The organism is Actinokineospora diospyrosa (assembly GCF_024171925.1).
In the GTDB taxonomy this organism is placed as follows: Bacteria; Actinomycetota; Actinomycetes; order Mycobacteriales; family Pseudonocardiaceae; genus Actinokineospora; species Actinokineospora diospyrosa.
Genome location: NZ_JAMTCO010000015.1, coordinates 1 through 56,020, shown reverse-complemented (window position 1 = coordinate 56,020; position 56,020 = coordinate 1). Strand labels below are relative to the sequence as shown.

At 71.0% G+C, this 56,020-nt stretch carries 55 protein-coding genes and 1 tRNA gene (1 of these 56 cut by a window edge); 26 read left to right on the top strand and 30 right to left on the bottom strand.

What is annotated here, in order from left to right:
• From pstA to LV75_RS27700, 7 genes are all read left to right on the top strand, one after another.
• Positions 1-716, top strand: partial view of a phosphate ABC transporter permease PstA gene (gene pstA, locus LV75_RS27730; RefSeq protein WP_253890105.1) — the 3' portion only. It extends 196 nt beyond the left edge of the window; the window shows 716 of its 912 coding nt (coding positions 197-912); its start codon lies beyond the left edge, outside the window; its stop codon occupies positions 714-716.
• Between the two features lie 8 nt (positions 717-724).
• Positions 725-1,501: a phosphate ABC transporter ATP-binding protein PstB gene (gene pstB, locus LV75_RS27725; protein ID WP_253890103.1), complete on the top strand. Its 777-nt coding sequence runs from the start codon at positions 725-727 to the stop codon at positions 1,499-1,501.
• 152 nt (positions 1,502-1,653) lie between these two features.
• Positions 1,654-2,196, top strand: a complete 543-nt coding sequence (locus LV75_RS27720; RefSeq protein WP_253890100.1) for a DUF3558 domain-containing protein — start codon at positions 1,654-1,656, stop codon at positions 2,194-2,196.
• A gap of 221 nt (positions 2,197-2,417) precedes the next feature.
• Positions 2,418-2,798 carry a hypothetical protein gene (locus LV75_RS27715; protein ID WP_253890099.1) on the top strand — a complete coding sequence of 127 codons (381 nt, stop codon included), beginning with the start codon at positions 2,418-2,420 and terminating at the stop codon, positions 2,796-2,798.
• Positions 2,799-2,860: 62 nt separating this feature from the next.
• Positions 2,861-3,394, top strand: coding sequence for a DUF3558 family protein (locus LV75_RS27710; RefSeq protein ID WP_253890097.1), 534 nt, complete (start codon positions 2,861-2,863; stop codon positions 3,392-3,394).
• A 74-nt stretch (positions 3,395-3,468) separates the two neighbouring features.
• Positions 3,469-5,130 (top strand): hypothetical protein, encoded by a 1,662-nt coding sequence (locus LV75_RS27705; RefSeq protein WP_253890095.1) that lies wholly within the window; start codon positions 3,469-3,471, stop codon positions 5,128-5,130.
• A 6-nt stretch (positions 5,131-5,136) separates the two neighbouring features.
• Complete coding sequence (locus LV75_RS27700; RefSeq protein ID WP_253890093.1) at positions 5,137-5,898, top strand: ESX secretion-associated protein EspG; 762 nt, start codon at positions 5,137-5,139, stop codon at positions 5,896-5,898.
• A gap of 55 nt (positions 5,899-5,953) precedes the next feature.
• Here LV75_RS27700 and phoU read toward each other — a convergent pair whose 3' ends face one another.
• From phoU to LV75_RS27640, 12 genes are all read right to left on the bottom strand, one after another.
• Positions 5,954-6,619 (bottom strand): phosphate signaling complex protein PhoU, encoded by a 666-nt coding sequence (gene phoU, locus LV75_RS27695; RefSeq protein WP_253890091.1) that lies wholly within the window; start codon positions 6,617-6,619, stop codon positions 5,954-5,956.
• 70 nt (positions 6,620-6,689) lie between these two features.
• Entirely contained in the window at positions 6,690-10,655 is a 3,966-nt protein-coding gene (locus LV75_RS35665) for an LCP family protein (RefSeq protein WP_308211054.1), read from the bottom strand.
• A 230-nt stretch (positions 10,656-10,885) separates the two neighbouring features.
• Positions 10,886-11,818 carry a GGDEF domain-containing protein gene (locus LV75_RS27685; RefSeq protein ID WP_372504245.1) on the bottom strand — a complete coding sequence of 311 codons (933 nt, stop codon included), beginning with the start codon at positions 11,816-11,818 and terminating at the stop codon, positions 10,886-10,888.
• A 164-nt stretch (positions 11,819-11,982) separates the two neighbouring features.
• A complete protein-coding gene (locus LV75_RS27680; RefSeq protein WP_253890089.1) occupies positions 11,983-12,429 on the bottom strand; it encodes a hypothetical protein in 447 nt (148 codons plus the stop codon).
• Entirely contained in the window at positions 12,429-13,577 is a 1,149-nt protein-coding gene (gene dusB / locus LV75_RS27675; protein WP_253890422.1) for a tRNA dihydrouridine synthase DusB, read from the bottom strand. The genes LV75_RS27680 and dusB overlap by 1 nt, the downstream gene beginning before the upstream one ends.
• A gap of 257 nt (positions 13,578-13,834) precedes the next feature.
• A complete protein-coding gene (locus tag LV75_RS27670) occupies positions 13,835-14,335 on the bottom strand; it encodes an O-acetyl-ADP-ribose deacetylase (RefSeq protein WP_253890087.1) in 501 nt (166 codons plus the stop codon).
• Positions 14,336-14,428: 93 nt separating this feature from the next.
• On the bottom strand, positions 14,429-15,091 hold the full coding sequence (locus LV75_RS27665) for a hypothetical protein (RefSeq protein WP_253890085.1): 663 nt from the start codon (positions 15,089-15,091) through the stop codon (positions 14,429-14,431).
• Between the two features lie 78 nt (positions 15,092-15,169).
• Positions 15,170-16,060 (bottom strand): phosphotransferase, encoded by an 891-nt coding sequence (locus LV75_RS27660; protein WP_253890083.1) that lies wholly within the window; start codon positions 16,058-16,060, stop codon positions 15,170-15,172.
• Between the two features lie 9 nt (positions 16,061-16,069).
• Positions 16,070-17,170, bottom strand: coding sequence for a saccharopine dehydrogenase family protein (locus LV75_RS27655; RefSeq protein WP_253890081.1), 1,101 nt, complete (start codon positions 17,168-17,170; stop codon positions 16,070-16,072).
• On the bottom strand, positions 17,163-18,191 hold the full coding sequence (locus LV75_RS27650) for a saccharopine dehydrogenase (RefSeq protein ID WP_253890079.1): 1,029 nt from the start codon (positions 18,189-18,191) through the stop codon (positions 17,163-17,165). Before LV75_RS27650 ends, LV75_RS27655 begins: the two co-directional genes overlap by 8 nt.
• 13 nt (positions 18,192-18,204) lie before the next feature.
• The gene (locus LV75_RS27645) at positions 18,205-19,020 is read right to left on the bottom strand and encodes an isocitrate lyase/PEP mutase family protein (RefSeq protein WP_253890077.1); all 816 of its coding nucleotides are present in this window, start codon (positions 19,018-19,020) and stop codon (positions 18,205-18,207) included.
• A 38-nt stretch (positions 19,021-19,058) separates the two neighbouring features.
• The gene (locus LV75_RS27640; protein ID WP_253890075.1) at positions 19,059-19,997 is read right to left on the bottom strand and encodes a DMT family transporter; all 939 of its coding nucleotides are present in this window, start codon (positions 19,995-19,997) and stop codon (positions 19,059-19,061) included.
• Positions 19,998-20,248: 251 nt separating this feature from the next.
• Here LV75_RS27640 and LV75_RS27635 point away from each other — a divergent pair.
• Positions 20,249-20,321 (top strand) — tRNA-Lys (locus LV75_RS27635).
• Between the two features lie 338 nt (positions 20,322-20,659).
• Here the strand turns inward: LV75_RS27635 and LV75_RS27630 are convergent.
• From LV75_RS27630 to LV75_RS27615, 4 genes are read right to left on the bottom strand one after another with little or no spacing between them, the layout of a single operon-like run.
• Positions 20,660-20,863 (bottom strand): hypothetical protein, encoded by a 204-nt coding sequence (locus LV75_RS27630; RefSeq protein WP_253890073.1) that lies wholly within the window; start codon positions 20,861-20,863, stop codon positions 20,660-20,662.
• A 3-nt stretch (positions 20,864-20,866) separates the two neighbouring features.
• Complete coding sequence (locus tag LV75_RS27625) at positions 20,867-21,403, bottom strand: hypothetical protein (protein ID WP_253890071.1); 537 nt, start codon at positions 21,401-21,403, stop codon at positions 20,867-20,869.
• Positions 21,387-22,790, bottom strand: coding sequence for a hypothetical protein (locus LV75_RS27620; RefSeq protein ID WP_253890069.1), 1,404 nt, complete (start codon positions 22,788-22,790; stop codon positions 21,387-21,389). The genes LV75_RS27625 and LV75_RS27620 overlap by 17 nt, the downstream gene beginning before the upstream one ends.
• Positions 22,787-23,080 carry a hypothetical protein gene (locus tag LV75_RS27615; protein ID WP_253890067.1) on the bottom strand — a complete coding sequence of 98 codons (294 nt, stop codon included), beginning with the start codon at positions 23,078-23,080 and terminating at the stop codon, positions 22,787-22,789. The genes LV75_RS27620 and LV75_RS27615 overlap by 4 nt, the downstream gene beginning before the upstream one ends.
• A 166-nt stretch (positions 23,081-23,246) precedes the next feature.
• Here LV75_RS27615 and LV75_RS27610 point away from each other — a divergent pair, with 166 nt between their 5' ends.
• On the top strand, positions 23,247-24,173 hold the full coding sequence (locus LV75_RS27610; protein ID WP_253890066.1) for an LLM class flavin-dependent oxidoreductase: 927 nt from the start codon (positions 23,247-23,249) through the stop codon (positions 24,171-24,173).
• Between the two features lie 20 nt (positions 24,174-24,193).
• Here the strand turns inward: LV75_RS27610 and LV75_RS27605 are convergent, their stop codons facing one another.
• A complete protein-coding gene (locus tag LV75_RS27605; protein WP_253890065.1) occupies positions 24,194-24,733 on the bottom strand; it encodes a snapalysin family zinc-dependent metalloprotease in 540 nt (179 codons plus the stop codon).
• A 355-nt stretch (positions 24,734-25,088) separates the two neighbouring features.
• Between LV75_RS27605 and LV75_RS27600 the strand changes: the two genes are divergently transcribed.
• Both LV75_RS27600 and LV75_RS27595 read left to right on the top strand, forming a co-directional pair.
• Positions 25,089-25,811, top strand: coding sequence for a Vgb family protein (locus tag LV75_RS27600; protein ID WP_308211053.1), 723 nt, complete (start codon positions 25,089-25,091; stop codon positions 25,809-25,811).
• Positions 25,812-25,958: 147 nt separating this feature from the next.
• Positions 25,959-27,524, top strand: a complete 1,566-nt coding sequence (locus LV75_RS27595; RefSeq protein ID WP_253890063.1) for a methyl-accepting chemotaxis protein — start codon at positions 25,959-25,961, stop codon at positions 27,522-27,524.
• A 7-nt stretch (positions 27,525-27,531) separates the two neighbouring features.
• Here the strand turns inward: LV75_RS27595 and LV75_RS27590 are convergent, their stop codons facing one another.
• The gene (locus LV75_RS27590) at positions 27,532-28,131 is read right to left on the bottom strand and encodes a nitroreductase family protein (RefSeq protein WP_253890062.1); all 600 of its coding nucleotides are present in this window, start codon (positions 28,129-28,131) and stop codon (positions 27,532-27,534) included.
• A 52-nt stretch (positions 28,132-28,183) separates the two neighbouring features.
• On the opposite strand from LV75_RS27590, the gene LV75_RS27585 reads away from it, so the two are divergent.
• The 3 genes from LV75_RS27585 to LV75_RS27575 all read left to right on the top strand — a co-directional run bounded on the left by LV75_RS27585 (position 28,184) and on the right by LV75_RS27575 (position 30,500).
• Entirely contained in the window at positions 28,184-29,038 is an 855-nt protein-coding gene (locus tag LV75_RS27585) for an exodeoxyribonuclease III (protein WP_253890061.1), read from the top strand.
• Positions 29,039-29,188: 150 nt separating this feature from the next.
• Entirely contained in the window at positions 29,189-29,905 is a 717-nt protein-coding gene (locus tag LV75_RS27580) for a Crp/Fnr family transcriptional regulator (protein ID WP_253890059.1), read from the top strand.
• A 55-nt stretch (positions 29,906-29,960) separates the two neighbouring features.
• Complete coding sequence (locus LV75_RS27575; RefSeq protein ID WP_253890057.1) at positions 29,961-30,500, top strand: hypothetical protein; 540 nt, start codon at positions 29,961-29,963, stop codon at positions 30,498-30,500.
• Here LV75_RS27575 and LV75_RS27570 read toward each other — a convergent pair.
• Entirely contained in the window at positions 30,441-30,956 is a 516-nt protein-coding gene (locus LV75_RS27570) for an OsmC family protein (RefSeq protein WP_253890055.1), read from the bottom strand. The two genes, LV75_RS27575 and LV75_RS27570, sit on opposite strands and share 60 nt — an antisense overlap.
• Positions 30,957-31,022: 66 nt before the next feature.
• The gene (locus tag LV75_RS27565; protein WP_253890053.1) at positions 31,023-34,457 is read right to left on the bottom strand and encodes an indolepyruvate ferredoxin oxidoreductase family protein; all 3,435 of its coding nucleotides are present in this window, start codon (positions 34,455-34,457) and stop codon (positions 31,023-31,025) included.
• A 139-nt stretch (positions 34,458-34,596) separates the two neighbouring features.
• Between LV75_RS27565 and LV75_RS27560 the strand changes: the two genes are divergently transcribed.
• Together LV75_RS27560 and LV75_RS27555 are read left to right on the top strand one after the other, a co-directional pair.
• Entirely contained in the window at positions 34,597-35,076 is a 480-nt protein-coding gene (locus LV75_RS27560; RefSeq protein ID WP_253890420.1) for an Lrp/AsnC family transcriptional regulator, read from the top strand.
• Positions 35,077-35,194: 118 nt separating this feature from the next.
• A complete protein-coding gene (locus LV75_RS27555) occupies positions 35,195-35,746 on the top strand; it encodes a hypothetical protein (RefSeq protein WP_253890051.1) in 552 nt (183 codons plus the stop codon).
• Between the two features lies 1 nt (position 35,747).
• On the opposite strand, the gene LV75_RS27550 is transcribed toward LV75_RS27555, so the two are convergent.
• Genes LV75_RS27550 through LV75_RS27535 form a run of 4 tightly spaced genes read right to left on the bottom strand, consistent with a single transcriptional unit; the run spans position 35,748 to position 38,319 of the window.
• Positions 35,748-37,094, bottom strand: coding sequence for a sensor histidine kinase (locus tag LV75_RS27550; protein WP_253890049.1), 1,347 nt, complete (start codon positions 37,092-37,094; stop codon positions 35,748-35,750).
• Entirely contained in the window at positions 37,091-37,774 is a 684-nt protein-coding gene (locus LV75_RS27545) for a response regulator transcription factor (RefSeq protein WP_253890047.1), read from the bottom strand. Before LV75_RS27545 ends, LV75_RS27550 begins: the two co-directional genes overlap by 4 nt.
• Before the next feature lie 12 nt (positions 37,775-37,786).
• Positions 37,787-37,948, bottom strand: a complete 162-nt coding sequence (locus tag LV75_RS27540; protein WP_253890045.1) for a hypothetical protein — start codon at positions 37,946-37,948, stop codon at positions 37,787-37,789.
• Positions 37,945-38,319, bottom strand: a complete 375-nt coding sequence (locus tag LV75_RS27535) for a hypothetical protein (RefSeq protein ID WP_253890043.1) — start codon at positions 38,317-38,319, stop codon at positions 37,945-37,947. Before LV75_RS27535 ends, LV75_RS27540 begins: the two co-directional genes overlap by 4 nt.
• A 1,127-nt stretch (positions 38,320-39,446) precedes the next feature.
• Here LV75_RS27535 and LV75_RS27530 point away from each other — a divergent pair.
• Positions 39,447-40,697: an MFS transporter gene (locus LV75_RS27530; protein WP_443612910.1), complete on the top strand. Its 1,251-nt coding sequence runs from the start codon at positions 39,447-39,449 to the stop codon at positions 40,695-40,697.
• Here LV75_RS27530 and LV75_RS27525 read toward each other — a convergent pair.
• Together LV75_RS27525 and LV75_RS27520 are read right to left on the bottom strand one after the other, a co-directional pair.
• Entirely contained in the window at positions 40,614-41,198 is a 585-nt protein-coding gene (locus tag LV75_RS27525; protein ID WP_253890039.1) for a DUF5134 domain-containing protein, read from the bottom strand. The two genes, LV75_RS27530 and LV75_RS27525, sit on opposite strands and share 84 nt — an antisense overlap.
• Positions 41,199-41,211: 13 nt before the next feature.
• A complete protein-coding gene (locus LV75_RS27520) occupies positions 41,212-41,439 on the bottom strand; it encodes a hypothetical protein (RefSeq protein WP_092781492.1) in 228 nt (75 codons plus the stop codon).
• A gap of 225 nt (positions 41,440-41,664) precedes the next feature.
• Here LV75_RS27520 and LV75_RS27515 point away from each other — a divergent pair, with 225 nt between their 5' ends.
• The 4 genes from LV75_RS27515 to LV75_RS27500 all read left to right on the top strand — a co-directional run bounded on the left by LV75_RS27515 (position 41,665) and on the right by LV75_RS27500 (position 48,761).
• Positions 41,665-42,987, top strand: coding sequence for a GlnX family signal transduction membrane protein (locus tag LV75_RS27515; RefSeq protein ID WP_253890037.1), 1,323 nt, complete (start codon positions 41,665-41,667; stop codon positions 42,985-42,987).
• A gap of 11 nt (positions 42,988-42,998) precedes the next feature.
• Entirely contained in the window at positions 42,999-44,018 is a 1,020-nt protein-coding gene (locus tag LV75_RS27510; protein ID WP_253890035.1) for a glutamate ABC transporter substrate-binding protein, read from the top strand.
• 1,157 nt (positions 44,019-45,175) lie between these two features.
• The gene (locus LV75_RS27505) at positions 45,176-47,584 is read left to right on the top strand and encodes a serine/threonine-protein kinase (RefSeq protein ID WP_253890418.1); all 2,409 of its coding nucleotides are present in this window, start codon (positions 45,176-45,178) and stop codon (positions 47,582-47,584) included.
• 127 nt (positions 47,585-47,711) lie between these two features.
• Positions 47,712-48,761, top strand: coding sequence for an RICIN domain-containing protein (locus LV75_RS27500; RefSeq protein WP_253890033.1), 1,050 nt, complete (start codon positions 47,712-47,714; stop codon positions 48,759-48,761).
• Here LV75_RS27500 and LV75_RS27495 read toward each other — a convergent pair.
• The 3 genes from LV75_RS27495 to LV75_RS27485 are packed head-to-tail and all read right to left on the bottom strand — an operon-like array spanning position 48,758 to position 51,779.
• On the bottom strand, positions 48,758-49,891 hold the full coding sequence (locus LV75_RS27495) for a metallophosphoesterase (RefSeq protein ID WP_253890031.1): 1,134 nt from the start codon (positions 49,889-49,891) through the stop codon (positions 48,758-48,760). The two genes, LV75_RS27500 and LV75_RS27495, sit on opposite strands and share 4 nt — an antisense overlap.
• Positions 49,892-49,900: 9 nt before the next feature.
• Positions 49,901-50,482 (bottom strand): PaaI family thioesterase, encoded by a 582-nt coding sequence (locus LV75_RS27490; RefSeq protein ID WP_253890029.1) that lies wholly within the window; start codon positions 50,480-50,482, stop codon positions 49,901-49,903.
• A gap of 49 nt (positions 50,483-50,531) precedes the next feature.
• The gene (locus tag LV75_RS27485) at positions 50,532-51,779 is read right to left on the bottom strand and encodes an MFS transporter (RefSeq protein ID WP_253890416.1); all 1,248 of its coding nucleotides are present in this window, start codon (positions 51,777-51,779) and stop codon (positions 50,532-50,534) included.
• Between the two features lie 193 nt (positions 51,780-51,972).
• Between LV75_RS27485 and LV75_RS27480 the strand changes: the two genes are divergently transcribed.
• From LV75_RS27480 to LV75_RS35155, 5 genes are read left to right on the top strand one after another with little or no spacing between them, the layout of a single operon-like run.
• Positions 51,973-52,422, top strand: a complete 450-nt coding sequence (locus LV75_RS27480) for a PE domain-containing protein (RefSeq protein WP_253890027.1) — start codon at positions 51,973-51,975, stop codon at positions 52,420-52,422.
• Complete coding sequence (locus LV75_RS35160) at positions 52,422-53,645, top strand: WXG100 family type VII secretion target (RefSeq protein WP_301319915.1); 1,224 nt, start codon at positions 52,422-52,424, stop codon at positions 53,643-53,645. Before LV75_RS27480 ends, LV75_RS35160 begins: the two co-directional genes overlap by 1 nt.
• Positions 53,642-53,899, top strand: coding sequence for a hypothetical protein (locus LV75_RS27470; RefSeq protein WP_253890025.1), 258 nt, complete (start codon positions 53,642-53,644; stop codon positions 53,897-53,899). Before LV75_RS35160 ends, LV75_RS27470 begins: the two co-directional genes overlap by 4 nt.
• Before the next feature lie 47 nt (positions 53,900-53,946).
• Positions 53,947-54,633 (top strand): hypothetical protein, encoded by a 687-nt coding sequence (locus LV75_RS27465; protein WP_253890444.1) that lies wholly within the window; start codon positions 53,947-53,949, stop codon positions 54,631-54,633.
• Positions 54,630-55,148, top strand: coding sequence for a hypothetical protein (locus LV75_RS35155; RefSeq protein WP_308211052.1), 519 nt, complete (start codon positions 54,630-54,632; stop codon positions 55,146-55,148). Before LV75_RS27465 ends, LV75_RS35155 begins: the two co-directional genes overlap by 4 nt.
• 551 nt (positions 55,149-55,699) lie before the next feature.
• On the opposite strand, the gene LV75_RS27455 is transcribed toward LV75_RS35155, so the two are convergent.
• On the bottom strand, positions 55,700-56,020 hold a 321-nt coding region (locus LV75_RS27455; protein WP_253888131.1), incomplete at its 5' end, for a transposase family protein.

Here is a 56,020-nt window from a genome sequence, read left to right as displayed (position 1 = left end):
GGCAGAAGTCGTTGGCGGGCCTCACCTCCCGCCAGTTCGGCGGCGGTGTCTACCACGCGATCGTCGGCACCCTGCTGCAGGGCCTGATCTGCGCGGTGATCGCGGTCCCGATCGCGGTCATGGTCGCGGTGTACCTGGTCGAGTACGGCAAGCGCTCGCGGCTGGCCAAGGCCGTGACCTTCACCGTCGACATCCTCTCCGGCGTCCCCTCGATCGTCGCCGCGCTGTTCATCTACGCGCTGTGCATCACCACCCTCGGCATGCCGCGCAGCGCGTTCGCGGTGTCGCTCGCCCTGGTGCTGCTGATGATCCCGGTCGTCGTGCGCACCACCGAGGAACTGCTCAAGATCGTCCCCGATGAGCTGCGCGAGGCCGCCTACGCGCTCGGCGTGCCCAAGTGGAAGACCATCGTCAAGATCGTCATCCCGACCGCGATGTCCGGCATCATCACCGGCATCACGCTGGCCATCGCCCGCGTCATGGGCGAGACCGCGCCGGTGCTGGTGCTGGTCGGCTACACCACGTTCATCAACTACGACCCGTTCGGCGGCTCGATGGCGTCGCTGCCGCTGCTGATGACCTCGGAGCGGTTGACCACCAACGAGGTCGGCGAGGCAAGGGTCTGGGGCGCGGCGGTCACGCTGATCCTCATCATCACCGTGTTCAACCTGCTGGGATCGCTGATCTCGCGGCTGACCTCTCTGAAGACGAAGTAGGCGGGACAATGGCCAAGCGCATCGATGTCAAGGACCTCAACCTCTTCTACGGCAAGTTCCACGCCGTCGACGGGGTGTCGCTGGCGGTTCCGCCGCGCAACGTGACCGCGTTCATCGGTCCCTCGGGTTGCGGCAAGTCCACCGTGCTGCGCTCGCTCAACCGGATGCACGAGGTGATCCCCGGCGCCCGCGCCGAGGGCAAGGTGCTGCTCGACGGCGAGGACATCTACGCCTCCACCGTCGACCCGGTGTCCGTGCGGCGCACCATCGGCATGGTGTTCCAGCGCCCCAACCCGTTCCCGACGATGTCCATCCGCGACAACGTCGTCGCCGGGCTCAAGCTGGCCGGTGAGCGCAGCGGCAAGAAGCTCGACGAGGTCGCCGAGCAGGCCCTGCGCGGCGCCAACCTGTGGGCCGAGGTCAAGGACCGCCTCAACCGCCCCGGCGGCGGCCTCTCCGGTGGTCAGCAGCAGCGGCTGTGCATCGCCCGCGCCATCGCCGTGCAGCCGGACGTGCTGCTGATGGACGAGCCGTGCTCGGCCCTGGACCCGATCTCCACGCTGGCGATCGAGGACCTGATCCAGGAGCTGAAGAAGGACTACACGATCGTGATCGTGACGCACAACATGCAGCAGGCCGCCCGGGTCAGCGACCAGACCGCGTTCTTCAACCTCGCGGGCGTCGGCCAGCCCGGTCGGCTGATCGAGCTCGACGACACCGAGCGCATCTTCTCCAACCCGACGCAGAAGGCGACCGAGGACTACATCTCGGGCCGCTTCGGCTGATCGGCGGTGGTGCAGGGGGGCCGGGCGCGGTGCGCGCCCGGCCCTTCGTGCTTGCTCCGGACGGGGGACTTGCCGGGACTCCCGACCACCGCGGCGGTGGCATTGATACCGTGCTCGCCGGGGTCCGCTCACCATCGACAACGGGGAGATCAGTGAGCCGTCCTTGGCATGTCCCGGCCGCTCTGCTCGTGGTGCTGTGCGCCGCGTGCTCGACGCAGACCGGTGGTACCCCGGTCCCGGCCCAGGGCGCGCCAACGGGTCCGACGTCGTCCAACCGCAGGCCGGTGCCCGACCCCCGCGTCCTCAAGGCCGCCCAACCCTGCGAACTCCTCCCCGCCGCGGCGCTCAAGCCCCTCGGCATCACCGGCCCCGCCAAGCCCACCAGCACCTCGAAGTCCCGCCAGTGCGAATGGCGCGTGGACAAGTCCACCGTCGCCGAGAGCTACACCATCGCCGTGGTCATCTACGAAACCACCGGTATCTCGGACATCAAGACAGACAAAGAAATCGAATACCTCAACGTCGGCGACCACGACGCCGCCCGTTACTTCACCCGAGGCGCCGCGGGCTGCGCCCTCAGCCTCGAAATCACCCCCTCCTCCCGCGTCGACATCCAAGCAGCAGGCGAAGACCCCGAAGCCCTGTGCGGCCCCGCCCTGGAAGCCGCCAAGCAGGTCGAACCCGCCCTGCCTTGACGGATCCGCGCGACCTCCCTCGAGTCCTGGGCTGACGTCCAGGCCGCGCGCTCTGCGGGTGGCGAAGCTCGCGGAACCCGAACTGCCCAGAGGGGGACCAGGCGGGTCGAACCGCCCTGCCTGGGGGAACGTCACCCGGCCCGGATGCGTCACAAGCAGGACGCACCCCGTGGGTAGTTGGTACCGTGCCCACGGAGTCCAGACGGTCCTCGGGGGCAGCCATGTACATCGATGAAGGGCCGAGCGCCCCGCTCAGCGCTATCGGCCGCGCCATGAACGACTTCGCGGGCGGCGCCGCCTCCGGCCGTTTCGCGGTCAACGAACGCGGCGGCGAAGCCCTCTTGGCCGCCATCCGCAACATGGCCGTGTGGGTCGACACGGAGAGCTTCCGACTGCGCATCCTGGCGCAGGTGCCCTCGCTGGGCAGTTCTAACAACGCCGAGGCCATGAAGCCCTTCATGCACCAGGTCGCCACCGATGAGCGGGGGTTCCTCACCCAGCTGGACGAGTTCCGCAAGTCGCTGGTGAAGGCCGAGGAAGGCATCACGCAAGCGATGGCCAATTACCGGGCCACCGATGACGGCAACGCGGGCAAGTACTGAATGTGAGTGGCCGAAAGGGGCTTGGGGGACCAGTGAGGCGTTCGTTGTGGCTTGTTCCGGTGATGACACTGGCGCTCGCCGCCGCATGTACCAGCGAGCAGGTCGGGAGCCCGACCCCCAGCGGTGGGGGCGGTGGGACGACGACCGAGGCGCCCGGCTCGGACACGACCAAGCCGACTAAGCCGACCACCTCCAGCGCTTCGCCCGCCGACTCGCTCAAACCCTGTGAGCTGCTGACCCCGGCTGCGGCAAGCGCGGTGGGGGCCACGGGCTCGCCGACCAAGGAGACGATCGGCGGGTTCGAGTCGTGCCGGTGGCGCGTCGACAAGGGGAGCATCGCCGACAGCTACATCTTGGGCGTTGTCGTTCTGGACCGCGTGGGGCTCGACGACATCACGGCGGACGGTCCGGTTCAACGGATCAAGGTCGGCTCGCGGAATGCCGCGCAGTCGACCGGACCGGGCGCCGTGTGTGCGATCTCGTTGGAGTTGACCGCGAAGTCGCGGGTGGATGTGCAGGCCTCTGGTGGCGACGCGCAGAAGTTGTGCGTGCCCGTCCTGGAGGCCGCGAAGCTTGTGGAAGCTGAGTTGCCTTGACGCGGTGGGGCGAGCAGGATGCCTGCTCCGAAGCTGTGGACCTGAATTGCCCTGCGGTAGCTGGGAGGTAAGAGATGCCTGGTCAGGCGCGGACGGCGTACACGCCGCATCGGGGGGATCAGGGGACGGTTGCTGTCTCGGATCCGAGCAGCCCGAGCTACAACCCGAACGCGGCCGGGTACGACGCGACTTACGACCGCAGTAGCGATGTCTACATCGATCGCAAGGGCACCTCCGACAGCAGTGCCGATGTGCACGACCGGGCCGAGCAGCAGGTCGACCAGGACATCGACGACGCGCCGTGGTGGCAGGTGTGGCGGCGGTTCACCCGTAACAGCGAGGTCGAGCAGCAGTACAACCAGGACATGTCGGCGCAGGCCCGGGAGTTGGCGGCCGGGTTGGAGACCCGGCAGCCGCCGGGGATGTTGTGCACCAACTACGCCAGTGTGGCGCACAGCGAGCTCAAGCCGATGGTCACGCAGAGCGTCGACCCGGACCAGGTCGGTGAGATGGGTGAGCTGTACCTGAACGCGGGCAACGCGATGACCAAGTTCCAGACCGAGGTCGCCGCCGCCATCAACGACTCCGAGGCGGATTGGCAGGGCGAGGCGGGGGACTCGGCGCGGGGGTTCATGGCCGAGGTGGGGAACTGGGTCGGGACCGCGGGGCAGAGCGCGCAGTTGGCGGGGACCCAGGCCGGGATGCAGTCCACGGCGCTGGCGGACGCGAAGAACTCGATGCCCGACGAGGTGCCGTTCGACGCGAGCGCGGCCAGTCGGGACCTGATGACGACGACGAACCCGGTCGACCTGGTCCGCAAGTCGGCGATGTACATGAACGACTACCGGGAGAGCCAGAACGCGCAGGCCGAGGCCGCCAGGGTGGTCACCTCCTACGACAGCTCCCTGGGCAGCTCCTCCACCATGCCCACCTTCGCCGCCCCGCCCACGATGAGCGAGTCCGCTGGCGACGACCCCAAGACCGCCGACGACGGCAAGGGCGTCAACGACCCGTCCGGCAAGGACGTCAACGTCGGCGGCGGTGACGACCGCACCGGCACCAGTTCGATCGGTGGTCCCGGCGGCGGTGGCAACGGCAACGGCGGCTACACCCAGCCCCCCGGCGGCGGCACCTTCCAGCCCGGCGGGGGTGGCAACACGAACCCGGGCGGTGGCACCAACCCGGGCGGCGGCAGCACGACCCCCGGTGGCTGGAACCTGGGTGACCCCGGTGGCCCTGGCGGCCCCGGCACCCGGCCGCCGATCACCAACCCGAACCCCAACCCCGGCCCGAACCCGAACCCCGGCCTGCCCGGCGGCTTCGCCCCGCTCCCCGGTGGCGGCGGACCGTTCGGCGGCGGTGACGACATCGCCCGGCGCGGTCCCGGCGGCGCGGGCGGACGCGGTATCGGCGGTGGCGGCGGGTTCGGCGGCGGTGCTGGTGGCGGTGGCGGCGCGGGAACCGGCGGTTTCGGCTCCCGAACTGGCGCTCTCGGCCCCGGCATGGGTGCGGGCGCGGGTGCGCTCGCCGCGGAGCAGGCCGCGCTCGGACGTGGTGGCGCGGCGGGAGCGGGCCGCGGTGGCGCGGGCATGGGGATGGGCGGCATGGGTGGCGGCGGACGCGGGCAGGGCGGCGAGGACGAGGAGCACACCCGCCCGTCGTACCTGGTCGAGGCGGACCCCGACGACGTGTTCGGCACCGACGAGATGACCGCCCCACCAGTGATCGGCGGATAGCGCTAGATGCCAACCTCGTTCACGCTGTCCCTGGCCGCGGTCGACACGCTCAGCCAGGTGCTGGGCGTCAACCCGCGGCTGTTCCCCCTCGAGGTGCCCAGTTTCGGCAGGCTCGCCGAGGACCGCGACCGCATCGCGAAGGCCGTGTTCGCCGACCTCTACGGTCGTGGACTCATCGGTCGCGACCAGGTCGACCCGGATGTCGAGTCCGCGCTGCGGACCGCGTGCGAGTACGACGTCGGTGTCGGCGTGATGGGCACCGTCGACAAAGACCGTCCAATCAGGGCGCGGGCCGCGGTCGTTGGCACGACAGCGGTTCTGGTGGTCCAAGAAGGACAGATGATCCGCTTCGAGCTGATGTCGCCCGGCTCGGTCGGCCGCGCGCTGGTCGACCTGCTGCCCAAGTCGGCCGCCGGACCCGGCCAGTCGGTCATGGTGACCGAGGCGCCCGCCGCGCGGCAAGACGGTTACGTGCAGCCGGTCCGCGCCCCGAGGTCCACTTCGGACACGCAGCTGCGGTTGGCGGCGACCATGCTGGAGCGCCCGCGCACCGGCTACGGGTTCTTCTCGATCAGCGGCCGGGGCAGGCACGGCAGGGAGGTCGACGCTGGCACGGTCGGGTGGGTCGACACCGAGTCCGGCCGCTACCTGTCGGTGAGCCGACCGCAGCCCGACGGCGCGATCCGGGCGACCTACTCCCCGGCGGACGCGGGCAGGCTCACCCGCCAGCTCGACGAGCTCATCACCGCGGCAACGCCCAGGCGATAAAGCGAGCGGCCGCCCCACCCGGAGGTGGCGCGGCCGCGACGTACGGGGGATCGGGTTACAGGTCGTCGCCGCTGGTGGTGCCCGGCATCCGGCCGGTGACCACGAACACGACGCGCTTGGCGACCGAGACGGCGTGGTCGGCGTAGCGCTCGTAGAAGCGGCCGAGCAGCGTCACGTCGACCGCGGAGGCGACGCCGTGGTCCCACTCCTTGTTCATGATGAGCGTGAACAGGTGCCGGTGCAGGTCGTCCATCTCGTCATCGGCGTCCTCGATGGCGCGGGCGGCCGCGACGTCGCGGCTGTGGATGACCTCTTCTGCCTTGCGCGCCAAGGCGACCGCGATGCGGCCCATCTCGGCGAAGTAGCCGTGCACCTGCTCGGGCAGCACGGGGGCCGGGTGGCGCCGCCGGGCGGCCTTGGCGACGTGCAGGGCGAGGTCGCCCATCCGTTCCAGGCTTTCCGCGGCGTGGATGGCGGCGAGCACGGTGCGCAGGTCGGTGGCGACCGGCGCCTGGAGCGCGAGCAGCGCGTACGCCTGCTCCTCGCACTCCGAGCGGGCGTTGTCGATCGCCTCGTCGCCGCTGATCACCTGTTCGGCGATGCTCAGGTTCGCGTCGAGCAGCGCACGGGTCGCGAGCTCCATCGCCTCGGCGACCTGGGAGCACATGCCCGCGAGCTTGACGGCGAGCTGACCGAGTTCGAGATGGTAGGCCTCACGCATGCGCACAGCCTAGATGCCGGGTGGCGGGGACGCGCCATCCACGGATGAACCCGAGGTGAACGGACTGCGACTAGGCGCAGGTCACATCCGAGCCGTTGACGGTGGACAGGCCGGGCAGCGGCTTCGGGTCCGGCACCGGCGCGGTCCCCGGCGAACCGGGGGCGACGATCTGGCCGGTGAACTCGGGACCGAGCACCAGCACCAGCGCCGCGGACATCGACGGGTCTTCTTGCAGTTGAGCGCCGGGGACGGCGGAGACCAGCGCCTGCGCGGCCGCCTCGTGGCCCTTCCCGTAGCGGACAACGGTCCTCGGCACCGCGGCGGTCGGGTTGACCTGCACCACGGTGAAACCGAAGGCCTCCAGCTTCTCCGCGGTGCGCCGGGCGATGCCGCCGGTCGCGTTGCCGCCGTTGAGCACCTGGATCTTCAGCGTCTTCGGGTCGACCGCCTCGCGGATCGGCGCCGCCTGCTGCTGCGCGTCGGTGCCCGCTGGCGGCGGCGGTGCCTCGCCGGGCAGCGCCTCCTTGTTGATGATCGCCCGGAACAGCCGGTCGGCGTCGTCCTTGCGCAGCACCTCGTTGTTGCGCGAGTTCGGCATGCCGACGGTCGGCACGGTCACGAAGGTGACCCGGCCCGCCTCCAGGCTCTGCAGCGACTGGCCGAGCCGCATCAGCGAGTCGACTTCGATGTTGTCGCCGAAGGTGGACTTGGCGACCTCGCCGGTGAAGGAGGTCAGCTTCGACGGGTCGAGCAGCACCTGGCCCGACATCGCCTTGCGCAGCAAGGAGGACAGGAACCGCTGCTGGCGCTTGATCCGCCCGTAGTCCGAGGTCGGGTCGCCGCGCACGTGCCTGGCGCGCACGAAGTCCAGCGCCTGCTCGCCGTGCAGCAGCACCTCGGTGCCCGCGTCCTTGACTATCCACTTGTTGAGCGTGGTGTCGAACATCGGCTTCTCGACGCAGACGTTGACCCCGTCCACCGCGTCGACCATGCCGCGGAAGCCGTTGAAGTCGATGCCGACGAACCGGGTGATCTGCAGGCCGGAGATCTCCTGCACCACCTTGGTCACGCACAGCGGTCCGCCGACCTCGTAGGCGGTGTTCATCTTGGTGTTCTTCTGCGGCTGGGAGTGCTCGCCGGTGTACTTGGCCGCCTTGGGGTCGAACCGCTCGCAGTCCGGCCGGTTGATCTCCAGGTCGCGCGGGAAGGACACGATCACCACGCGGCTGCGGTCGGCGGGGACGTGCGCGATCATCACCGTGTCCGAGCGGGCGCCGGGCACCGCGTTCGCGTTGCCGACCCCGTCCTCGGCCTCGGCGCCCTCGCGGGTGTCCGAACCGACCAGCAGGAAGTTCTCGTCGCCGCGCTGGCCCTCGGCGTTCTGGATGGCCGCCGAACCCGGGTCGAGCGCGCGGACCTGCTCGATGTTGTTGTTGGCCCATTCCTTGATGCCCCAACCGACCCCGGTCGCGGCGAACACCACGACCGCGGCGGACCCGGAGAACACCTTGGCCAGCAACGACCACCGGCCGCGCTTGGGCTTGGGGTCGTCGTCCCCGCCGTCGCCACCGTCATCGTCCCGGCTGCCCCGGCCTCGGCCGCCGTCGATGTCGTCGCCGTCGTCCTGCGCGATCGCGGCGACGACAACCGTTGGCTCCGCGGGCATCGCGGCCAGTTCGTCGAGCTTCTCGTCCAGTTCGGCCGCGTCCGAACCCCACGGGGTCTTGAGCCGCTTGGACTTCTTGGCCTTCTCCTCGGCGCGCATCTCGTCGTGCACCTTGGAGAAGCGGGCCAGGGTCTGGTCGACCCGCCGCCGCTTCTGCACGGCCTCGCCGATCGGCTCCATCTCGGTGGTGAGCCCGACCAGTTCCTGCTGCGACACGTTCGGCGGCGGGGTCAGCTTCCCCTCGGGCGCGGGCAGGGGCGGCATCGATGACTGCCCCGGCGGCTGCTGGCTGGGGATCCTCGGCTTCTCCCGGCCCGGCTCGGTGACGACCGGGTGCGCGCCGCTCGCCTCACCGCGGCCGGGCAGGGGGTGCGCGCCGGTCCGCTGCGGGTGCGGGTGCGACCCGGTACCCAGGTCCTGGTCCGGGCGCCGCGGTCCGCCGGGGATCGGGTGCGACCCGGTGCCGAGCCCGTGGTCCTGCTCGGGGCGCCGCGGTCCGCCGGGGATGGGGTGCGACCCGGTGCCGTGCTGGCCGTCCACCTGCTGCTCCGGGCGGCGCGGCGGTCCCGGGTGCGGGTGGCCGCCGGTGCCCTGGGGCGCGTAGAGCGGCCCCTGGTTGGGCTGCCGGTTGGCCTCGGGCGGGATGGGGTGCGCGCCGGTGCGACCGGGCTCCGGGCGGCGGTTGCCGTTCGCGTGCTCCGGCGGGATCGGGTGGGCGCCGGTGTGGTCGGGGCGCCGGTTCTGCTCGGGCGGGCGGTTGCCGTTGACGTGCGGTTCCACTGGGCCGCGGCCGTTGAGGTGCTCCGGTACGGGGTGCGCGCCGGTGTGGCCGGGCTCGGGTCGCCGGTTGCCGTTGGCGTGCGGCTCGACCGGGCCGCGGCCGTTGAGGTGCTCCGGGATCGGGTGGGCACCCGTGTGGTCGGGCCGCCGGTTGCCGTTGGCGTGGTCCGGGACCGGGTGGGCGCCGGTGTGGTCGGGGCGCCGGTTCTGCTCCGGTTGGCGGGGCTCGACCGGGCCGTGCCCGTTGAGGTGCTCCGGGACCGGGTGCGCGCCGGTGCGACCCGGCTCCGGGCGGGGCCCCGGGCCGAGGCCGTCGGGACGGCGGTTGGGCAGCGACTGCGCGCCCGGGCGGCCGGGCTCGGGGCGGCGGCCGGGTGCCGGGTGCTGCCCGGTCGGTCCGGTTGGCCCGGGCGGCGGGGTGCGGCCGGGTGCGGGCTGCGAGCCCGTCCCGCGCGGCGCCTCAAGCGGGTGGTCGACGTCCGCGTCACCCGGGTGCCGGGGGCGGCCCGGCGCGGGCGGGCGGGGTGCCTCGCCCGCAGGGGTGAACGGGCGGTCCTGCGGGCCGCGGCGGCCGGGGGACGGCGGCCGGTTCTCCGAGAACGGCGGCACGGCCTCGGGCAGTGCGCGGCGGCCACCCCGGTCGTCGAGCGGGAAGTCCGGGGTGCCGGACGGCCGAGCCGGGCCACGCCGGGGTTCGGACCGGGTCGGCTCGCTTAACGCGGCCGGACGCCGTTGCGGCTCCGAGCGGGTCGGTTCGCTGAGCGCGGGGCGGCGGTTGTCGAACCGCTCGGACCGGGTCGGCTCGCTCAGCGCGGCGGGCTCGGAACGCGGGGGCTCCGGCGCGGCTGGGGGCTCGGGCCGGGCGCGCCTACCGGTCGGCTCGGGCTCCGGGCGGGCGCGGCGACCCGCCGGGGGTTCTTCGGTGTGCCGGGCCGGGGGCGGCGGCGGGTTGCCGGGCAGCGTCCGCTTGGCGTCCGCGCGACCGCGGCTGGCCGATTCGGCGAAGGTTTCCTTCTTGGCGCGCTTGCCGGTGGTCGCGTCGGGCCCGAGCAGGTCGACGACCGACTTGGGGCGCTCGTCCTCGTCCCGGACCGCGCGCGTGGGGCGGTCGACGGGCTGGCCGGTGGACTGGGCGAGGACGTCGGCGGGGACCGCGTGCGTGGCGGTCCTGCTGCGCCGCGCGGGCGGCTCAGCCTGGCGGACGGGCTCTGCCTGGCGGGGTGGCTCTGGCTGGCGGGGCGGTTCCGGCGGGAGTTCCGGGGCGCTGCGGCGGCCGCCCGTGCTGATCACGTTGCGGTGCACGTCCGGCACCTCGCGGCCCGCGGGCGGCTCGGCGGCGTGCCGGGAGGGCGGCTCCGGGGCGGCTCGGCGGCCGCCCTGGTGTCTCGGTACCTCGTCCGGCTCGTCCGCCTCGGGTATCGGCATCAGGTTCGACCGGGAGCCGCTGTGCCGCTCGACCAGGTCGGAAACGCTGACCCCGCCCGCGCCCTCCATCGACCGGCGCCTGCGTCGGGGCTGCTCGGCCGGTTCCGGGGCCCGGCGCTTGCCACCGGTCGAGGAGCCCGGGGCGCGGTCGTGGTCGTCGGACACCCGTGCTCCTTCCATTCGAGAGGCTCCGCAGTGCGCGAACCGTTGTCGGTTGGTTATCAACACGTTGCTGTGCCGCGTTCGGTTGCTTACCCGATCGTGTCACGCTGCGGGAGCGATAGTACGGATGGCTGTCCCTCATGACGATGGCAGACCGGGTTTCGTTCACTATCAGTACGGAGTTCCGCGCACGGCTCTAGCCCGATCAGGGTAACCCCGGTCGGGCGAGGTACTTATCGTGCAGAGGCCCTCGGTGTCGCGATCGCGCGCCGCCCCGCCGCCGCTCCGGCCAGGTGAGCGGTCCCTTCCAGCAGGTATGCGACGGCGTTGCGCCCGGACTGCTTCGCGGTGTAGAGCAACGCGTCCGCCTCGCGCAGTTGACGCTCCGGAGCGGCCGGTGTGTTGTCCGCCACTCGGATGGCCGGTTCGTGTGCCAGTCCGATGCTCACCGTGACGCGCAGGCCCAGCACCAGGCTCGACCACGGGTACCGCTCCACCCGCCCCCGCGCCGCCTCGGCGATGTCGACCGCGGTCGCCCTGTCGACGCCCGGCAGCACCAGCACGAACTCCTCGCCGCCGTAGCGCGCGCAGAAGCCGCCCTCCGGGAGGCCGTCCTGCAGCAGTTCGACCACCCGCTGCAGCACCCGGTCGCCGACCAGGTGGCCGAAGGTGTCGTTGACCTGCTTGAACCAGTCGAGGTCCACCAGCGCCACGCCGAGCCCGTCCGCGGTGCCCTGCTCGGCGACCAGGTCGACCAGGCGCTGGTCCAGGTAGCGGCGGTTGTAGCTGGCGGTGAGGCTGTCGCGGATGCTCTGTTCGTGCGCCTCGGCGTGCTCGCGGCGCAGCCGGTCGACCTCGCGGCGGAACTGCTCGGGGATCTGCGGGGGCGCGCTCATCTCCGACATGAGGTCCAGCGCCGAGCGCAGGTGCTGGTAGGCCTGCCGGTACTGGCCCCGGGAGGCGAGCAGGGCCGCGATGGACTCGTGCAGGCTGACCAGGTTGGCCGTGTCCGCGGGCGGGTCCTCGGGGTTCTCCCCGCGTTCGGTGATCGCGGGGTGGCGCAGCGGAACGGTCGGTTCGCTGACCCGGTGGTCCCGCCACGGGCTGTCCCGCTGGTCGGGGTCGGGCTTCGCGACGCCTCGTCCCAGAACGGCCACGGCGGTCACCTCCCTACGTACGTGTGTGTCGTCCGGATTGACGCCGCGCTTGAGCGACCGGGACGCATGGACGCAGGAATTCCCCCTACTGGTGGACGCCACACTGCTCCAAACAAGTGACTGTTGCCCAGGTCGGTCGCGATCCGCGCACGGCCGATGTCACCCGATCGGAGTCACCTGGTCGGGCAGGGAGTGAAGCCGTAGGTCTTGCCGTCGAGGACCACGACCCGCTGGGACCCGATCTGCTCGGCCAGGGTCGCGCTGTCGCGCCGGATCCGCACCGACACGCCCACCACGTAGACGTCCCCGCGCGGGTGCTTGGTCGACTTCTCCGGCTTCCACTTCGGGTCGGCGCGCAGGGTGGACAGCGCTGGCTCGATCCGCAGCGTCAGGCCGCCCAGGTCGCAGTCGGCGGTGAAGTCGGGGTGCTGGGTGCGGCGCAGGAAGTCCCGCTGCGCGCTGTACCCCTCCTTCCCGGCCTCGTTCAGGTCGGTGAAGTAGCGGTCGACCAGCTCGCGGTTCGGGGCGGCGGCGGCCGCGGGCACCGGCGTGCCCTGGATGGCGTTGGCGCACCCGGCCACGGCGAGCAGCACGAGCAGGACACCCGGTAGCGCGCGCATCAGCCCCCCGAGTGCATCAGCTCGGCACCGTCCGGCACAGCGGCATCCTCCGGGTCGTCCAGCCACCCCTCCGGTAGGACCACCCGCCCCGGCGACCCCTGGCGTCCACGCGGGCCTTCAGCCTCGGCGGGGTAAGGGGCGTCGTGGTCGAGCTTGCCGATCAGGTCCTCTAGCTCGGCGAGCGTCGACACCAGCCCAAACGCCTTGCGCAGGTCTGCGCCTATAGGGAAGCCGCGCAGGTACCAGGCCATGTGTTTGCGCAGGTCGCGCACGCCCTTGTCCTCGCCGATGTGGTCGACCATCAAGATGGCGTGCCGGTGCAGGATCGCCCCGACCTCGCCTAGCGACGGTCCGGCTGGGACGGGCTGCCCGGTCAACGCGGCGTGCAGCTCCCGGAACAGCCACGGCCTGCCCAGGCACCCCCGACCCACTACGACACCGTCGCAGCCGGTCTCGCGCACCATTTTCACTGCGTCTTCTGCGCTGAAGATGTCGCCGTTGCCCAACACCGGGATGGTCGTGACCGCTTCTTTGAGCCGCGCGATCCGCGACCAGTCCGCCTGCCCCGAGTACCGCTGCGCCGCTGTCCTGGCGTGCAGCGCGACCGCGACCGCACCCTCCGCCTCGGCGATCCGCCCCGCGTCCAGGTAGGTGTGGTGCTCCTCGTCGATGCCGACCCGGAACTTGACCGTCACCGGGATCCCGGCAGGCGCCGCCGCCTCGACGGCAGCCCGGACGATCTGGGCGAACAGCCGCCGCTTGTAGGGCAGTGCCGCGCCGCCGCCCTTGCGGGTCACCTTGGGCACCGGGCAGCCGAAGTTCATGTCCAGGTGGTCGGCCATCCCCTCGGCGGCAATGATCCTGACCGCGTCGGTGACGTTCTTCGGGTCCACGCTGTAGAGCTGCAACGACCGCGGGTGCTCATCCGCGCCAAAGGTCATCATCTCCAGCGTCTTGGAGTCCCGCTCGACGATGGCGCGGGCAGTGACCATCTCGCACACGTACAGCGAGGTGGCGCTGCCGAACTCCCGGCAGAGCTGCCGGAACGCCACGTTCGTGATGCCAGCCATCGGCGCCAGCACCACCGGCGGACTCACCGGGTATGGCCCGACCTTGAATGAGGAGACAACGGCTGGCACGGACTCCAGGCTAGTCGTTGCTCCTGCGGGCCTGGTGAGACGACGTCACGAGAGTGGCCTTGCCACTGATTACGCCCCGTGTGAGGCGCAGACCATGAAGCGGGAACGAGCTGTACAGCTACTTGGAGATGGATCGGTCACTACATCCATTGCATGAGTCGAGGCCGCGATCCTTATTCCGTATTGAGGCAAGCTACCCGTTCTGGCTCGTGGAACACCGGGCAATCCCTGCCAGACCTGCGCTGACCCCCGGGTCGGTTCCAGGGCTAGCCATCGAGAGCGGCCGTGAGTGCCGCGTGGGTGTCCTCGTCGAAGGCGACGAAGGTGATCCGGGTGGCGTTGGTCGGGGTGGCGCGGACCGTGGCGACGGCGATCCGGGCCGCTTGGGCGGTGGGGAAGCCGTAGACGCCGGTGGCGATCGCGGGGAAGGCGATGCTGTCGGCGCCGAGTTCGTCGGCGACCAGCAGGGCGCGGCGGTAGCAGGAGGCGAGCGTGTCGGCCTCGCCGTGGCCGCCGCCCGCCCACACCGGGCCGACGGTGTGGATCACGTGCCGCACGGGGGCCAGGTCGAACGCGGGTGTCGCCTTGGCGTCGCCCGGGGCGCACGGGGCGATGGCGGCACCCGCCTCGGCCAGCCCGGGCCCGGCCGCCCGGTGGATCGCGCCGTCGACCCCGCCGCCGCCGAGCAGGGACTCGTTCGCCGCGTTCACGATCGCGTCGACGCGTTGTTCGGTGATGTCGCCGAGGACGACGTCGATCTCAGCCATGCGCCCAGCTTGCCCGGCTCCGGGGCGCGCCGGGCGGTCGTTCTCGGTGGGCTGATCCCGCGGCCCCATCCCGGGCGGGACGGGGCCGCCGGGTCACGAGAGTTCGGAGTACCAGTCCGACACGGTCGCCTCGGAGGACGAGTCCGGGGAGCACGAGTCGTAGCCGTCGTCGACGCCGGAGTCCTCGAGGGTGCCGTCGTCGTAGGGCTCCTCCTCGACCACCGCGTCGTCGTCGCCGGGCTGGTTCTCGAAGCCGCCGTCCTCGATCTGCTCGTCACCGGCGGGCTCGTCGGTGGTCGGGTGCGCGGGCGGCAGGTCGGCGCCGTCGTCCTCGGGCACGTCCGAGGGGACGTCCTGGGTCTGGTCGTCCGCGGGCGGCGCGTCTGTGGTGGTCGTGGAGGTGTCCTCGGGGACGTCGGAGGGGACGTCCTGGGTCTGGTCGGACGTGGTCGGGTGCGCGGGCGGCAGGTCGCCGGACTCGTCGCCGCCGATGCCCTTCTCGTTCCAGGTGCCCAGACCGGTCGGGTCGTTGTAGGCGGACTCGGCGACGCCGTCGTCGTTGTAGTCCAGCAGCGCGGTGTCGGCGACGCCGTCACCGTCGGAGTCCCACATGCGGTCGTCGTAGCGGCCGTCGCCGTCGAAGTCGACCGCGATCGCGTCGTTGGTCCCGTCGCCGTCGACGTCCACGTTGGCCTCGCCGTGGTGCACGTTCGGGGCGCTCTCCCCGGTGCCGAAGCGATACTCGATGTCCGCCATGTCTACCCCTCTGCGGCTTGAAGTTATCGGGATAGACGGCCATCACCCCGACGCGGTTCCGGGGATCGTAGTGGCGAACTAGTCGAAAAAGGACGGTTTGGCCAAAGCAACCAAGTGGGCCCTCGGCGCGTCGGCGAACGGGCTCGGCTCGCCGTTGATGGCCCGGTGCCAGGTGAGCGCGCGGGCGATCTTGCCGACCCGGCAGGCCAGGTCGAGGTCGGCGACCAGCTCGGCGCGCGGCGCGAGGTCGGTGAACGGCTCCAGGTAGGCGTCGCGGGCGCGGGTGTGGTCATCGCCGACGAGCGAGAACGGGACCAGCATCGAGGCGAACGGGTGGGCGATCACGGCGTCGCCCCAGTCGTAGAACCGCCCGCCCCGCAAGAAGTTCCCCGCATGCAGGTCGTTGTGGTCGAGGCTCACCGGCACCGGTGATTGGGCCAACCGCTCGCACCACCGGGTCACCTGCGGACCCATCGCGGCGATGTCCGGTGGGACGTCGTCGATCACCGCGAGCGCCTCGGCGAACCGCTCCGGCAGCCGCGCGGGGCGCATGTCGGTGACGCCCGCCGCCAGCATCGCGTCCGTGTGCGCGGCGAGGTCGCGCTGCAACTGTCCGTACAGGGGCAGGAATTCGATGATTTCATGCTGCTCGGTCAGCGTGGGTCCGCCGTCGGGCAGCACGAGCCAGCCGCGGGTCGTGTCGGTCGCGATCGGCGCCAGCACCCGGTCGGGCACCACCGCGCGCAGGATCTCGTAGAGCCCGACCTCGGCGGCGGTTCCCGGCGCGGTTGCCTTGAACCACACCGGTCCCGAGGTGGTCGGCGCGGTCAGGACCGCCGCCCAGGAGCGCACCTTGTGCTCGGTCAGCGGGCCGGTCCGGGTGATCCCGGCACCGGCCAGCCGCTCGTCAAGCCATTCCTGGGCCCCGGCCTGCCACTGCGCCGAATGCCACACCTCAGTTCCGTGCATCGGGGGAAGCTAGCGAAAACGCGCCGTGATCCCGTACCGGTTTAGCGCGGCCAGCCACCGCGTCGACGCCTCCGCGCCCTCGGCGGCGCGGTGCAGCCCCGGGGTCAGCGCGCCGGACAGGATCTCGCCGACCCCGACGGCCAGCGGGGTCGACACCAGGCGGGCCATCGCGCTGTCGTGCTCGTCGCCGACCAGGTCGAGCAGGTACTCACCCGACCACCGCGTGCCGTCGTCGCCGCGCACCGCGAGCGCGACGGCGAGCACGACGCGGTCCCGGTCGGTCTCGGTCGTCGGGTGGCGGGCGGCCAGGTCGGCGGCGAGCGCGGTGATCCGGTCGGGATCGGGGTCGCGCAGCTCGGCGAACACCGGTGCCCACGCGTCCAGCCAGCCGTCGAGCCGCAGCGTGCCGCGGACGAACCGCTCCAGCCGCCACTGGCCCGGCAGGTGGTACTGCTCGACGAACGGCAGGCTGTCGCGGTTGGGGTACGCCTCGAACCGCTCGCCGCCCAGCTCGTGCGCCGTGGTCGCCTCCCACGGCCGCTCGGCCACGGTGGGCTCGCCGTTCTCGATGTAGCGGGCAGGGGAGAGCAGGGCGGTCAGCACGCCGCGCGGCGCCCAGCTGAACCGGTACCGGAACTCGTTGGGCACGGCGGGGATACCACCGCAGTACGAGGTGAACGCCGCTGTCGCCGGGCCGTCGACCTCCGCGCGGGCGACCAGGTCGTGGGCGAGCAGGTGATCGATGCCGGGGTCGAGACCGGCTTCGGTCAGCAGCACGATGTTCGCGTCGCGGGCGGCTTCGGCGTAACCGGCGATCTCGTCGGAGACGTAGCTGGTGTTGGCGTAGTGGGAACCGTTGGCCAGGCACAGTTTCAGGAGCCGGACGTGCTCGGTCGCGGGCAACATGGAGACGACGACGTCACCGCGCTCGGGGTCCAGCGCGTCGAGCGCGCGAGGGGTGACTTTGCCGGTGAGGCCCAGGCGGTCGATGCACGCCGCGGCCTTGTCCTGCGTCCGTCCATAGAGGACGACGTTGGTCGTGTCGGCGAGGATGCGGACACCGCTGCCGGTGGACAGGCCGGTGCCGACCCAGTGCACGGTGTCAGCCATTGACGGCCTCCTTCGCCACAGCGGTGCGGAAGTGTTCCAGTGCGCGCGCCCATTCGGCGCCGCCGTCGAGGTTGCGCAGGAGCGGGAGCAGGTCGGCGGAGAACGCCACGCTCGCCTCCTTCGGCAGCAGCGACGGCAGGTTGTCGATGGCGATGATGTCGACCGGCTTGTCCGCGCGCAGCCGCCTAGCGGGCTCGTCCCAGTCGGTGATCCGGTCGTAGATCGGCAGGATGTTGCAGTCTGAGGTGACGTCGCAGGTCACGTCGGAGATCACCGCGAGCTCGCGACCGGGCGCGTCGAGGTCGGCCTCGGTGACGAACGGCGGGACCGGGGTGGTGGTGAGGACCGTATTGACCAGCAGGTCGTGCGCGAGGAGGACGGGCTTGTCCAGGCTGCGCGTCTCTTCGAGGTCCCAACCGGTCGCGTCGATCCCGGCGACGGCCAGTGCGTCGAGGGCGCCTCGGCCGCTGCGACCGAGGGCGCCGACCACGATGGCGCGGGTGTCGTCGCCGCCCTGGAGTGCGGCGTCGAGGTCTTCGCGGGTGGTCGGGGTGAGCGGCGTGGTGAGCTTCCCGCGCAGGTGCAGGACGGCGAGCGCGGCGCCGACGTAACCGGCCCAGTAGCCGAACGCGGCGAGCCTGCGGCCGTTCTCGTCGGTCAGGTACTCCACGTCCAGGAGCGCGCCACCGCCGGAGGTGAAGCGGTTGAGCAAGGTGGCTGCGCCGTGCTGGCCCTTGTAGGCGTGTCCGAAGTAGACATGCTGGTGGCGCAGTTCGCTTGGGGCTTCTGGCAATTCCTTGAGTCCGACGATGTAGGCGTCGTCAGGTGCGTCCACCCAGGACCCCGCCTCGGCTGTGTCGCACCCCGCCGCGGCGTAGTCCTCGATGGGGAACACGCGCTGCGGGGACCGCTCGACGGTCACCTCGACCCCGGCGTCCACCAGGGTTCGGGCGTCCGCGGGCGTGATCGGGGCGCGGCGTTCGGTGGTTCGCACCTCGTGCCGCATCCACAGGTGGGTCATTCGGCGTCCTCCGTCAGTCGATCAGGGCGTCGGCTTGCGCGTAGGTCATGGCGCCGGTGGTCAGCGTGAAGGTGCCGGACTCGGCGATCTCCTGGGCGGCCAGCACGGCTGCGGTGAGGGCGGCCCTGGGCAGCGCGGAGCCGAGGCTGATCCGGCGGGCGCCGAGCTGGCCGAGCTTGCTGACCGAGCAGCGCGCCGCCGGGCCCGCCGCCAGCACGTTGACCGGCTTGTCCACCGCGGCGCAGACGGCCTTGATCGAGTCCAGGTCCGGCAGGCCGGGCGCGTAGAGCACGTCGGCACCGGCCTCGGCGAAGGCCTGGAGCCTGCGGATCGTGTCGTCGAGGTCGGGTCTGCCGTTCAGGTAGTTCTCGGCGCGGGCGGTCAGCGTGAACGGGAACGGCTGCGCCCTGGCTGCCTCGACCGCCGCGGCGATCCGCTCGACGGCCAGGTCGAAGTCGTAGATCTTGCCGTCGCTCACGTCCTCGATGGACCCGCCGACCAGCCCCACCTCGGCGGCGAGCCGGATCGTCTCGGCGGCGTCCTCCGGCCGGTCTCCGAACCCGTTCTCCAGGTCGGCCGACACGGGTAGCTCGGTCGCCGAGATGACCGCCCCGGCGTTGGCCAGCGCCTCCGCCCGGCTCACCAGCCCCGCCCCGTCCGCGCGGCCCAGCCCGAAGGCCAGCCCGGCGCTGGTCGTGGCCAGCGCCCGGAACCCCAACCCGGACAACACCCGCGCCGTCCCCGCGTCCCACGCGTTGGCCAGGACGAAGGCCCCCGGGCCGCGGTGCAACTCGGCGAACGCCTCGGCCCGCTCGCGCTGGTCGGACATCGCTGGCCCCTCTCTAGATCACTGGGTGGGTGCTCAAGCTAGATCACATCGCCATCTGTGCGCGTTCGCGTGAGCCGAACGGGTGAGGCCTGCACGGTGCCCGTGCCCGTGTCCGCGTCCCTGCCCCTGCTCCGTGACACGGCGACACCCAGCAGGCACAGCGCCCCGCCGACCAGCGTGAGCGCGGCCGGGACCTCCCCGAGGAACAGCCAGGACATCAGCAGCACCAGCGCGGGCACGACGTAGGTGGTGGCCCCCATCCGGCCCGCGGTCGTCCGCGAGAGCGCGTACGCCCACGTGTAGAACGCCAGCGCCGTGGGGAAGAGGCCCAGGTACACCATCCCGATCGTCGAACTGACCGGCGCCGTCTGCAGGTCCGCGATCAACTGCCCCGAGAACGGCAAGGTGGCGACGGCCCCGATGACGCACCCGAAGGTCGTGACCTGCAAGGCGGTCCCGTGCCGCAGGGCGGGCTTCTGCAGCACCACCCCGGCGGCGTAGGTCACCGCCGCGAGCACGCACAGCCCGATGCCCAGCATCGAGGAACTACCGGTCCCCGAGGAGGACACGCCAACGACGATCGCGCCGGTGAAGGAAACCCCCAACCCCAGCAATAGCCGAGGCGGGAATCCCTCTTGCAGAAGCCAACCCCCGAGCAAGGCGATCAAAATAGGCCCGATATTCACCAGCATCGCGGCGGTACCGGCGTCGACCAACTTCTCGCCCCAGTTCAAAACGACCATGTAGCCGCCGAACCACAACACCCCCGACCCGATGATCCCCGGCCAAGCCCCCCGCCCCGGCAGCCCCTCCCGCCGCAGGCCCAGGAGCAGCAGCAACGCCACCGCCCCGCTGAGCAGCCGACCCTCCGCCAACGCCCCCGCGGAAAAGTGCGGAGCCGCGTCCCGGATCACCACAAACGCCGAAGCCCACAGGATTGCGGTAGTAACCGCAGCCGCCATTGTTCGCCGATCCACCCCAGACCTCCCTTTTCGGCGGGAGCCTTTCACCTGCCTTCCGCTCCGGTCAACCAACTTAGTTCCCCGCCCCGAAAATGGCCGAAACCAACCCCGCTTTGGCCGTTTCCCACCCCCGCACTCACTCTCCACAACCACCCGACCCCACCCCGTACCCGCCCTGAGCCCATCCCTGTGACCCACACCACCCCCATCCCACCCGTCCGCCACCCCCCAACCGCCCCCACCCCAGCCGCTACACTCGGCCCCCTGGGCCGTTAGCTCAATTGGTAGAGCTGCGGACTTTTAATCCGTAGGTTCTGGGTTCGAGCCCCAGGCGGCCCACTCTTCTGCCTGGTCAGCGTGGTTCTCGATGGCTGCGCAAGATCATCAACGCCGTTTACCTGCCTATTTGCGGTACGCACCCCATTGCTCCGCTCGCAACCTCGCGGCCGCTGTCCGACCTGGCCGCGCCCCTGCCCATGTGGACGTCCTGGGGAAGTGTGGCTGGTCCTGTGCGAGGGGTGGCGCGGATTGCTACCCGATGCGGGGGGTGAAACGGCGGGGTTGGGGGGTGGGGGTGGGGCTTACGGTTGGTGGACCTGCTTCGCAGGCTGCTGGCACAGGAGCGGGACGTCGGGGAGTTGTGGGACTGCTTCTGTGCCACATAAACGAAATGCGGGTTAGCGGAGCCAGCGGTGTAGGAGCCAGAGCAAGAGGGCTACTGGGGTGAGGGTTGCTGCCAGGAGAACCGTGGCGAATGTGCCGTAGCCGTGGGGGTCGAAGGTCAGGCCGGTGGCGGTGAGCACTGTTTCGCCCAGCAGGACCGCGATGAGGGCGACCGTGCAGATGAGGAGCGCTAGTACGACGCGGCGGAGGAGGGGCATTGGTCAGCCGGGGTCGGGGGTGCAGATGGTGAGGAATGACTTCTGGTTCTCGCGGGCGACGGCCGGGGCGTCCAGCCAGCCGGTTTTGCCGAAGAGGTAGGTCTCGGGCGGGTGTTGGGCGGACTCGGTCAGGATCTGGCTGACCGAGACTCGGGCGCCGTGGGCTTGGGGGCCGTCGATGGAGAAGACGAGGGAGTCGGCTTTGGTCCAGTCGTAGTTGGCGGGGAGGGGTTTGGTGACCTGGAGGGGGCCGTCGGCGGTGGGGCGCACGAGGTCCAGGTGTTCCAGGGGTACCCCGGGGCGCGGGGCGGTCCAGACCTGTTCGGTGCTTTTCGAGGTGCCGGAGTCGAAGATCAACCGCACGCCCGTGACGCCGGCGCAGGGCGTGCCGGTCCACAGCTTCAGGACGCCGTTGTCGACGCGGAAGCCCGCCGCCGGTGGTAGGGACGGTTCGTACGGGGCCTTGGTGTCGCACGCCGCGACCGCTGCCAGCAGCAGGGCGGCGCAGGTGACGCGCGGCCAGTTAGTGGTAACCGCCATCGGATAGTCCTGCGTCTTCCTCGGTCTCGTTGCCGCCGGTGACCTGTTCCCACACGTAGGAGGCGAGGAAACCGGTGTAGCCCTCGCGCGCCCATTGCTGGGAGTGGCGTTCTTCGTGGTGCAGCAGTCGGTCCATGTCGAGGGCGCCTGGTTGGGGGCCGCTGTCGCCGTCGTACCACGTGTGGCCTGAGGCCGCCACCTCCCGCAGTAGCTGCGCTGGGTCCGCCGGGTTGTCGATGTTCAGCATGAACGTGTCGCCCCAGGTGGTTCCGCCGCGTTGGCTGAACTGGTCCTGGATGAGGTTGCCGCCCAGGCCCATCATCATGCCGTTCGGGGTGGTCACCAGCCTGCCGCCGTTGCCGTGCACGAACGCCACGTCCTCGTTGTAGCTCCAGTCGTTCGCGCGCTGCCGGTCGATGATCCGCTGCAGCTCCGCGGAGCCGTACGGGGTTGGCGCGAAGTCGGTGGTCTCGCCCTCGGTGCCGTAGTCGGTGCCCGCGTTCATGATGTAGGTCATCCGCACCGCCTTGGCGGCGTCGTCCCCGCTGATGTCGGTGGGCATCAGGAAGTACGACTTGAACGTCCCGTCGCCGTCCTCGTCCTCGCGGATCTCCTCCATCCGGTCGAGGATCGCGAAGTCCGCCGGGGTGATGTGGTGGTCGGTGATCATCTGCTTGATCGTGTCGACCGACACGCCCCGCCGCACGGCGTTCTCCAGCCACTGCCGGTAGTGGCCGGACGCGGGCGGCCCGGTCAGCAGCCCGGCGTCGCGCAGCGACTGCTCCATCTTGACCACCTGGGCGTCGATCTCCCCGGCGGTCTTGGCACCGGCCAGGGTGGTCGCCCCGTCGTCGTCGATCTTGGCGTCCTGCGCGAGGTGCAGCACGCGGGCGAGGGTGGCGTCGATGCCGTTCGCCGCCGTGAGGATCGCCGCCGTTTCCTGTTCCAACTGCCGCCGGATGGTGGCGCGGTGCCGTTGGGCCTCCGCGCGTTCCTCGGCCTCGTAACGCGATCCCGGCGGACTGTTGTCGACGGGTTTGTTGTCGATGATGGTGCCGTCGGGCGCGATGCTGAACTCGTAGCTGGCCGCGAGGGAATCGTTGTTGCAGACCCGGGATTTCAGGGCGGTGACGTCGTCGGACGCGGTTTGCAGCGCGTGCTCCACAGCCGACAGCTCCGCGGTCAGGATCTCGGCCTTGTTCCGCGTGTCACCCAGTGAGTTGCGCGCGTTCTCGCCCGCTGAACCGTGCCAGTCGGGCAACTTCCTGGCGTTGTCGAGTTCGTCCTGCAACCCGATGATCTGGTCCCGCTTGCCCCGCAGGGTGTTCGCCAGTGCTTCGAGCGCGTCAGCGTCCCATGTGCGCACGTTGTCGTAGCCGACGGTCATCCCCCGAACGCCCCCTCGGCAGCGGCCTCGTTCTCGGAGTACGTCTTGGCGGACAAGGAAACCGACTCGCTCCACTGGTCGATCTGGTCCGCCCACCCCGCCGTGCGCTGGTCGAACGTCGTGGCCAGGGTCTGCGCTACTTTCGCCGCCTCCCCGCCCGGCAACGCGGTCGCGATCGAGCCGAGACCGGCGCCCGGGTGCACGACCCTGGCCTGGTCCGCGGCCGATCCCGCCGCCTCCGCAGCGGCCCGCAACTGACCGATCTCAACCCCGTACCCGGCCACGGCCATGACCTCCCGCCTCTGAGCTTGGCCGCACTGTACTTGCTCTGGGTGCGGCGGAAGGCCCGATCGGCGCACTCTGTCCTGTGTAGTCGGTGGCGCCCATTCCCCGTCGGGAATTGCCCGTGCGCCCCGCCGACGGGCAGGTTGGCGGCGACCCGAGGAGGGAGTCACAATGCGCCTGGACTTCGGCTACCTACTGCCAACCTTCACCGCGGATCGCCGGCTCGACGCCCTGGTGGAGCTGGGTGGGCAAGCGGAGCACCTCGGCCTCGACTCGGTCTGGGTGCCGGACAGCCCGCTCGTCTACGGCCTGCCCGACCCGGTGGTGCTGCTGTCGGCGCTGGCCGCGACGACGCGGCGGATCACGATCGCCAGCGGGGTGCTGCTCGCCGCCCTGCGCAACCCCGTGCTGCTCGCGCACAGCCTGGCCACCCTCGACGCGCTGGCCCGCGGGCGCTTGGTCGTCGGCCTCGGCTCCGGGTTCGCCGACCCGGCGAGCGAGCGGCAGTTCGTCGCCGTCGGCGTGCCCTTCCGCGGCCGCGGCGAGCGCCTGACCGAGTCGATCACCGTGCTCCGCGCCCTGTGGGCCGCGCGGGGTGGGCCGGTCAGCCACGTCGGTCGCCACTTCAGCTTCCACGACGTCGCGCTCTCCCCGACGCCGCACTCGCCGTCGGGTCCGCCGATCTGGCTCGCCGGGTTGGGCGCACGCGCCGAGGAGCGGGTCGGGCAGCTGGCGGACGGCTGGCTGCCGTACCCGCCCACAGTGGACCGCTTCGCCGAGGGCTGGCACCGCGTCCAAGCCGCCGCGGCGGGCCGCGCTGCCCCACCGGTGCCCGGGCTGTACGCCACCGTCGCCGTTGACGCCTCCGCCGACACCGCGCGGCAGCGGCTGCGGACGACCGTCGAGCGGTGGTACGGCTACCCGTTCGACGCGGTCGCGCAGTTGCAGGCCGTGTACGCGGGCACCCCGGCCGGGGTGCGCGGCTGGTTGGAGCCGTACATCGAGGCCGGGGTGCGTACCGTCGTCCTTCGCGTCGCGGACGACCAGGTGCTGCGCGGCGTGGAGACCGCGGCGGACATCCGTGCGCGATTCGCCTGACCTGTGGTGGGAGCGGGGTGTCAGGCGAAGACGGCGTGCTCGTGCGGTGCGGGCGCGGGTGCGGCGATCCGACCGGTCCAGAAGCGCTGGACGGCGGCCAGTTCGGCGCTGCTCGGCTGGGCGTTCTGGCAACGCCCGCCCGCCATCACCTTGGCGCAGTTACCGATGTCCGACGGGTGGTTGAGGCTGAGGATGTGGCCGAACTCGTGCACGACGACCCGCAGGCTGCTGGCGCCGGAGCTGGTGATCTGGTTGCGGTAGAAGTAGATCTGGCCGCGGGTGCAGCCGACGCAGCTCGCGGTGCCCGGCGCCGAGCCGTTCTGCGCGGTGGTGATGGTGATGCCGCCGCTGCCCTTGACCAGCTTGACGCTGGTGACACCGGCGTTCCAGATCTTGACGGCGTCCTCGACGGTCGAGGTGAGCTCGGCCGCGCGGCTGGAGTCGTAGTAGATCGTGCGGACGAGGGTCTGCTGCGTGTCGGCGGTCGCGGTGCTCGGTGCGGCCAGGGTGAACGCGGTGAGCAAGCCGACGAGCGCGGCGAAGAACCGGGTGCGGGACATTGGGCTCCTCTGTGGGACGTTTTCCCGAACGTAAAGCCCGGACAACCGCGCGGACACCCAACAGGGAGCTATAGCCGTTCCCATTTCTTTCGCGCGCGTGTGCGCACTCGTGCTATATAGCCGCGCTTTATGACAAATGATGATGGCGAAGGTCACCCGTTGCGGGGGTGTGAACGGTGGGGAACGCGGCCGGGCGAGCGGGCTACCGTTCTCGTGTCTGCTTTTCCGTGGGCAGGCGGGCACAGAAGCGGCCGCGTGTCTCATCACCGACCGCCTTCCGCTTCTGTGCCACCCCCGGTCTGGCGGCTCTGCCTGGCGGCTCTGCCTGGCGGCTCTGTCTGGCAGGGTGGGCCCGGTGAACATCGACGAGTTCCCCGTCGGCGGCGCGCCTTACGGGATCACGGCCGGACCGGACGGCGCGCTGTGGTTCACCAGGGTGGTCGGCCCCGGGATCGGCCGGATCACCCCCGACGGCGACCACACCGACCACACCGCCGCGGGCCAGCCGTCGGTGATCACCGACGGGCCCGACGGCGCGCTGTGGTTCACCGAGATGAACCCGGCCAGGATCGGCCGCGTCACCCCCGACGGCGAGGTCAGCGGGTTCGACCTGCCCGAGGACAGCTTCCCCGCGATGATCACCAGTGGGCCCGACGGCGCGCTGTGGTTCGCCATGAACCGGACCGGCGCCATCGGCCGGACCACCACCGACGGGGTCACCACCACCTTCCCCCTGCCCACCCCGGACGCCGCCCCGGTCGGCATCTGCCGCCGCGGCGACGCGCTCTGGTTCGTCGAGATCGGCGCGGGCCAGGTCGGCCGGATCACCCCGGACGGCGCGGTCACCGAGTTCCCGCTGCCCGACCGCGCCGCCCGCCCCCACGCGATCACGGCGGGACCGGACGGCTGCTGGTTCACCGAATGGGCCACCGGGTACGTCGGCCACATCACCCCGGACGGCGCGATCGAGCGGTTCCCCCTGCCGGACCCGACCTCCGAACCGCACGGCATCGCGGTCGACGACCGGGGCGCGGTGTGGGTCGCCGTCGAGTCCGGTTCCCTCATCCGGCTGTCCTGACGAACACCGCACCGTGCCCGACGCCAGTGGGCGTACCGCGTACTGGAGACCGCCCGGACTGCCCCATCCGGGGGTATCGCGGGCGCAAGTCTCAGTTGCCCCTCCCGGGTGCCAATACCCCCGGCACACGTACGACGAGGGAGTGCCATGGGCCTGAGCATCCGTTTCCGCCTGCTGCTGATGGCGGGCGTCGGCGTTGTCGCGCTCGGTGCCATGGCAGGCGTCGCCACCTACGCGACCGGGGTCCAGTCGGATGCCACCGGCTCCCTGGCGGGGGTCAGCGCCGCGATGAGCGCCCAGTGGAACGCCGACATGATGCACGACGCCATCCGGGGCGACGTGATGGCCGCGATCAGCGCCCAGACCCCGGCTGAGCTGGAGGAGTTCGGCGCGGGCGAGGTCAGCGAGCACACCGCGACCATGCTGGCCAAGTTCGACACCGCCGCGGCGGGGGCGCCCGAGGCGTTGCGCGCTGGCTTCGTGGACACCCGGGCCGCGGTGCTCGACTACACCGCCAAGGCCCAGCACATCGTCACCACCGCCGGGACCGACCCGGTAGCGGCCAGGGCCGAGGTCGCCGCGTTCCTCGACGTGTTCACCCAGCTGGAGGACAAGCTCGGCGGCCTGGACGACGAGCTCTCCGCCGCGGTCGAGCAGCAGCGGGCCGAGGCCGACGACGCGGGCACCACCAACCTGACCCTGATCCTGCTCTGCGCGCTCGCCGCGGCCGTGGCCTTCGCCGGTATCTCGGCGTGGACGATCCGGACCATCCGCGGTCCGCTGCTGACCATGGTGCGCGGGCTGAAGGCGATCGCCGCCCGCGACCTGACCACCCGGGTCGACCTGGTCCGCGGCGACGAGCTCGGGGAGATGGCCCAGGCGATCAACGCGACCGCCGCCGCGATGAGCGAGGTGCTGACCTCGATGGGCGAGGGCACCGCGACCCTGCTCGCCGCCGGTGCCGACCTGGACCAGGTGTCCGGCCGCCTCGGTACCGCGGCCGCGGAGACGCTGGCCCGCACGAACGAGGTCGCCGAGTCCGCCGGGCGGGTGACCAGCACGATCACCGAGATCGCCGCCGCGTCGGCGCAGATCGGGTCCTCGGTCGACAGCGTCGCCCGGGCCAGTTCCGACGCCCAGTCGGTGTCCGCGCAGGCCGTCCGGGCCGCCGAGGACACCGCGACCGGGGTCCAGCGGCTGCGCACCGCGAGCCGGGAGATCGACGAGATCGTCCGCGCCATCACCTCCATCGCCGAGCAGACCAACCTGCTCGCGCTCAACGCCACCATCGAGGCGGCCAGGGCCGGTGCCGCGGGCAAGGGCTTCGCGGTGGTCGCCAGCGAGGTGAAGGACCTGGCGCAGGAGACGGCGCACGCCACCGAGAACGTCAAGTCCAAGATCAGCGTCATCCAGACCATGACCGGCGAGGCGGTCGACTCGATCGACGGCATCCGCAGCGTGATCACCCAGATCAACGACGGCCAGCAGAGCATCGGCACCGCGGTGGACGAGCAGACCCGCACCACCCAGGGCATCGCCGCCAGTGTCGGCGAGGTCAGCCAGACCACCGGGCAGATCCGTGAGTCTCTAGACGGGATCTCCAGCAGCGCCGCTCTTACCGCTGAGGGTGCTACCGCGACCCAACGGTCGGCCGCGACTCTTACCGCGACCGCCCGTCAGGTCAACGACATCATCGGGACGTTTACTTACTAGTGAGCCACTAGTGCTTGCCCCACTGCCCGCGGTGGACGACGTCAGCGACGGTTCGCTTGCGTTCGGCTATCCGGGCAGGTGGGGGCGGTAGGTCGGGTGCGCGGTAGCCGACGGTGAGCCCGCCGATGGGGTGGTACTCCTCGGGGATGCCGAACTCGGTGCGCAAGCCGTCGATGTTGTCGGGCATCACGCCGAAGAAGCACGCCCCGAGACCTTCGTCGACGGCGGTAAGAAGCATCAGCAGTGCTGCCATGCCGGTGTCGATGTGCCAGTAAGGGGCGGGCCACCGTGCCTCGGCGCGGTCGACCCAACCCTTGTCCTCTTCGGCATAGCGCTCGAGGTAGGCCATCTTGTGCGCCAACGGGATCACCACCAGCGGAGCGTCTTGCATCGTGGGTGTCTGCTCCACCCGGGTTGGTACGAACGGCCAGAAGCGGGCGCGATCCTCGGCGTCGGTAAGAGCCAGGAACGCCCAGCCTTGGGAGAAGCCCGCGGACGGGGCTCTTAGCGCGTTGGCCAAGACGCGCTCGATGACCTCAGGGGCAAGGGGTTGGTCTGTGTAGTGGCGCACCATCCGACGGCGCCGGACCACCTCGGAGAACTCCATACGAGCCAACGTACTCGCGCACGGCCTTCTTGCTAGGGCTAACGTTGGCCGCGTGCGCGTGGCTACCTGGAACGTGAACTCGGTGAAGCAGCGGCTACCCAGGCTGTTGCCCTGGCTCGACGAGCGGGCGCCTGATGTGGTGTGCCTGCAAGAGACCAAACTCGCCGACGACGCGTTCACCGCGCTCTTGGTGGGTCCGCTCGCTGAGCGCGGGTACGAGGTGGCGCTCAACGGTGAGGTCCAATGGAACGGCGTGGCGATCCTCTCGCGGGTAGGTCTAGAAGACGTTGTGCGCGGCATCCCTGACGGTCCCGGGTTCCCAGATCCCGAAGCGCGCGCTGTTTCCGCTACCTGCGGTGGTATCCGGGTGCATTCGGTGTATGTGCCCAATGGCCGCGAGCCGGATTCCGACCACTACCACTACAAGCTCGCGTGGTTGGCCGCCCTCCGCGACAACGTCGCCGCCGGTCCCGAAGAGGTCATGGTGTGCGGTGATGTAAACATCGCCCCAACTGATGCGGATGTCTTCGATCCGGCGGCCTATGAAGGCCACACGCACGTGACCCCACCCGAGCGTGCCGCCCTTGCCGAACTTATGGGCGTTGGATTGCACGACGTGGTCCGCGATAGGTGGCCGACCGAGCGGGTCTTCTCCTACTGGGATTACCGCGCTGGCATGTTCCACAAAGATCTGGGGATGCGGATCGACCTCATTCTGGCGAGCTCGCCGGTCGCCGGTAGGGCCGCCGCGGCCTGGGTGGATCGCCAGGCGCGTAAGGGGACTGGGCCTAGTGACCACGCACCCGTTATAGTTGATCTTGACGACGCGCCGGACGGTGACATCGGACCGGTAGTCCCACCGCCATCGGTGCGGGGTAAGACGGCGAAGCTCCCACAATCGCCGTAAAACAAAGGACTACTCGCAGTAGAACACTTCGCCGTTCGTCGTGGGCTGATCCGGGATACCTGACCGGCATCGGGGTGATTGGGCCCGAACGCCTCGGCAACCCCCGCGCGCGAGTTCCTACCGTCGACCGTACGACGGACGGGAGACGACGTGGGTGCAGATTCCGACTGGCCGTTGACCACCTTGCTCGGTTCGCTTCCCGAGCGCACTCGAACGGCACTGTTAGCGGCGGGCGCCGAGATTCGCTACCCGCGCAATCACTACCTCTTGCGCCAAGATGAGGAAGGCGACATCGCCTACATCATCATGGAAGGCGCGGTGAAGGTGTTCGTGGAGACCGCGAACGGCACCAAGAGCCTCTTAGGCATCCGCGTCGCCGGGGACATGGTCGGCGAAATGGGCGCCATCGACCCCGAGGCCCGACGCTCGGCGACGGTTCAGGCCGCGACCGCGGTGGTGGTCCGCTCGGTGCACCGCAACCGCTTGCGCGCGCTGATGTCGGAGTACCCGGACCTGGCCATCGAGGTGAGCCGGATGATCAGCTCCCGGCTGCGCTGGGCCAACCGCCGCCGGGTCGACGCCACCATCAAGGACGGCCGGGTCAAGCTGGGCAGGCTGCTGGTCGAGCTGGCCAGCTTCTACGGCGAGCAGGTGGGTGAGCACTGGGACCTGCGCATCCAGCTCACCCAGCACGAGCTCGGCTACATGGCTGGCCTGGCCAACCGCACGGTCGAGAAGGCGCTCGCCGACCTGGAGCAGGACCGGGTGATCAGCAAGGCCTACCGCCGGATCCGGATCACCGACCTGCCCCGGCTCCGGGAGATCGCGGGCTGGGGCGACAATCCGCCGCCGTGCGTAGTGCCCTAGCCTCAAGTGCCGGAGAGTGTCGATCGCCCCCAAGGCGACACGAAAGGCTCAAGCAATGGCACCGATCGGCGCAGAGTCCCGGCGACTCTGCGTGGCCGCCGCGGGAACCAGTTGCCCCGCCGCCGAGAAGGTCCTGACGGCCGCCGCCGACGCCGCGGGCCTGTCGCCGCAGTGGCGGCCGGGCGCCCTCGTGGCCGTGCTCGGCCCACCCGCCACCCCGGCTGACCGCTTCCTGCGCGCCCTGGACACCGAGCTGCGCGCCCACAACGCCACCCAGGACCGCCTCCGCCTGCGGGTCGCCCTGCACGAGGGCAGCACCCCGGAGGTCCGGCACCTGCTGACCGCGCCGGTGCTGGTCGACGCGCTCGACGAGGCGCCGGACGCCAACCTGGCCGTGCTGCTGTCCGACCGGATCCCCGGCGCCGCCCAGCCGCCGGAGTGCCACGAGGTCCTGCTGCGCGGCAACGACATCGCCGTCTCGCCCAGGGCCTGGCTGTGGCTCCCCGGCTGGCGGCCGGGCGCCGCCGAGCGGAGGTCAGGCGAGTTCGACGGTGACCGGGACTGGGTTGCCCAGGGTGTGGCCCACCGGGGATGAGGCGATGACCTTCTGGTGCAGGGCCTCGATGTCGGCCGCCGGGGCGGGGGAGGCGATGCGGACCTTGGCGGTGATCGAGTCGAAGCCCGCGTGGCCTTGCGCGAGGCCGAGGAAGACGTGCAGGTTGACGTCGCCGCGCAGGTCGATGGCCAGGGAGTCCAGCGGGATCCCGGCGACGGTGGCGTTGGCGGCGTAGCCGACGGCCAGGCAGTTGCCGAGGGCGGCGAGGAGCTGCTCGACCGGGTTGGGGGCGGTGTCGTCGCCGCCGAGCGCGGGGGGCTCGTCGGAGTGGGACTCGGCGAACGCGCGGACCTTGGCGGTGGACTGGAAACCGCCCTGCCAGCGCACGTGGGCCGCCCAGGTGGTGCGCGCCTTCGCCTTGTCCTGCTGGATCGCCGACACCAGAGCGCCGACCGCTTCGATGTTGACGTCGTTGAGCCGGGTTTCCACCGTCATCTTCGCTCCTGAGGTTGAGGGGCCCCAGATTCCGACGGTGGAAATCCCAGCGCAACAGCAACCGCGCTATGAGACGGCGGGCCTTCCGGTTGACACGGTGCTTCCCAGCAGGGCGAGCGATTCCGCGAGCTTTTCGCGATAAAGCTCCACGTTCGCCAGCTTGATCTCCTCGTACCCGCGCACCACGTCCGGCAGGTCCGCGATCCGCACCGCGAGGTCGTACTGGTCCAAAGCGGACAGCAGCCGGGGCACGAGCGACTCGTACTCGCTCACCAGTTCCCGCTCGACCTTGCGCAGGTGCGCCCGGCCGAACGGGTCCAGCGCCGTGCCGCGCAGGCCGCGCATCGCCCGCAGGACCGCGAACGCCGGACCGGCGGTGCGCTTCAAGGTGATCTTGCGGCGCATGCCCATCGCCCGCAGCACCGGCGGGTGCAGCGCGTAGCCGACCTGGGTGCCCGGGCCGAACTCGGCCTCGACCTCGGCGCGCGCGGCCAGGTGCAGCCGGGCGACCTCGTACTCGTCCTTGTAGGCCATCAGCTTGAACAGGTTGCGCGCGACCGCCTCCGACAGCGCGCTCGGCAGCCCCGCCGCCCGCTCCGCGTCCGCGACCTGCCGCACGACGGCCAGGTAGCGCTGGGCGTAGTCCTCGTTCTGGTAGGCCACCAACTCGGGCAGCCGCACGTCGAGCAGCCTGCGCAGCTCACCGGTGAAGCCCTCCGCCAACGGCGACGGCACCACCTCCGGCGCGGTCGTCCCGTCGATCCAGGTCGGGTCGAGCACCGCCTTGCGACCGGCGCGGAACGCCTGCACCGTGGTCGCCACGCCGACGCCGTTGAGCTCGATGGCCTTCTCGATCGCCTCGGCCGACAGCGGCAGCACACCGAGCTGGTAGGCCGCGCCGATGACCAGGAAGTTCGCCGCCGCGGTGCTGCCGAACAGCCGCTCGGCCAGGTCGAGCGCGTCGAACGCGCGCAGGTCCCTGGTCCGCGCGGCGATCTTGGGCACCAGGTCGCCGGGGAAGGCCACCGTGTGGTCCACGACCATCCGGCCGGTCGGCACCTGCGCGGTCGAGACCACCGCCACCGTCCGGTCCTCGCCGCAGCGCGACAGGTTCGGCTCGGTCGTGGCGGCCAGCGGGTCGAACACCAGGTACCCGTCCGCGGCACCCGCGGGCACCAGGCCGGGCAGCTCGTCGCGCTCCGGGGAGATCCGCAGGTGCGACACCACCGCGCCCGCCTTCTGGCTCAGGCCGGTCTGGTCCAGCGCCCGCGCGTCGAGCCCGCTGATCAGCGCGGCCGTGGCGAGCACCTGGTTCGCGGTGACCACGCCGGTACCGCCGATGCCGACCATCACCAGCGCGGCCGCGGTGGGCCTCGCCGCGGGCTCGGGCAGGTCGGCGGGCAGCTCGGCGCGGTCGATCTTCTTGGCCTTCCCGGTGCCCGGCACCACCGTCATGAACGACGGGCAGTCGCCGAGCAGGCAGGAGTAGTCCTTGTTGCACGAGGTCTGGTCGATCTGCGTCTTGCGGCCGAACTCGGTCTCCACCGGCTCGACGCTCAGGCAGTTGGACTTGCGGCCGCAGTCGCCGCAGCCCTCGCACACCGCCTCGTTGATGTGCACCCGGGTCACCGGGTCGACCGCCTTGCCGCGCTTGCGCTTGCGCCGCTTCTCCGCCGCGCACTCCTGGTCGTAGAGGATCACCGTCACGCCCGCGGTGTCGCGCAGCTCCCGCTGGACCTCGTCGAGGTCGTCGCGGTGGCGCACCCGCACCCCCGGCGCCCACGTCGTGCCGCGCGGGTACTTGCCGGGCTGGTCGGTGACCACGACAACCTTGGCGACGCCCTCGGCGTGCAGCATCCGGGTCACCGAGGCGGGGTCGACCGAACCGTCGGCGTGCTGGCCGCCGGTCATCGCCACGGCCGCGTTGTAGAGCAGCTTGAAGGTGATGTTGGTGCCCGCAGCGACGGCCTGGCGCACGGCGAGGCTGCCGGAGTGGAAGAACGTGCCGTCGCCCAGGTTCTGGAAGAAGTGCGGGGTGTCGGTGAACCGCGCGGCACCCACCCAGCTGACGCCCTCGCCGCCCATCTGGGTGAAGCCGACGCTGCGGTCCATGAACGTGGTCAGCGCGTGGCAGCCGATGCCCGCGCCCGCCAGCGACCCGTCCGGGATCTCCGTCGACCGGTTGTGCGGGCAGCCGGAGCAGAAGAACGGGGTGCGGTTGACCAGCGGCAACGCGATCCGCGGCCTGCTGGAGCGCTCCGGCAGCCGCACGTGCTCGCGGCCGAGCCGCTCGGCCAGCAGCGGCCCGAGCACGGTCACCAGCCGGTCGGCCTCCAGCGCGCCCGTCACCGGGATGAGCGGCTTGCCGTCCGCGCCGCGCTTGCCGTGCACCCGCGGCCGCACGGCCCGGTCGAACAGGGCCTCCTTGACCAGCGTCTCGATGAACGCCCGCTTGTCCTCGACCACGACGATCTCGTCCAGGCCGTCGGCGAACTTCCCGATCAGGTCCTGGTCGAGCGGGTAGGCCATGCCCAGCCGCAGCAGGCGGACCCCGCGGCGGTCCAGTTCGGACTCGGGCAGCCCCATCCGGCCGAGCGCGTCGCGCAGGCAGGCGTAGGTGTGCCCGGACGCGATGATCCCCAGCCGCGCCTCGCGGGTCGCGCCCTCGATCCGGTTCAGCCCGTTCGCGGTGCCGAACGCGACCGCCGCGGCGAGCCTGCCCTCCAGCACCTCGCGCTCCAGGGCCAGCGCCTCGGGGATGCCCACACCCGCCTTGAACGTCGGCTTCCACGGCCGCCCGTTCCACTCGAACTCCGGCACCACGACCTCGGGCACCACACCGAGGTCGACCACCTCGTAGGCGTCGCCGATGGCGGTGACCACGGTGAACGCCGTCCACGCGCCGCTGAACCGGGACATCTCGATGCCGAAGCGGCCCAGCCGCAGCACGTCGGCCACGTCGACCGGCGCCAGCACCGGCATGTACGACTCGGCCAGCGCCATGGTCGAGTTCGACGGCAGCGACGAGGACTTGCTCGCCGGGTCGTCCCCGGCCACCACCAGCACGCCGCCCTTGGGCGTGGTTCCCATCCAGGTGCCGTGCTTGAACGCGTCGACCGACCGGTCCACGCCGGGTGCCTTGCCGTACCAGAGGCCGAAGACGCCCTCGAAGCGCGAGCCGGGCAGCTGCGGCGCCAGTTGGGAGCCGTAGACGACCGTCGCGCCCAGCTCCTCGTTGACCCCGGGGATGAACTCGATGTCGTGCGCGGCGAGCAGCTTGGCGTTGCGCTCCAGCACCAGGTCCAGCCCGGCCAGCGGCGACCCGCGGTAGCCCGACACCAGCCCGGCGGTCTTCCAGCCGCGCGCCTGGTCGGCCCGGCGCTGGTCGAGCAGCAGCTTGCCCAGCGCCTGGACCCCGGTGAGCGCGCCCCGGCCGCTGTCGCGGCTGACCACGTCCGCCGGTCGGTAGTTGGCGGCAAGCTCCGGTACCACGGCCGTCATCGCGTCCACACCTCTTCCGTGCGCCCTGCGCGCCTTCTGACAAGAAGACGGCTCTCTATGAGCGCTGTGCAAGACTCAGTGTTCAGGTTTGCGCAGATCGCGCAAAACTGACTCCCTCGACCGTGGAAGGTTGCGCATCGTGGGCATGGTCAACCGGCTCGACCTGCGGGTGATCCGCGAGCTCGTCGCGAACCCGCGGGTCGGCATCACCGAGCTGGCCGAGCGGTTGGGCATCGCGCGCAACACCGCGCACGCCAGGGTGGGCAGGCTGGAGCGCCAGGGCGTGGTGGGGCCGCGCGGTCGGGCGGTGGACTACACGCAGCTCGGCGTCGAGGTCACCGCGTTCGTCACGGTGCAGGTCGCCCAGGGTAGGCTCGTCTCGGCGATCGAGGACCTGACCGCGGTGCCCTACGTGCTCGAGGCGCACGGCATCGCGGGCGACGGCGACCTGCTGGTGCGGGTGGTCGCGCGCAACACCAGGCACCTGCACGAGGTGATCAACGCCGTGCTCGCCTGCCGGGGCGTCATCCGCAGCACCACCGCGGTCGCGATGACCGAGCAGATCCCGTTCCGGGTCGCCCCGCTGCTGGACGCGGTGGAGCACTCGCTCGCCGAGTGAGACCTCCATTGTGTGTCCCGTTTGGTCACATCCGGGTATCGGGTTGTCCGGGAACGGCGCCGCTAGTCGAGTGTTTGCAGTAGGTTCCCGTGCCAAGCTCGGCGAAGGGAACCCGCCTGTGGACCGACTCCTGGTTGCGGCTTTCAGTTTTCCCGCAGTCGTTTTCACATTCCTCTTGGTCGTCGTCGCGGGCTACTGGTTGCTCGTCGCGATCGGTGTGTCCACTGTGGAGTCTGTTGGGGCCGCCGACCCCGAGGCCTTCGGTCTGGGGCGGGTTCCGCTCAGCGTCGCGCTCTCGCTGGTCACCTGCCTGGCGTGGGGGATCAGCATGGCTGGCGATTTGCTGCTCGGTTCCGCGGAGCCGTCCCCGCTGGTGCCGGGGGCGTTCGTTCTCGTTGTCGCATTGGTGATCGCGCTAATCGGAACTCGATTCACGATTCCGCTGCTCAACAAACTCCTGCCGGTCCGGTTGGACCTCGTCGGAACCGATTGCGTCGTGCGCACCGGCCGGGTCGACGACCATTTCGGCGCGGCGGAGGCGACCACCGCCGACGGCCGCACGGTGATCGTCCAGGTCCGCCAGGCCGGTGCGCGCCCGCTGCGCACCGGCGCCCGCGCCCGGATCCAGGAGTACGACCGCCGGGGCGGCTTCTTCTGGATCGCGGGCTGAGCTACCCGGTCGGCAGCCGGACGGTGAACGCGGCGCCGCCCTCGGCAGCCGGACCGGCCGAGATCGAGCCGTTCATCCTGGTGACCAGGCCGTGGACCAGGGCGAGGCCGATCCCGGTGCCCACCGGGCGGCTGCCCGCGTAGCGCGCGTTCAGCAGCCCGCGCTCGAAGGCCACCGCGTACTCCTCCGGCGCCAGCCCCGGCCCGCCGTCGCGCACCTGCAACACCGCTTGACCTGGTGAAACGCCGAGCGACAAGACGATCGGCCGCCCCGCCGGGGTCACCCGCAGGGCGTTCTCGGCCAGCCCGTCGACCACCTGCCGCAGCCGCCGGGGGTCGGCGAGGGTCAGCACCGGCCCGGCCGGGGACTCCACGCCGAAGCGGACCCCGGCCGCGGCGCAGCGGGCCGACCACACCTGGGCCGACTCGGCGACCAACGCGGTCAGGTCCACCGGGACCAGGTCCAGCCGGAAGTCGTCCGCGCCGAGGCGGGCCAGGTCGAGCAGGTCGCTGACCAGCCGGTCCAGCCGGTCGGCCTCCTGCTCGATGGTGCGGCCCGCGGCGGCGACCGCGTCCCCGGTGACCACGCCGTCGGCCAGGGACTCGGCGAAGCCCTTCACCGCGGTCAACGGCGTGCGCAGTTCGTGCGACACCGACAGCAGGAACTCCCGCTGCCGCGACTCGCTGCGGTGCAGCGCGTCGGACAGGTCGTTGACCGCCGCCGCCACGTCGGCGACCTCGCGCGGACCCTCGACGGGCGCCCGCAGGTCGCGGCGGCCGTGCGTCATCGAGTAGGCGACGGTCGCGGTCCTGGTCAGCGGGCGGGCCAGCAGCCGGGCCAGCACCAGCCCGGCAACCGCGGCGACCAGCAGACCGATGCCGAGCGCGACGACGATGTGGCGGACCAGCTTGCGGCCCGCGCCCTTGGCCGCCTCCGCCTCCCGCACCAGCGCGATCGCCCCGCGCGCGTCCGCGGGGCGCAGCTCGACCAGCAGCGTCCGCCCCTGCGCCTCGACCGCCTTGTGCTGCGGCGCGGTCACCCCGAGCAGCCCGGCCTGCCGCGCCGCCCTCTCCGCGGTCGCGTCCCCGCTCACGACCACCCCGTTCGGCCGCGCCTGCACCACGGCGACACCCTGGCCGTTGAGCACCTCGACCATCCGCCGCAGGCCGATGCGGTTGTCGGCGAACTGGCTGACGAACACGTCGGCCTGGTCGGACAGGGTCTGCTGGGTCACCTCGGTCGCGGTGGAGACCACCAGCCGCGCCGAGATGAGCCCGCCGACCACCGCCACCACGCCCGCCACCGCCAGGCAGAGCGCGGTGACGCGGACCGCGAGCGTGCCCCTCACCCGCGGTCCGCCGCGTAGCCGACCCCGCGCACCGTCCGAATCGGACTCCCCGCCCCGAGCTTCGCCCGCAGCTGCGCGATGTGCACGTCCACCGTCCGCGTCCCGGCGGCCGCCGCGTACCCCCACACCGCGCTGAGCAGCTGCGCCCGCTCGAACACCTGCCCCGGCCTGCGCATCAGGTGCGCGAGCAGGTCGAACTCGGTGGTGGTCAGCGCCACCTCGACCTCGGCGCTCCACACCCGCCGCTGCCCGAGGTCGAGCCGGGTGCCACCCGCCCGCAGCACCTCCCCGCCACCGGGCCCGTTCACTCGCCGCAGCACCGTGCGCACCCTGGCCACCAACTCCCGCGGGCTGAACGGCTTGGTGATGTAGTCGTCCGCCCCCAACTCGAGGCCCAACACCCGGTCCACCTCGTCATCCCGAGCCGTCACGAACAACACCGGCGTCCAGTCGTCGGCCGCCCGCATCCGCCTGCAAACCTCAACCCCATCGATCCCGGGCAGCCCGATGTCGAGCACCACCGCGACCGGCTTGAGCCGCTGGCTGGCCGCGAGCGCTCCGGTCCCGTCGGTCTCCACGTGCACGCCGAACCCGTCGCGCCGCAGGTAGAGCGTGACCAGCTCAGCGATGGCCCGGTCATCCTCGACGACCAGCACCAGCCCGCGACCGGGATCCGTCATGGGCGCACCGTACTAGTCCCCAGCCAACTCGGACTCGACGTTGTCCAGTGTGGACTCGATACCGGTCAGCTCCTGCTCGATCGAGCCGTTGCTCGGTGTGGGGCTGTTGCTTGTGTCTTTACAAGACGCGCATGCCAGCAGCAGGGCGATCACGGTCAGGGCGCGGCGCATCACTTGGTGCCGCAGTACTTGTTCTTGAAGTCCGCGGCCCGCTGCTTGACCTTGGTCAACTGGTCGATCTTGGCGGTACGGCGGTCCGCGCGTTCGCGGAGAAGGGTGGCGGAGGTCTGCCTGCCCGCTGCCTGCTCCTTGTCGGCGCGCGCTCGTAGCCACGCGGCCGAGCCCTTGGTATCAGCCGAACCGTTGATGCGGTCGATGAGCTTGGTGGTGCGTTCTTCGATGCGGGGGATGCGTTTCTGGCAGATGGTGGCTACTTGGTCGGGGGAGAGGGTGATGGTGACAGGCGTGCTGGGCTGGGCGCTGGCTACGCCTGCGGTTGCTGCGGACAGGGCGAGAGTGAGGGCGGTGATGATGGTCGCTCGCATGGGGGTCCTCCCTTGGGTGATGGGGAGAGTTTGTCGGGGGTGGGTAAAGAGGGGCGGGGGTGGGAGGTTTGGGTTGTGTAAGGGTGGGCTGCTGAGGTCGAGCTCAGGTTGTCCACAACTGCTGGTGTTGTCCACAGGCTGCTGTTTGCTGCTGCCGGTTTGTTGGGGTGCGTCGGTAGGCTGTATTTCGGGGGCACTTGATTCAGTTGATCTTGCGGGTGTGCATTGTTGTGGGCGGTTGTCCACAACGCCTTCGGTTGTCCACAGGCCGTGGTCGCTGGTGCTGTTTTGTCGGGCTTACTCGGTAAGCTGTATATCGGGGGCTCTTGTGGCAGATGATCTTGCCGGGGTGGTCCGGAGTTGGTTATCCACAACGTTCTTTGTTGTCCACAGGGCGTTGGTTGCTGGCCCCGTTGTGTCGGTGGTGCGCGGTAGGCTGTGTATTTGGGGGCTTTCGGTCAGGTTGATCTTGGCGTAGGCCGTGGTTGGGGATGCGGGGCAAGGGATTCGGGCCTCCGCCTTCGGCTCCGGTGGACGCCTCGTCGCCTGGCGGCAACATCGGCGGGAAACGCGACAATGCGACAAGCTCGATGGGGCGAACTTATTTTGCGCGGGGCCCCTACAACACCCGACGCAGAACCGCAAAGCAGGGGCCCAAAAGCAGGCCCTGCCGCGCTGAAACGCTACGGGTGTTGTCCCCCCACGCAAAACAAGTCCGCCCCATCGAGCCGGCTTGGCACCAGCGACTCCGAGGAGCGCGGGCTGGGTTGGCAGGGCCGATGAGGGCGGGCTGGGGTGGCACCGGCCGTTCCGGGTGTCCAGGTGCTGGTCAGGTGGGCTGGGGCGGACCTGACGGGAGTTGGCCTGGCATCGGCGACTCCGAGGAGCGCGGGGTTGAGCAGGTGGGGGGCGGATCTGGCGGGGGCTGGGACGGCCCAGCGGCTGCCGAGTGGTCAGGTGCTGAGGTGGCGGGGCTGACTCGGGCGGGCTGGGATGGCGCCGGTGGCATCCGGGGTCCAGTGGCCAGGTGAGCTGAGGCCGGAGGTTGGCGTCAGCGACTCCCTGCAACCCATGGCTGGCACCTGCGACTTCCTGCAGTCCAAGGGGGGCAGTGGTCGGAGCGAGGAATGGCAGGCCCGAAAAGTCGAGACGTTGACGTGGATGTGAGGGGGATTCAGGATTGGGGGATGAGGTCTCGGTGGGTTGTGGTGTGGGCGTTCGCTGGGCTTGGGGTGGCTACTCAGGTGAGTTGGCTGGCTTATGCGGCGACCACCACGGCGGCGGCGGGGCATTTTGGGGTTTCGGAGCAGGCGGTCGGGTGGTTGGCCAATCTGTTCCCGTTGTTGTTCGTGGTGCTGGCCATTCCGGCGGGGGTGGCGCTGGATCGGGCGCTGCGGCCCACGCTGGCCGTCGGGGCGGTGCTCATCGCGGTGGGGGCGGCGTTGCGGGTGACCGTGGATGTCTACTGGGCGGCGCTTGTTGGCCAGATGTTGGCCGCCGTCGCGCAGCCTGTGCTCGCGGGGGCCATCACGCGGGTCGCGGCCGCTTACCTGCGGGTGAAGGACCGTCCACTGGGGATCGCCATCGGGGCCGGGGCGACGTACCTCGGCATGATCACCGCCATCGGGATCGGGACCGCCATCCCGGACGACGTGCCGTTGGTCGTGGCCGTCGGGGCCGGATTCTCGATCTTGACCGCGGTCGCGGGCCTGGTCGCGCTCAAGGTCGCGCCGGGGTACGACCGGGTGGCCGCGGGGTCGCCGTTGGCCGTGTGGCGGGCGCCGGGGGTGCCGGTGCTGGCGGCGGTCGTCTTCCTCGGGATGGGGATCTTCGTCGCGCTCGCCACCTGGTTGGAGCCGTTGCTCGCCCCGGCCGGGATCGGCGCGGACACCTCGGGGCTGCTCCTGCTGCTGATGCTGGTCGCTGGTGTGGCGGGTTGTGTGGTGGTGCCGCCGTGGGCCGCGCGCCGGTCGGCTGAACCGCGGGCGCTCCAACTGGCCGGGCTGGTCACCGCGCTGGTCTGCCTCCTGCTCGGGTTCCTCCCCAAACTCACCGGTTTCGCGACAAGCCCGCTGCTGGGGTTCGCGCTCCTGTCCGCGCTGCCCGTCGCGTTGGCGATGGTCGAGAGGCACGATCCGGAGCGGGCGGGACCGATCACGTCGCTGGTGTGGTTGACCGGCAACGCGGGTGGGCTGGTCGTCTCGCTCGGCGTCGGGCTGCTGCTCGACACCCCCGCGCTCGCTTTCGCCCTGCTCGCCGTGCTCGGTGTGGGGGCGGCGGTGCTGGCCGCGCGGCTACAGCGTCACGAAGATCAGGTACCCGGTCCCGGCCGCCATGGTGAGTTGGCAGGCAGCGGCGACGCGGGTGTCCGCGAGTAGGCCGGGGCCGCGGGCGCCGCGCAGCACCGCCGGTCCCAGGAGGACGGTTTGGAACGCGAAGAAGACGACGAAAGCCCAACCCAGGGCGGGTAGTGCCGCCTGCCCGGTGTGCGGACCGGTCCACGGTGTGGACATGGAGTGCGCTGTGTGGGGGACCGCCAACAGCATGTACAGCATCCCCAGCCCGGCTGCCGCGTGCTGCCAGTCAGGGCCGTGCCAGCCGATCGGCGCCCGGCCGCCGCGCAGCACAGCCGCACCCAGGAACCAGCCGGTCACCAGGGTGAACAGCGCCACCCACCCGGCGGCGGGCAGCGGGCCGCCGACCGGGGAGCACATCACCGCCATGCCCGTGGCCGTGGTCGCGTGCGCGGTGTCGACCGCGCGGTGGCCACCGGTGTAATCGGGCGAGCCCGGTCGGGCGGCGGCGCAGAGGCGGGCGACGCTGTACCCGGCGATCGCGAGGAACGCCGTGGTGAGCACCCAGCCGACCCATGTCGCCACCGCGCCCGGTTGCCTACCTGCCCGCCACCAGCACCTGGTCGACCACGCCGTTCTTGACGTCGTCGACGAGGTCGCTGAGCTGGCCCAGGCTCATCTGGATGCGCTGGCCGAAGTCGTCGGTGATGACCACGCGGCGTTCCTCCGGCGCGTCCGGGTCGATCCACAGTTCGGGACAGCCGCAGTTGCACTGCCCGCAGAACGTCGCGATGTGCTTCATGCTGTGCTCAGTGTTCCCGTTCATACCAGCCACGGTCCCACCGGGGCAGTCGGCTATCCAGACAGCAACCGAGCGACTACGGCGCGCACAAGTGGGACCCCTCGGTGACCGGCTGTGTCCACCCCGTGATCACGACCTGGTCGCTGTCCTCGCGGACTTGGTGGCTCGGCGCATACCGCTCCACTAAGTTCAAGCCCAAGCGACGACCGGAGCGGAAGGCGGCGGGGACGTGCGGTTGGGTGGTACCCCGTGGTGACGGCCGCGCCGCAGCGGCAGGCCGGTCCGTCGGCCCTGGGGCGGGTGACCCGATCGGCGACCACGACGCCGGGCCGGTTGTCGGTGCTGGCGGTGGCGCTGCTCCTGCTCACCGCGATCACCGGCATCGTGGCCGCGGTGACCGCCCAGGCCAAGCGCGACACCCTCAGCGACCTGGTCGCCCACCGGGAGCCGTTGGCGACCGCGGCGCAGCAGATCTTCCGGTCCCTCTCGGACGCCGACGCGACCGCGGCGAGCGCGTTCCTCTCCGGCGGCGTCGAGCCCGCGACCCTGCGCACCCGCTACGAGTTCGACATCTCCCAGGCCGGTACCGCGCTGGGCAAGGCGTCCTCCGACGTCGGCGGCGACCCGCTGGCCGCCGCGCAGGTCGAGGTCCTCTCCCAGCAGTTGCCCGTCTACTCCGGTCTGATCGAGACCGCGCGCGCCAACAACCGCCAGGGCTACCCGGCCGGTGCGGCGTACCTGCGCGAGGCGTCCGGGCTGATGCGCTCGAAGCTGCTGCCCGCCGCGGAGCAGCTGTACGAGATCAACTACGACCGGTTGCAGCGCGAGCAGGAGTCGGCCAGGTCCGTGCCGTGGGCGCCGATCGCGTTGCTGGCCCTGCTGCTCGCCGCCCTGGTCGCGACCCAGCGCTACCTGACGCACAAGACCAACCGGCTGCTCAACATCGGGCTGCTCGCCGCGACGGCCGCGGTGGTGATCACGCTCATCTGGGGTGTCACGGCGATGCTGGTGCTGTCCAGCCACGTCGGTGACGCCGAGCGCAACGGCGCCCAGCAGGTCGACGTGCTGGTCCAGGCCAGGATCAACTCGCTCAAGTGCCGCGCCGACGAGACGCTGACCCTGGTCGCGCGCGGCGACGGCCCCGGCTACGAGCAGGAGTGGCAGCAGCTGGCCGCCACCATCACCGGCGACGGCGGCGCGAACCTGCTGCGCCAGGCCAAGGACCTCGCCTCGAGCGACGCCATGGCCGGTGAGGTGCAGCTCGCGGTGCAGAACGCCGAGGAGTGGGCCGCCGCGCACCGCAAGATCCGCGAACTCGACGACGGCGGGCAGTACGAGGAGGCCGTGAAGGTCGCCATCGGTGACGCGCCCGACAGCGCCGCCGCCGCGTTCGGCAAGCTCGACAAGAACCTGATCACCGCGCTCAACGCCGGGCGCGACGAGTTCTTCACCCAGACGACGAAGGCGGGCAACGCGCTCACCGGCCTGGTGCCCGGGATCGCCGTGCTCGCCGTCATCGCGGCGGCCGGGATCACCCTCGGCATCCGCGAGCGCTTGCGGGAGTACCGATGAGCTCTGCTCCGATGAGGCCAGCACCGATGGGGCTTGTGCCCAGGACCGGCCGCGCTGTGCGGGGTGTGCTGCTCGCCGTCGTGCTCGCCTGCGCCGCCACCGCCTGCTCCGCCGCGGGCAGGCCGGTCGACCTGGCCACGGTGTCCAGTGTGGACCGCCCGCAGCCGGTCGGCGTCGAGGTGAACCCGGCGACCACCACCGGCGCGGCCACCCAGGTCCCGCCGTGCGATCCGACCGCGAGCCTGCGGCCTGCGAACAACCTCCCGCAGCCGGGGAACATGCCCGCCGGGTCGACCATGCGCGCCATCCTCGACCGGGGGCGGCTCATCGCGGGCGTCGACCAGAACACCTTCCTGTTCGGCTTCCGCAATCCGACCAGCAACGCGCTGGAGGGCTTCGACATCGACCGGGTGCGCGACGTGGCCGCCGCCATCTTCGGCGACCCGAACAAGGTGCAGTACAAGGTGATCACCTCCGCCGAGCGCATCGACGCGCTCAAGAACGGCGAGGTCGACATCGTGGTCCGGACCATGACGGCCACCTGCGGGCGCTGGGTCGACATCAACTTCTCCGCCACCTACTACGTCGCGGGTCAGCGGGTGCTGGTCGACCGCGCCTCGCAGATCACCGGCATCGACCAGCTGGGCGGCAAGCGGGTCTGCGCGACCAAGGGCTCCACCTCGATCGCCCGGCTGCGCCAATCGCCAGCGCCACCGGAGATCGTCGCGGTCGACAACTGGTCGGACTGCCTGGTGATGCTGCAGCAGGCCCAGGTCGCCGCCGTCTCCACCGACGACACGATCCTGGCCGGGATGGTCGCCCAGGACCCGAACGTGAAGATGGTCGGCCCCCGGTTCACCGAGGAGCCCTACGGCATCGGCATCCCCAAGCAGTACGAGGACATGGTGCGCTTCGTCAACGGCGTGCTGGAGCGCTCGATCACCAACGGCTCCTGGGTGACCAGCTACAACAAGTGGTTGGCGCAGGCGGGCGAGCGCGCCGCGCCGCCAGTGGGCAAGTACCGGGACTGAGCGGAGGTGCCCCGATGACGCACAGGACCCCACCGGGTGAGCCGGGGCCGACCCCGAAACCGGCCCGCTGGAACTTCGACTCCCCGCCACCGCGCGAGGACACCGCGCCGGCCCCCTCGGGCTCGGACAGCACCGGCTTGGACGGCACGGGCTCGAACAGCTCCGGTTTGGGCAACGCAGGCTTGAACAGCACCGGCTTGAACGACGCAGGCTTGGACAACACGGACTTGGGCGACTCGGGCCAGAACAGCGTGGACCACAACAACTCGGGCACCGACATCGCGCCGCTGGACGACCCGGCACCCCCGACCCAGGTAGTCCGACCGCCGTCACCGCCGCAGGTGCCCACACCGGTCTGGCAGGCGCCTGCGGAGGTGGTGGCCACCGGCCAACTGGTGCCCCTGACCCAGTCGCCGCCCGTTCTGCCGCACGACGAACCCGCGCCGCAGCCACCCGCCCCGCCCGCGTCAACACCAGAGCCTTTGGCGACGTCGCAGCCAGCGACATCAGAGCCGTTCACGCCGCCCCTGGCAACATCGCAGGCGGCCACACCGGAGCCTTTCGCGCCACAGCCGTCGACGTCGCAGCCGTCGACACAGGAGCCGTTCACGCCGCCACCGGTGCCGCCGCCGTCCACACCAGAGCACTTCGCGCCGCAGTCGGCGACGTCGCAGCCATCGACACCAGGGCCGTTCACGCCGCCGCTGGCAACATCGCAGGCGGCCACACCGGAGCCCTTCGCGTCGCAGCTGTCGACGCCGGAACCGTTTGTGCCGCAGTCGTCGCCACCGTTGGCATCCACACAGGAGCCATTCGCGCCGCCACCGCAGCCGGAGCAGGCGCCAGCGCAGCAGGCTTTCCAGCCGCCCCCGGAGAACTCGCAGCCGTGGCAGCCGCAGTCGGGGCGTCCACAACCGACTCCCCGCCCGCGCGGACCGCGGCAGTCCCAAGCCGCCCCGCCCCCGGCGCAAGGCCCGCACCCCGGCCAGGTCCCGTTCCCGGGGCAGGCCAACACCGGCCCGCGGCGGCGGCCACCCGGCAGGCACGCGGCACCCGGCGTCGGCCAGTCCAGCGGTCCGCACCCGTTCGCCCCCACCGGTCGCCAGTCCAGCGGCCCGCACCCGTTCCCGCCCGCCCGTCCGCCGCAACCGCCTGGCCTGCGCTCCGGTCCGCTCCCGGTGCCGCCGGGTTCGCGCTCCGGCCAGCACCCGGTGCTGCCCCCGCCGCCCGGCGTCCACACCGGACAGTTCCCGCGCCAGCCCGCCCCCCGGCCGGTCCCGGACACCAGCGCGGCGGACGTCACCGACCGGCACTCCATCCCGGCTGAAGGCGAACCGAGCCCGTTCGCGCCGCCGGACGAGACGCCGATGACCAGCGTGCTGGCCGAGACCACGCTCACCCAGAGCATCGTGCCGCCCAAGCCGGAGGACGAGGACGAGCAGCCCAAGACCGAGCTGCTGACCCGCACCGACAGCGGCTCGCACCCGTTCCCCGGCACCGGTCGGCGCACCGGGTCGCGGGCCTCCGGGCGCGGCAGGCTCGGCGCCGGGCTGGTCGAGGTGCCGGTCGTGCCGGTGAAGGACCCGGCGAGCGCGGTGCTGGAAAACCCGGTCGTCGCGGAGAACAAGCGGTTCTGCACCAACTGCGGCGCCGAGGTCGGCCGCGGCGCCGACGGTGTGCCCGGCGCGGCGGAGGGCGCCTGCCCGACCTGCGGGCAGGACTTCAACTTCCGGCCCCGCCTCTTCCGCGGCGACCTCGTCGGCGGTCAGTACCAGGTGCTCGGCAGCATCGCCTACGGCGGCCTCGGCTGGATCTACCTGGCCAAGGACCACAACGTCAGCGACCGCTGGGTGGTGCTCAAGGGCATGATCGACACCGGCGACGAGACCTCGATGGCCTCGGTGGTTGCCGAGCGCCGGTTCCTCGCCGAGGTCGAGCACCCGAACGTCGTCAAGATCTACAACTTCGTCGAGCACCCGGACCCCAAGACCGGGTCGATGGTCGGCTACATCGTGATGGAGTACGTCGGCGGCCAGTCGCTGCGCCAGCTCGCCCTGGAGCACCACCGGCAGACCGGTCGGGCCGAGCCGCTGCCGATCGGCCAGGTGATCGCCTACGCGCTGGAGATCCTGCCCGCCATCGGCTACCTGCACAGCATCGACATGCTGTACTGCGACCTCAAGCCGGACAACGTGATCCAGGCGGGCGAGCAGCTCAAGCTCATCGACCTCGGCGCGGTCCGCAAGACCGACGACTACGAGAGCCCGCTGTTCTTCACCGCGGGTTACGCAGCGCCGGAACTGGCCGCCGAGGGCGCCACGATCGCCTCCGACATCTACACCGTCGGCCGCACCCTCGCCGTGCTGTCCATCGAGTTCGCCGGCTACACCACCCGCTACAAGCACACCCTGCCCGGCCCGGACGTCGAGCCGCTGTTCAAGCTGTTCGGCAGCTACTACCGGGTGCTGCGCCGGGCCACGCACGCCGACCCGGCCCGCCGGTTCACCTCCGCCGAGGAGATGGCCGACCAGCTGACCGGGGTGCTGCGCGAGGTCATGGCGCTGGGCAGCGGGAAACCGCGCCCCGGACTGTCCACTGTGTTCGGTCTGGAGACCAGGACCTTCGGCGCCTCCGACGCGCTGCCGGTGCCCGACCCGACCGAGGTCGCCACCGTGCTGCCGCTGCCCCTCGTCGACACCGACGACCCGGCCGCCGCCGTGCTCGCGAGCATCACCGCGACCGAGCCAGCCGAACTCATCGCCGCGCTCACCAGCGCCCCGCGCGACTCCATCGAGGTCCGGCTGCGCCTGGTGAAGGCCCGCCTCGACCAGGGCGACCTGCGCGCGGCCGCCGCCGAGCTGGACACCGCCCGGCGGATGGCGAACAACCCGGCCGACTGGCGGCCCGACTGGTTCCACGGCCTGCTGGCGCTGGCCAACAACGCCCCGAAGGCCGCGCGCGAGGCGTTCGGCCGGGTGTACGACGCGGTGCCCGGCGAGATCGCGCCCAAGCTGGCGCTGGCGGTCAGCGCCGAGCTCGCGGGCGACAGCTTCGGCGCGTCGCGGTTCTACGAGCTGGTCTGGCGCACCGACCACTCCTTCGTGAGCGCCGCCTTCGGCCTGGCCAGGGTGTACCTGGCGCAGGGCGGCCGGGCGGGCGCGATCGAGGTGCTGGAGGCCGTCCCGGACACCTCCAGCCACCACGTCGCCGCCCAGGTCGCCGCGATCAAGGTGAAGGCCCGCGGCCACGAGGTGGAGCGCGTGGTCGAGCACGAGCTGCACGACGCCGCCAAGCGGTTGGAGCGCCTGGCGCTCGACGCCGAGCGCCGCACGCGCCTGTCCGCCGAGGTCCTGGAGGCCGCGTACGGGTGGGTGAAGGCGGGCAAGCCGGGGGCGAACCCGACCAACGCGCAGCGCACGGTCCTCGGCTGCGAACTGTCCGAACGGGAGCTGCGCTTCGGCCTCGAACGCTGCTACCGGGCCCTCGCGCGGTTGGCGAGCTCGCCGGAGCAGCGGCATGCCTTGGTGGACAAGGCAAACGCCATCCGCCCGCGAACCCTCACCTGATTCACCCCGCAGGGCGCGACTGTAGCTAGAAGAGGTGGTTCAGCGACCCGTACCGGGGATTGCTGGTCCGTCGGAACGCGCCCACGATCGGAAGTCTCCACAGGGGACAACCGAAAGCGGGTCGGCGATGCGAAGACTGGCGATCACCGCGGTGCTCTGCTTGGTGGCGGCGACCGCGCCGGTGCGAGCGGCGGAGGCCGTCCCGGCGGGCTGCGCGTCCCCCGGTTCGGTCAACTGCCTGCAGATCACCAGCGCCGCCTTCCCCGGCGGCCTCGACATCGAGGACCCCGGCGACCCGCACGCGTACCTGCAGTTCTTCTCGACACTGGGCGACCGCTCGTTCTGGAAGCTGGAGCAGAACCCCGACTTCACCTTCCGGGTCCGCAACCTGGCCAGCGGCAACTGCGTCGACGTGTGGTGGACCAACAGCTACCTCGACCAGTGGGAGTGCGTCGGCCAGTCCAGCCAGCGCTGGCACCTGGTGCCCTTCGCCAACGACTTCTCCAGCTTCTACCTCAAGCAGGAGGACACCGGCTACTGCTGGACCCTCGACAGCGAGGGGTACGTCTACGTCGACGACTGCGAGACGGGCAACGCCCGCCAGTCCTTCAAGCTCGGCGTCAACAGCAACCTCCCCGGTACCAAGACATCGGCCATCAAGTACGCCATGGCCGCGTGCGACAAGAACCCGCAGACGTGCGGTTGGAAAGAGGACAAGACCAAGTACCCGGCCCACCTGGCCCCGGTCGCCTGCGTCAGCCAGCTGGTGAAGAACGGGACGCCGAACAACGCCACGTACGCGCGCGCCTGGAACCAGACCGTCGGCTGGTCGAACACCGTCGGCGGCAGCGTCACCGTCTCGGTCCAGGTCGGGGTCGACCTGGGCATCAAGGCGCAGGTGACGACCCAGATCCAGGCCAACTACGCGCACAGCTGGATCGGCTCGGAGGCGGTGACCGACACCGTCACCATCACCCTCGCGCCGGGCGAGTACGGCTGGGTGACCCGGGCGGCGCTGGTCAAGAAGGTCACCGGCACCTGGACGCTGGACATCGGCGGGCAGAGCTGGACGCAGAAGGCCACCATCGTCATCCCCGCCAAGGACGGCACGGACTCCAAGCTGAGCTCGATCGTGCTCAAGGCGGGCAAGACCCCGCCGACGGACTGCGGCGGCTAGTCGGCGGCCAGTTCGATCACGGAGATGTCGGGGGCGGCCCCGACGCGCACCGGTGGGCCCCAGGTGCCGACGCCGTTGGTGACGTAGAGCCATGTTTTGTCCACTTTGGACAGGCCGGACACCGCGGGCTGGGCCGCCCGCACGACGTAGTGGAACGGCCACAGCTGCCCGCCGTGGGTGTGGCCGGACAGCTGGAGGTCCACGCCGAGGGTGGCGGCCTTCTCGGCCTGGACCGGCTGGTGGGCGAGCAGGACGGTGGTGCCGACCCGACCGGTCAGCGCGCGCTCCATGTCCGGGCCGTCGTCGAAGTTCTTGCCGGTCACGTCGGTGACACCGGCGAGGGTGAGCCGGTCCAACCCGTGCACGATCTTGGTGTTCTCGTTGTGCAGGTAGTGCAACCCGAGCCGCTCCAGCTCGGTCACCCAGGGCTGGTAGCCGGAGTAGTACTCGTGGTTGCCGGTGACGAAATAGGTCGGCGCCACCAGGTCACCCAGGGGCGCCGCGGCGTGGCCGAGTTCGGCGACCGTGCCGTCGGCGAGGTCGCCGACCATGGCGACCAGGTCCGGCCGGGTCTCGTTGAGCATCCGCACGATCTGCTCGGTGTGCGAGCGGCCGAGCAGCGGTCCCAGGTGGATGTCGCTGACCACCGCGATCCGCATGCCGCGCAAGCCAGGCGCAAGCCTGCCGATCGGCACCGACACCCGCTTCACCGTGGGCGGTCCGAGCGCCGACACCGCGCCCGCCCCGACGACGCTGCCCGCCGTGGCCACCGCGACCACACCGGCGGCGCGCGACAGGAACAGCCGCCTGCTCTCGTCGACCTCGCCCGACTCCGCCGGTCGCGTCCACCGCCGCAGCGCGAGCCGGGGCAGTTCGAGCGCGGCCAGCACCAGCAGCAGGTAGAAGAACAGCGCCAGCCACAGGTAACCCGGCCAGGCGAACCACTTGGCGATCTCCACCCCGACGAACCGGGGCAGCACCAGGGCCGCGACCGCGAGCCCGGCGAACACCGCCAGCACGATCGTGGCGACCCGCCTGGCCCGCGCGGACGTGGTCGTGTCCCGCACCAGCCGTTTCCACAGGTACAGGTGCAGGGCGAGCACACCCAGCCCCACCGCGACCATGAACATGCGGCCAGCCTACGGATTCAGCTCCACCGGCCGTGAGCCGAGGAGGCTGGGGTCCGCCGCGACCGCCCGCAGGTCCTCCGTGCGCCCGTTGTCGAGGAAGTGCTGGATCTCCACCAGCACGAACAGCGCCCGCGCCCGGACCGCCACCGGCCCGTCCTCGGCGTCGATGCGCCCCTCGGCGCTGACGTAGACCTTGCGCCCGGCCACCCCGTCCAGGTGCGCGTCGATCACCAGCGTCGTGCCGACCGGCACCGGCCGCACGAAGTCGGTTTCCAGCCGCCCGGTGACCGCCGGTCGCCGCAGCAGGTTCCCGACCGTTGTGCCCAGCGCCTCGTCGAACGCGCAGGCCAGCAGCCCGCCGTGGGCGAGCCCGGGAGCGCCCTGGTGCGCCTCGGTGACGGTGAACCTGGACCGGATGTGGTGGCCGTCCCCGACCTGCGCCCGCAGGTGCAGCCCGTCCTCTTGGCGGTCGCCGCACCCGAAGCAGTACGCGTAGTGCGGCGGCAGGTCCGTCCCCGGCTCGGGGGTGTCCTCGTGGCGCCCCGGCAACTCGGTCTCGACCGGCGGCCAGGCCTCAGCGGTACGGCTCATTACCGAAGAGTAAGCAACCGCACCGCTGTGGCCGCGCACACGCCCCCGCTCAGCCGACCGGGGCTTTGACCTCGCGCAACGACTTGCCCGCCGTCTCCGGGAGCAGGTAGATCGGGATGGCCGCGATGGCCGCTGCGCCCATCAGGTAGTAGGCCGGGACCAGTTGGTCGCCGGTGCTGTCCACCAGTTTCGTCACGACGTAGGGTGCGGTGCCCGCGAACAGGGCGGTCGACAGGTTGTAGCCGATGGCGAACGCGCCGTAGCGGACCTCGGTGGGGAACATCGCCGGGAGGACCGAGGGGATCGTGGCGAGCAGGAACGTCAGCGGCAGCGCGATCAGGGCCAGCCCGAGCACCAGCGCCGCCGTGCTGCCCTGGTCCATCAGCGTGAACGCCGGGATCGGCAGCACCAGGAAACCCGCGCACGCCGCGTAGAGGAACGGTTTGCGGCCGACCCGGTCGGTCAGCGCGCCGACCGGGCCCACCAGCGCCATCATGCCGACGATCACCGCGATGACCACCAGCAGCGGGGTGCGGCCGGTCAGCCCGAGCGGGCCGGTCAGGTAGCTCTCGATGTAGGTCAGCACGATGTAGTCGGCGATGTTGAGCAGGACGATGTAGCCGATGAGGTGCAGGATCGGCCGCCACTGGGTGCGCAGGACGGTCTTGAGCGGCGACGCCTCGACCCCGTGCCGCGCGGCCAGTTCGGTGAACAGCGGCGTGTCCTCGAGCCGGGTCCGCAGGTACAACCCGACCAACCCGAGTGGACCGGCGAGCAGGAACGGCACGCGCCAACCCCACTCCGCCATGGCCTCGTCGCCCAGCACGATCGTCGTTGTCGTGACCACGCCAGCGCCGAGCAGGTATCCGCCGAGCGAGCCGAACTCCAGCCAGCTGCCCAGGAAGCCGCGGCGCCGGTCCGGGGCGTACTCGGCGATGAACGTGGCCGCGCCGCCGTACTCGCCGCCCGCCGAGAAACCCTGGACGAGCCGGGCGAGCAAGACCAGGATGGGGGTCAGCACACCGGCCGTCTGGTACGAGGGGAACAGTCCGATCGCGAACGTCGACCCGGACATCAGCACGATCGTCGCGGCCAGCACCCGTTGCCTGCCGACGCGGTCACCGAGCGGGCCGAACACGAACCCGCCGAACGGCCGGGCGACGAACGCCACCGCCAGCACCGCGAAGGTCCCCAGCACGTTCTCCGTCGGCGTCGCCGCGTCGAAGAACACCGCGCCGAGGATGGCGGGCATGAAGCCGAAGACGCCGAAGTCGTACCACTCGATGCAGTTGCCCATCGCCGAAGCGGCAACCGCCCGCCGGACCGGTTTGGTGTCTAATTCACTCACCCGGGGAGGGTAACGTCGCTTATCCACCTACGCCGGTTGTCCCGGTGCGCGCCGGACGTGCCCAGTTGTGCACAACGGCGGGGTGGGGGTGGAACGCGGGTTCGCCGTCGGTCACGCTGGTGCTGGGAAGGTGGGAGCGAAGATGACGTGGGTTCACAACGCGCGCGAGGCCGAGGCCCTGCGCGCCAGGCACAAGCCGGTCCAGCACCTCGAAGCGGTGCCCGAGGTGGTCGCCGGGCCGCGCGGTGACTTCACGGTCACCGGTGGCGGCGACGTCGTCGAGGTCGACTACGCCGCGCTCGAGGCGGCCGACCGCGAACTCGCCGGACTGCACGACGACCTCATCCGCCAGCTGCGCGCCGCCGAGGACCTCGGTGACCCGCTCGCCGCCGGGGCGGGCCCCGTCGCCGCCGCGATGTCGCGCTCGTTCCTCGGCCGCGCGGACACCACCGACGGCGTGCGCGCCGTGCTCGCCAACTACATCGAGGAGCTGGCCGAGGTGCGGGCCACCATCCGGGCGAGCCTGGTCGCCTACCGCAGCGTCGACGAACACGCCGAGTCCGCGATCCGCCACGCCGGGGGTGCTCTCTGATGGCCGGTCACCGCGCGTACTCCGACGTGCACAAGCCCACCGCGGCCCAGCGGCGCGAGGCGGCCGAGCACAAGCAGGGGCGCAAGCACAACAAGGAGCTCGACGACCTGCGCCAGATCAACTGGGAGCACTACGACCACGCGACGCTCTACGACATGGTCATGAAGGCCCGGCCCGGGCAGCTCGCGGGTCGGGCTCAGCAGTGGTCGGAGCTGTCGAAGGAGATCGCGGGCACGACGGGGCGGGTCCAGAGCATCCTGCAGGGCCTGCTGAGCACCTGGCGCGGTCCGGCGGCGAAGAGCGCGGGGGAGTCGAACACGCGGCTGACCCAGTGGGCGGGCGAGGCGGCGCACACGACCGACCGCATCGGTGAGGGCCTGTCGAACTTCGCCGAAGCCGTTGTCGGCGCGCAGAAGCACATGCCGGAGCCGGTGTTCTACTACGCGCAGCGGCATTTTGAGGCGGGCTACGACGTCAAGGTCGACCGCGACCCCAGCGACGCCGTACTGCTCAAGAACCTCACCGACGACCACCAGCCCAAGGCGGCCGAACACGCTGAGGCGCGGGCGAAGGCGGTCCAGGTGATGAAGACCTTCGCCGCCGAGAGCCACGACGTCCGGTCCTCGCTGCCGGACTACCCCGCCACGGCACCGGCGCCACGACCCGGCGGTGTGGACGTCCCCTCGGTCACCTACACGCCGATGCCCGAGCACAAGACGTGGCCGCCCACCGAGCGACCCGCTCCGGTGCCGCCCGCCGCCCCGCTTCCCCCTGGTACCAACAACAACGGCACCGAGGTCGCCGGGTACCCCACTGGCACCCCGTCGACGGGAACCACTTACGGCCCCGGCCAGGGTTCGACCGGGTACGGCACGACCGGCTATGGCCCGAGCGGCGGTCAGTACGGCGGTGGCTCCAGCGGGGCTCACGGCGGCGGTTTCGGACCTGGCGGCGGTTTTGGGCCCGGTGCTGGGGCTCGCACCGGTAGCGACGCCCTTCCCCGCGGCGGTGCCCTGTCCGGCTCCGGCGGGGTCGCCGGTCGCCCCGGCGTCATCCCCGAAGGCACTTCAGGCCGCCCTGGCGCCGCTGGGGGCATGTACCCCGGCATGGGCGGTGCCGCTGCCCCCGGCGAGGAAGACGCCGAACACAAGAACCGCTACATCGAAGGCCTGGACCTCTTCGACGACCTCCCACCCGCCTACCCCCCAGTCTTCGGCGCATGACCGGCTACACAGTCGACCCAGCCGCCCTGGAAGCTGCAGCCGCAGTCCTCCGCTCCGCCATTCCCGACGTCCAGTTGGCGGAGGTCGACGCGGGCCCAGGCAGGGTGAACACGGCCGTAGCCGCCTTCACCGCCCACGCCCAGACGACGCTGAACACGGTGACCGCCAACCTGGACGCCGCCGCCACCACGGTCACCACCACGCGAAACACTTACCTGGAAACCGAAACCGACACCGCTTGGCGACTCCGGTGACTTACCCTGGTCTCGGGTTCAACCCGGCTGCGGGAGATGCGGAGGGTGTGGCCGATCTCGCGCGCGGCTATGTCGCTGCTGCGGAAGCGTTGTTGCAGGCCGAGTCTGCGGTTGTCCGTGGCCGTGAGCTGACGGCCGGGTGGTCGGGTGCCGCGGCCGAGGGGTTCGCGGATCGCTTGCAGCACATCGACCCGACCGACCGCGTGGCCGCCCTGCGCCAGGCCGCGACTGTCCTCAGTGGATGGGCCAACACCATCGCCACGGCCAAGGCCACCGCCGACCGCCTCGACCGCGACGCGACCGCCCTGCGCCGCCAGATCACCACCACAGCCGACGACGTCGATCGCTGGCGCGACGAGGTCGACCTGACCCGGTCACCGCACGCCGCCGTCCAGCACGCCGCGGCGGAGGCGGCGCTGGCGGAGTTGGGGGACCGCTTGGAAGCCGTGCTCCGCGAGGCCCGCACCCTGGCCGCCGACCACGAACACGCCGCCACCGCGGTCGCCGACGAACTGGATTCCCTCCGTGGCAACCCAACCGAGGCACCAGTGCCCATGAAGACCATCGCCGCCCTCCTACACCGGATGTCCACCACCTCCGCCGCCATGGCCACCCTGGTCGTGACCCCCACCGCCCCCGCCCCACGAGCGACCGCCCTCGCCGCCTTCACCACCGCGCTCGCCACACCCCCCACTCCCACCACGTGGATCACCGTCCCCGAGCACACCCGGTGAAACTAGCGGCCGTCGAGGGAATCACCCCGGTATCGCTGGCCTCCCCAGCCCACACCGCGGCCGACCTCCTCGCGCTCATGACCGCCACCCGGGGCCCCGACTCCCACCACGACCCCGGCCTCGCCCAGTCCGCCGAGGAAGCCGCCACCCTGGCCCACACCAGCGGCGCGGGCCTGGTAGCCACCGTCACCCACCCAGCCGCCGACCCCGCCATCCTCACCGCCGTGGTGTCCACAACGGACTCCCCCCACGGCTCCACGACCGCGGCCGACCTCTGCGCCCAACTGGGTCAGGACGACATCCAAGACATCACCGAGTCCCGCACCGAAACCGGCTACCCCGTGGTCATCGCCGAACGAATCTCCACCACCCCCGGGTGCCAACTCCAAGCCATAGTCCTAGACCCCGGCACCCGCCGACTGGCCATCTTCACCCTGCACTCACCAACCGGCCGAGGCTGGTGGGAACTGGCCGGACTCCTCGGCCAACTAGTAACCACAGTCGAGTTCCCCTGACCCGGACACTAGGACCCTGCGGTGCCAGCCCGCCCCCCGTCAGGTCCGCCCCAGCCCACCTGCTCAGCCCTGGACTCTCTGAACGGCCGGTGTCAGCCCAGCCCGCTCTCGTCGGCCCTGCCAGCTCAGCGCCTGGACAGTCGGATCCGTCGGTGCCAACTGGCCCCCCGTCAGGTCCGCCCCAACCCACCTAGCCAGCACCTGGACAGTCGGACTCGCTGGTGCCAAATGCTCGATGGGGTGGACCTGTTTTGTGTGGGGGGGCGGCACCCGTAGCGTTTCCTCGCGGCAGGGCCATTCTTTTCGGCCCCTGCTTTGCGGTTCTGCCACGGGTGTCGTAGGGGCCCCGCGCAAAACAGGTCCACCCCATCGAGCAAAGCTCGAAAATCGCGGATCGGGCGCCGAGGTTGCCGCTAGGCAACGAGGCGTCCGACCCGGGTCGCGATGCCGCAGGCGAGCCGACCCGAAGCCACCGAACCCCTTCCCCCGCACTCCCAACCACGGCCTACATCAAGATCAACCTGATCGAAAGCCCCCAAATACACAGAGGGTTATTCAGAGCGTGCGTAGAAGTAGAGTCCGATGACTGCTGTGATGGTGGCGGTGAAGGTGTTGAACGGGCGCCGGTAGTCGGTGTGGAGTATCCGCCAGGTTTTGAGGTGGGCGATGGCGCGTTCGACGGCGACGCGGATCTTGTTGTGTTGGAAGTTGTATTCTTTCTGCCATCGGGGTTGTTCGCGTTTGCGTGGTTTGCGGAACGGGGTGATCATGTCGCTGCCGATGTAGCCTTTGTCGGCGAGCCAGGAGGTGGTGTCCCGGCCCTGCAGGATGCCTGATTTCCTGAGGCAGTGAATGTCGTGGTGGCGACCCTC

Bases quoted from the DNA above. Each gene is read 5' to 3' on its own strand.
- pstB (WP_253890103.1), top strand. From the start codon at position 725: ATGGCCAAGCGCATCGATGTCAAGGACCTCAACCTCTTCTACGGCAAG.
- LV75_RS27715 (WP_253890099.1), top strand. From the start codon at position 2,418: ATGTACATCGATGAAGGGCCGAGCGCCCCGCTCAGCGCTATCGGCCGC.
- LV75_RS27710 (WP_253890097.1), top strand. From the start codon at position 2,861: ATGACACTGGCGCTCGCCGCCGCATGTACCAGCGAGCAGGTCGGGAGC.
- LV75_RS27705 (WP_253890095.1), top strand. From the start codon at position 3,469: ATGCCTGGTCAGGCGCGGACGGCGTACACGCCGCATCGGGGGGATCAG.
- LV75_RS27700 (WP_253890093.1), top strand. From the start codon at position 5,137: ATGCCAACCTCGTTCACGCTGTCCCTGGCCGCGGTCGACACGCTCAGC.
- phoU (WP_253890091.1), bottom strand. From the start codon at position 6,619: ATGCGTGAGGCCTACCATCTCGAACTCGGTCAGCTCGCCGTCAAGCTC.
- LV75_RS27680 (WP_253890089.1), bottom strand. From the start codon at position 12,429: ATGCGCGCGCTACCGGGTGTCCTGCTCGTGCTGCTCGCCGTGGCCGGG.
- LV75_RS27670 (WP_253890087.1), bottom strand. From the start codon at position 14,335: ATGGCTGAGATCGACGTCGTCCTCGGCGACATCACCGAACAACGCGTC.
- LV75_RS27665 (WP_253890085.1), bottom strand. From the start codon at position 15,091: ATGGCGGACATCGAGTATCGCTTCGGCACCGGGGAGAGCGCCCCGAAC.
- LV75_RS27660 (WP_253890083.1), bottom strand. From the start codon at position 16,060: ATGCACGGAACTGAGGTGTGGCATTCGGCGCAGTGGCAGGCCGGGGCC.
- LV75_RS27655 (WP_253890081.1), bottom strand. From the start codon at position 17,170: ATGGCTGACACCGTGCACTGGGTCGGCACCGGCCTGTCCACCGGCAGC.
- LV75_RS27650 (WP_253890079.1), bottom strand. From the start codon at position 18,191: ATGACCCACCTGTGGATGCGGCACGAGGTGCGAACCACCGAACGCCGC.
- LV75_RS27645 (WP_253890077.1), bottom strand. From the start codon at position 19,020: ATGTCCGACCAGCGCGAGCGGGCCGAGGCGTTCGCCGAGTTGCACCGC.
- LV75_RS27630 (WP_253890073.1), bottom strand. From the start codon at position 20,863: ATGCCCCTCCTCCGCCGCGTCGTACTAGCGCTCCTCATCTGCACGGTC.
- LV75_RS27625 (WP_253890071.1), bottom strand. From the start codon at position 21,403: ATGGCGGTTACCACTAACTGGCCGCGCGTCACCTGCGCCGCCCTGCTG.
- LV75_RS27620 (WP_253890069.1), bottom strand. From the start codon at position 22,790: ATGACCGTCGGCTACGACAACGTGCGCACATGGGACGCTGACGCGCTC.
- LV75_RS27615 (WP_253890067.1), bottom strand. From the start codon at position 23,080: ATGGCCGTGGCCGGGTACGGGGTTGAGATCGGTCAGTTGCGGGCCGCT.
- LV75_RS27610 (WP_253890066.1), top strand. From the start codon at position 23,247: ATGCGCCTGGACTTCGGCTACCTACTGCCAACCTTCACCGCGGATCGC.
- LV75_RS27605 (WP_253890065.1), bottom strand. From the start codon at position 24,733: ATGTCCCGCACCCGGTTCTTCGCCGCGCTCGTCGGCTTGCTCACCGCG.
- LV75_RS27595 (WP_253890063.1), top strand. From the start codon at position 25,959: ATGGGCCTGAGCATCCGTTTCCGCCTGCTGCTGATGGCGGGCGTCGGC.
- LV75_RS27590 (WP_253890062.1), bottom strand. From the start codon at position 28,131: ATGGAGTTCTCCGAGGTGGTCCGGCGCCGTCGGATGGTGCGCCACTAC.
- LV75_RS27575 (WP_253890057.1), top strand. From the start codon at position 29,961: ATGGCACCGATCGGCGCAGAGTCCCGGCGACTCTGCGTGGCCGCCGCG.
- LV75_RS27570 (WP_253890055.1), bottom strand. From the start codon at position 30,956: ATGACGGTGGAAACCCGGCTCAACGACGTCAACATCGAAGCGGTCGGC.
- LV75_RS27565 (WP_253890053.1), bottom strand. From the start codon at position 34,457: ATGACGGCCGTGGTACCGGAGCTTGCCGCCAACTACCGACCGGCGGAC.
- LV75_RS27545 (WP_253890047.1), bottom strand. From the start codon at position 37,774: ATGACGGATCCCGGTCGCGGGCTGGTGCTGGTCGTCGAGGATGACCGG.
- LV75_RS27535 (WP_253890043.1), bottom strand. From the start codon at position 38,319: ATGCGAGCGACCATCATCACCGCCCTCACTCTCGCCCTGTCCGCAGCA.
- LV75_RS27530 (WP_443612910.1), top strand. From the start codon at position 39,447: ATGGCAGGCCCGAAAAGTCGAGACGTTGACGTGGATGTGAGGGGGATT.
- LV75_RS27520 (WP_092781492.1), bottom strand. From the start codon at position 41,439: ATGAACGGGAACACTGAGCACAGCATGAAGCACATCGCGACGTTCTGC.
- LV75_RS27510 (WP_253890035.1), top strand. From the start codon at position 42,999: ATGAGGCCAGCACCGATGGGGCTTGTGCCCAGGACCGGCCGCGCTGTG.
- LV75_RS27500 (WP_253890033.1), top strand. From the start codon at position 47,712: ATGCGAAGACTGGCGATCACCGCGGTGCTCTGCTTGGTGGCGGCGACC.
- LV75_RS27495 (WP_253890031.1), bottom strand. From the start codon at position 49,891: ATGTTCATGGTCGCGGTGGGGCTGGGTGTGCTCGCCCTGCACCTGTAC.
- LV75_RS27490 (WP_253890029.1), bottom strand. From the start codon at position 50,482: ATGAGCCGTACCGCTGAGGCCTGGCCGCCGGTCGAGACCGAGTTGCCG.
- LV75_RS27485 (WP_253890416.1), bottom strand. From the start codon at position 51,779: ATGGGCAACTGCATCGAGTGGTACGACTTCGGCGTCTTCGGCTTCATG.
- LV75_RS27480 (WP_253890027.1), top strand. From the start codon at position 51,973: ATGACGTGGGTTCACAACGCGCGCGAGGCCGAGGCCCTGCGCGCCAGG.
- LV75_RS35160 (WP_301319915.1), top strand. From the start codon at position 52,422: ATGGCCGGTCACCGCGCGTACTCCGACGTGCACAAGCCCACCGCGGCC.
- LV75_RS27470 (WP_253890025.1), top strand. From the start codon at position 53,642: ATGACCGGCTACACAGTCGACCCAGCCGCCCTGGAAGCTGCAGCCGCA.